Source organism: Pseudoalteromonas aquimarina (genome assembly GCF_049257255.1).
Lineage (GTDB): Bacteria > Pseudomonadota > Gammaproteobacteria > Enterobacterales > Alteromonadaceae > Pseudoalteromonas.
In genome coordinates this window covers 1-56681 of sequence record NZ_JBMMUG010000010.1, presented here as the reverse complement: position 1 = coordinate 56681, position 56681 = coordinate 1, and the positions used below count along the sequence as shown (strand labels likewise).

Here is a 56681-nt window from a genome sequence, read left to right as displayed (position 1 = left end):
AATCATGGCGTATCAGTATGGAATTTGAATGACAACGCATTGCTTTACCAGTGGAGCCACCAGCAAGATACCGATAACCTTGTGCTGGCTATAGACATCAGTGATGACGATAAGTTCGCAGTGACCGCTGATCGCACTAATTTTGCAGTTTGGAGTTTAGAAAGTGGCGAAAACATCGGATTTTGGAAAATCCAAGAATCCAGTATTCGTGATATCGCTATTAGCAATAATGGTCGCTATGTACTTTATGGTCGTGGCGATGGCAAAGTCATTCACGTAGATTTAAATACTGGTCGACGTATTGAGTTTTTAGGCCATACAGAAAAAGTGAATGCGGTTGATTTATCACCGAATGGTTATTTCGCGCTTACTGGTGCTAACGATTACACAGCTTACCTTTGGGATACTCGCAGTGCACAAGTAATCCACCGTTTTACGCACCCAAGTCGCGTTACTAAAGTGGCTCTTGATCCTGAAGGACGAAAAGCATTTACTGCGGACAGCAAAAAACAAGCAAGCATTTGGGATCTGCAAAACGGTTCTCAAATTGCTAATTTGCAATTTCATGCAAGGCAAAAAGTATTTAGTGCCGTACGCTTTAATACAGACACATCATTGCTTGTTACCGGTTCACCTGCTCGTACTATTGCCTTATGGGATACATCGAGTGGTAAACAACTCAAAACTTGGCAGGTAGCACCTCGCCAAGACTCACGCCCTAAATCAGCAGTAGTATATGACATCGCTTTTAGCGATAATGACACCATAATTAGTGAAAGTTCTAACGGTTTATCTGAAACATGGCAAATGAACAAATAAATAGTCTTGAAGCGCGTATTACCGAGCTTGAAATGAAAGTAGCGTATCAAGATGAAACAATTGATATTTTGAATGACGAGCTAAAGCAACACCAACTTGCAATGGCTAAAATGTCTCGTCAAATTGAACTGGTAGGCGAAAAGCTAAAAGAGATGAAACCATCCTCTGTAATCAGTCAAGAACTTGAAACGCCCCCACCACATTACTAAGTTTTTTCAATTTAAGCCTGATTACTCAGGCTTAAATACACCTATAACTTGCTCGAACTGTCGCGTAGACGCCTGCACTTGACCTTCAGCTTGCGTCATCGTGTGACCACATTCAACACACTCTACTTTCTCAACATCCATTTCTTTATAAAGCATCATAGTGTCTTGCTTTTTACATTCAGGGCAAGTTGCACCTGCAATAAAACGTTTTTTCTGTTTCATAGTTTTCAATTATTCCCAATGTTGATAGCGCGATTTTAACAAACAACACTGATTACTTGATATACTAGCGCAAGAAAAGTTTTCAAATTGCTGTTAGTACATGATCCAAATTTCTAATCTCGAATTATTACGCGGTGGCAAACCACTGCTTAAAGAAGCAAACGCAACACTGTTTCCCGGCCACAAAGTAGGTTTAGTGGGTAACAATGGTTGTGGTAAATCCAGCTTATTTGCTTTGATTCGCAACGAGCTGACACCTGATATGGGTGAATGCAATATCCCGAAGGAGTGGCGCATTGCATCAGTAAAGCAAGAAACCCCTGGCCTTGCTATCTCTGCATTAGAATACGTATTACAGGGCTATGAAGACTATTATGCGCTGCGCGAACAACTTCATATTGCTGAACAAAATAATGATGGTGCTAAGCAAGCAGAAATTCACCTAGCACTTGAAGAAATGCAGGCCTACCATATTGAAGCAAAAGCCAGTGAGTTACTTCATGGCCTTGGCTTTACACAGGGTCAAATTTCACTGCCCGTAAAAGACTTTTCCGGTGGTTGGCGAATGCGCTTAAACCTTGCGCAAGCCCTATTACAAGAAGCTGATTTATTACTACTAGACGAACCAACCAACCACCTCGACCTTGATGCTGTGTATTGGTTAGAAAAGTTTTTGAAGTCTTACCCAGGCACATTAATTCTTATTTCGCACGACCGAGAATTCTTAGATGCAATCGTGAGTGAAATTTGGCATGTCTACCAACAGCAAATTCACAGCTACAAGGGTAACTACAGTCAGTTTGAGCGCATCAAAGCAGAAAAACTTGCACAGCAGCAAAGCAACTTTGAAAAGCAACAAGAACAAATTGCCCATCTAGAAAGTTTTATTCGCCGCTTTAAAGCTAAGGCATCAAAAGCAAAACAAGCACAAAGCCGTGTTAAAGCGCTTGAACGTATGGAAAAGCTGGCCCCTGCACATATCGATTCGCCTTTTAATTTTAGCTTTAAAGAGCCACCAAGCTTACCAAACCCTCTGGTAACACTTGAGAAAGTAAAAGCAGGCTATGGTGATGTAACCATTATTCAAGACATTAAGTTAAACCTAGTGCCTGGTAGCCGTATTGCATTACTCGGTAAAAATGGTGCCGGCAAATCTACCCTAATTAAGCTGTTAGCAGGTGAATTAGCACCACAAGCAGGTGAATTTGTACATCACCAAGGTTTACGTATTGGTTACTTTGCTCAGCATCAATTAGAGTCACTTGACCCAAGTGCATCTCCACTATTGCACTTACAGCGCCTTGATAAAATGGCATCTGAGCAAGAGCTCAGGGATTTCCTTGGCTGTTTTGCATTTCATGGCGACAAAGCGCTCGACCCTGTCGCGCCATTTTCAGGTGGCGAAAAAGCACGCCTGGTATTAGCTTTACTTGTTTTTCAAAAGCCAAATATCTTGCTACTCGACGAACCAACCAACCACCTAGACCTTGAAATGCGTCATGCCTTAGTAATGGCTTTACAAGGATTTGAAGGGGCAATGGTGACGGTATCGCACGATCGCCATTTACTTAAAAATACGTCGGATCAGTTCTACCTTGTAAATGATGGTCAAGTAACGCAACTCGGTTATGAGATTGAAGATTATTACGCCTGGCTGGCAAATAACGGCAGTAATAAAACAAGCGAAAGCGACGCTGCAACGCTTGAGAGCAAACCAAATAAGGTACAAAACCGTAAAGAGCAAAAACGCTTAGAGGCTGAATTCCGTACTAAAATGCAGCCACTCAAACGTGAAATTGCAAAACTTGAAAAGCAATTAGAAACCGTTAGTGAGCAATTACAAGTTGCTGAAAATGCACTTGCTGATGCCAGTATTTATCAGGAAGAAAACAAAGCGGAACTCACAAAGCAACTAGCCGAACAAGCTAAACTCGCGCCGCAATTAAACGACATTGAAGAGTCACTGTTAGAAAAACTAGAACAATTAGAAACAGAGGAAGCTGACTTTGCAGCGCAATTTGCAGACTGATCTACTTTGGCAATTTTCGCTTGATTACTATAGCAAAAGCACGCACAGCAGCGTGCTTTTAACCCTGCAAGACAAACATGGTGCCAATATAAATTTGTGCCTGCTGCTTATTTATTTAAAGGAGCACAAGTTACCCATTGATTCATCTCAAATTGATGCATTGCATACTGAAGTCTCATACTTTAACACAACGTATACCTCACAGCTTCGCCAAACAAGAAGCTTGTTTAAGCAGACATTACAAGACTTACCTAATTACTCAGCGCTGAGATCACATTTACTAAACGCAGAATTAGAGCTCGAAAAACACGAACAGCAGATATTAATAAGCACTTATAACAAGGCAAAACAGCAAAAAAGCGACGCTGCGCTCGCGTTGCAATACTATCTCTCTAATACTTTACACGTGTCAAAAACTGACCTAGATCAAACATTAATTCAACTTGCTTAATGCGATGAAATACGTGGGAAAAACCTTGATCTAAGTCATGATCATTTAACCCTGCTTCATCTATTCTCTTTCGTGTTGACGTTAGAGGAGAAACACAATGAGCAATCTATTTAGAGACTTTTTTCAGGACCCAGTGCTGTTTTTATCATTCGGCATTTTAGGTGTAGTTATTGTTCTTTGCCTTTTCTACGTAGGCTTTTTTATAAACAAGATCAAAAACTCAGAGCCTAGCGAGTCATAACCAATTTAGTAAGAATTTGATAATATCAGCATCTGTCTGGCATTTGAAAACCCCTGTTAGAATTAAGCACGACGCACTAAAGCATCAAACTAGGCAACTAGTTTGGTGCTTTATTTTTTTCTGCTACACTGAGCCAATCTTTTTCCTTTGTACACTGTTATGGATCGTAACTTTAAGCCCGCTTGGTGGATGACCAATCGGCATGCACAAACAATCTTACCGCGATTTTTTCGTCCAACTCTTGCTATTGATTACCATATAGAAGAAATAGCAACGCCCGATGATGATTTTCTTCAACTCATTTGGAGCAGAGAACACATCGAAGCTGACGAAAAGCCCTTAGCGATTGTGCTGCATGGTTTAGAGGGAAACATTGATAGCTTTTATGCAAAAGGTATGATGAAAGCCCTGTCGCTCGCAGGTTTTGACGTCGTATTGCTACATTTCAGAAACTGCGGATACAAAGCTAATCTGCAAGCCCGTGCATACCACAGTGGTGAGACCACAGATTTACACTTTTTAGTTAACACGCTAAAACAGCGATTTCCTAACAAACCATTAATGGCTGTAGGTTTTTCGCTTGGCGGAAACGTTTTAACTAAATACCTTGGCGAATATGAACAAAACAGCCAGCTAGATGCGGCAGCGGTAGTCTCTGCCCCTTTTGCATTAGCATCATCGTGTAAAGTAATTCAAAAAAGCTGCTTTAAGTTATATCAAAAATACCTGCTAGACAGATTAAAAAAATCCACAGCGCGAAAACTGGAGCACCTCAAAGACTCTATTAACCTCACTGCGAAGCAACTGGAAAATATTTACGACTTGTGGGAGTTCGATAATAAAGTCACGGCCCCTCTTCATGGTTTTATTGACGCTGCTGACTACTATTTAAAATCAAGCGGAAAGCAATATTTAAAACGCATAACAACACCCACCTTAGTGATCCACGCTAAGGATGACCCAATGCTGTCAGAAGAGGCTATTCCACAAACTTCAGATGTGAGTAACGCCGTTAAATTGATGGTATCTAAGCAAGGTGGGCATGTTGGTTTTATTAGTGGAAAAAACCCATTCCGACCTATATTTTGGCTTGAACAACAAGTACCGTATTTTTTCCAACAACAATTAAGCAAATTAAGATGATTGTGCCAATTGACCAAATAGATCCAGATACCCTTACCAACCTAATTAAAGAGTTTGTGCTAAGAGAAGGCACCGATTATGGTGAAGCAGAAGCCGCTTTAGAGCAAAAAATAGAGCAAGTAAAAGCGCAATTAAAAAGTGGCACTGCGGTATTAGTGTTTTCAGAATTACATGAAACAATCAATATTATGCCTGCCAGTGACTTTCAGTCACATGTCGACTACGAGTAGAAAAAGCATTCGCTTTTCTACTCTCACCTAAAACCTATTAAATCATGCTATTCGACTAGTTTTTAATCTTTCTATCGCGATTCTATTGCTTTCAAAGTTAAAGCAAGCACAATAAAGAAAACAACGACACAGAATCGACTATGAAATATCTAATAAAAGCAAGCCTTATCGCCTCAGCGTTAGCCATTACCTTTACAAGCAACGCGACTGAATTTAAAGCATCCGATAAAGCAATTAAGCTAGCGCAAGAAAACTTACTTATCGATACCCATATCGATGTGCCATACCGCATATATCACAAATGGGATGATGTCTCAAAAGCCACGGAAGGTGGTGATTTTGACTATCCACGAGGTGTGAAAGGTGGTTTAAATGTACCTTTTATGTCGATTTATATTCCGGCCAATTTAGAATTTGAAGGTAAAGGCAAAAGTTATCAGCTTGCCAATCAACTAATTGATGGTATGGAAGCGCTGGCACAACGTGCGCCAGATAAATTCGCAATCGCCACAAGCACCAGCGACGTTGAAGCACAATTTAAACAAGGCTTAATGTCACTTGCCATGGGCATGGAAAACGGCTCACCAATGGAAGGAGAAATGGCTAACCTTAAACATTTCTTTGATCGTGGTGTGCGTTATATCACCCTTGCCCATTCGCAAAGCAACCATATTTCAGATTCTTCATATGATATTCGTCGTAAGTGGAAAGGCTTAAGCCCATTTGGTAAAGAGCTGGTCAAAGAAATGAATAACATTGGTATGCTGATTGATGTATCCCATATTTCAGATGATGCCTTTTACCAAGTCATGGAACTGTCAAAAGTACCAGTGATTGCATCACATTCGTCATTACGCAAATACACGCCTGGTTTTGAACGTAATATGGACGACAAAATGCTGTTAGCGCTGAAAGAAAATGGCGGTGTTATTCAAATTAACTTTGGTTCAAGCTTTGTCACGTCTGCGGCAGGTGCTTGGGGCGATAAGATGAAAGCTGCGCGAAAACAAGCAAAAGAAGAGTTTGGCGAAAACGCACCACAAGTTAAAGATTTCCGTAAAGCCTATGTTGCTAAAAACCCATACCCATTTGCAAGCTTAGAGCAGGTGCTAAATCATATCGATCATGTTGTTAAACTAATTGGTATTGATTACGTTGGCATTGGCTCTGACTATGACGGTGTTGGCGATTCACTGCCAATCGGTTTAAAAGATGTTGCTAGCTACCCTAATTTAGTTCAGGGATTACTTGATAGAGGCTATTCCGATAGCGATATCATCAAACTATTAGGTGGTAATACGATGCGCGTTTGGCGACAAGCTGAAGCGTATGCTAAAAAGCATTAAGCTGAATCATGTTTGGGCAACAAGCGTTGCCCAAATCACACCACAAGGATGAAAAACTTGGAAAATAGCTTAGAAAGCATTTCATTCTCACTGCAACAAGCTATTTTTGATCTGCTTTTACAATCACCTAATTGCAAACTCAACCAAATTTTTAGCCATTTAAAAGAGCAGCAACTTCTTACTTCGCTCGATAAAGATTCAGAGCAAAATTTATTTAAACAAAACTTCTTAGTGATGAATGCGCTCTTTAATCTGCAAACTGACGCCAAAACTATTGGCTACACCGTAGTAATCGATTCGATTAACATTCAACTGATACGCTCCCAAGAAAACCAGCTGTCCAACACCAATTCAAAATTGGCAGACTACTATTTAGACTTATCAAACATTGTGATTTCTACTGACGAGATAAAGAGTTTATTAGATAGTTTTTGGCACTACTACACTGCTCATAACCATTGTGAGCTGCATGATGTAAGTAGCGCTTTCGAAGTACTTGGCTTACCTAATAATGCCAATTTAAAGCAGGTAAAGCGCGCTTGGTATAAAATTGCGCTCGCCTCGCACCCAGACAAAACTTCAAGTCACAACTCTGATAATTACTTAGCCGCAAATACTGCTTATCAAACACTGATTAAGCATTTTTCAAGGACGAAATAACGATACTAACATTTTCTCAAATCGCACCTGAGATAGTGCCTTTATCACTTTTATTAGAAGCAGATCCTGATGTCGAAAAGATAAAAACATATTTATCGAATAGCCTTTGTTTTGCCGCCACTCAGGATGCCAATCTAGTGGGAGCCAGCCTTTTTAAAAAACAAAGCTCACAGTGTATTGAATTAATGAATATTGCCGTAACACCTTCACATCAAGCGTTAGGCATTGGTTCAAAGCTGTTGTCGTTCGCTATTTCAGAGCTAAAGCAAAGCGACTTTTTACGGATTGAATTAGGCACAGGTACATTTGGACATCAGCTTAGCTTTTACCAAAGATTAGGATTTCGTGTAGATAGCATTATTAAAAATCACTTTTTAGATAACTACTCAAAGCCCATTTTTGAAAATGGTATTCAGCATAAAGATATGCTCAGACTAGTATTAAGTCTGCAAGATAGAAAAATTTAATTTAAAAATAAGTATTCGGATACAAGAAAGATTTTCAGAAGCTTGATTAGTTAACTATTGATTATCTAGAACGACGATAACAGTAAGACGAAATATTTTGGATTATGAGAGAAAAACAAGAAATAGTTGCGGGAGCCGATTTGATACGCGTTAGGCACTAACGACGACCGTAGGGCGAAATATACTGGATTAATAAGTTTGAATTATAAGGAAAAACAAGAAATGGTTGCGGGAGCCGGATTTGATACGCGTTAGGCACTAACGACGACCGAAGGGCGAAATATACTGGATTAATACGTTTGAATTATAAGAAAAAACAAGAAATGGTTGCGGGAGCCGGATTTGAACCGACGACCTTCGGGTTATGAGCCCGACGAGCTACCAGGCTGCTCCATCCCGCGTCAGAATGGTTCACGAACGTGAACAAGCCTTAGAAGTTTTAATTCATTCTAAAAGAATTGGCTACCAAAGATTTGGTTGCGGGAGCCGGATTTGAACCGACGACCTTCGGGTTATGAGCCCGACGAGCTACCAGGCTGCTCCATCCCGCGCCTGTATTCTTAAGCTTTGCTGCTTAAGTGAGGCGCTATAATAAAGATTTATTAAAGTTATGCAAGTGTTTTCTGATAAAACATGTTTAACTGCTTAATTTACAATCAACGCTTGTGCGGTTTAATCATTTCATGCCATGGATAGCTTTGGTCGCCCGTAATAATAAAGTCAGGGTTTTCAGTAGTTTCACGTTGATTATAGGTAATCGGATTAAATTCAGCGTCAAAAAGCTTACCACCGGCCATTTCTACAATAATTTGTGAAGCACCAGTATCCCACTCGCCAGTTGGACCTATTCGCATAAAGGCATCAGCACGCCCTTCCGCAATTGCGCACGCTTTTAGTGAACACGAACCCAACGGCAAAGTGTCAAACTCATGATCAATGTATTGGCTTACCGTTGCAATGTTTTGCCTACGGCTTACAGCCAACTTTAACTGTGACTGTCGCTGCACCTGTATTTTTGTATCTTCACCGTTTTCTCGCTTAAAAGCGCCCAAATCAGCCATCGCCCAATAGGTAATGCCTTCTGTAGGCCAGAAAATCACACCAAATACCGGCTTATTATTCTCAACAAGGGCAATATTAACAGCAAAATCACCGCTCTTAAGTACAAACTCCCCAGTGCCGTCGAGCGGATCTAATAGCCAGTACCTATCCCAGTTTGCGCGATCAGCCAATGAAGGAATTGGAGTTTCCTCTGACATAATTGGAATATCAGGGGCTAGCGCTTTTAGGCCGGCCAACAACACCTCATTTGCTGCAAGATCTGCTTTTGTCACAGGGGTATTGTCAGACTTTTCACAAAGTTGAATATCTTCTTGATGATAAACATCTAAAATAGCGTCACCTGCTTGTTGCGCTATTTGAATACAAGGCTCAATAAATTCTTTCATTCGCTACTACTGTAAATCTAAATTAAGACAAATACTGTTTGGCTAATAGTAAAGCTGCAACACTGCGTGCTTCAGTGAAATCAGTTTGTTGCAATAATGTTTGCCATTCACTTAAAGGCCACTTTACGACTTCTAAGGGTTCAGGCTCATCACCCTCTAATTTTTCAGGGTAAAGTTCCTGTGCTAATAGAATATGCATTTTGGCATTAAAATAACTGGGAGCTAACGACACTAACTTTAGTTCAGCAAGTTGTTTAGCGCCAAAACCTGCTTCTTCTTTTAGTTCACGATTACCAGCTTGCACTGGGGTTTCGCCTGGATCAATTAGACCTTTTGGGAAACCTAACTGATAATCATGCGTGCCAGCACAATACTCACGAACCAAAATCAAATTACCCTCGCCATCAACGGGTACCACAAGCACTGCACCACGGCCTCCACCTTTAATTCGCTCATATTGCCTTTTCACACCATTTGAAAAGGTCAAATCAAGTGACTCAACTGTAAATAATTTACTGTGAGAAACCTCGGTTACTTGCGTTATTTCGGGTGGGGTTAATCCTTTTATCTCGGCCATCATCAAACTCTGTTAAACTACAGTTTAGATTCATAATAAAACGTTTAAACTAAAAAACCTATGTTAAATTGGCATGAAATTGACACCATTTTATTTGATATGGATGGCACTTTATTAGACCTTCATTTCGATAATCACTACTGGCTTGAATTAATCCCACAAAAACTTGCTGAAAAGCATGGCATAACAAAAGAGCAAGCGTTTGAAGAACTAACAAAAAAATACCAAAAAGTGGAAGGACAGATTGAGTGGTACTGCCTAGATTACTGGCAGCAACAACTCGATTTGCCGATTGTTGAATTAAAACAAGAAATCAAACACCTAATTACAGTACGTGAAGATGTGCCTGAATTTTTACAAGCATTAAAGATGGCTGGTAAAAAGCTAATCTTACTCACCAATGCTCACCCAGACAGCCTTTCATTAAAAATTGAACAAACAGCCTTTGATGTGCATTTAGATGCGCTTGTATCAACCCATGAATTTGGCGTGAGTAAAGAATCACAAAGCCTGTGGCAGCAGGTAGAGCAAAAGCTTGGCTTTGACAAAGAAAGAACGTTATTTGTCGATGATAGCCTTGCAGTGTTAGAAGCTGCAAAGCTCTACGGCATTAAGCATTTGCTAGCCGTTGCGAACCCTGATTCCACTAAAGAAGCGCGAACCTTACCAGGCTACTTATCTATAGAAGATTACCGCACCCTTTTACCTATTGCTTAACCCTAGCCGTAATTTGACAGAGTTAGGGTTCAGACATAAATTTTCAATATGGGAGATAATGCAAAGTGTTTCCCTACAGATAGGCAATCTTACTGTTTCAAAATGGACTTAGTGCTTTTCTAATTATTAGGATGTGAAACGCCTTTTGCCCACTAAACTCACTAATAGCTAACGTCCGATGGTGATTAACGTGATTAGAATTGGCCTAATTTTATTCTTAGTTTTAATGCTGGTTGCCTGTAATGATGATGCCCATAACCACCCATCCTTAGAGTCAGGCCAACAGCTATTCGAATATCATTGTGCTGGTTGTCATCACGATAACGGTAAAGGTAATTTCCTTAAAGGGATCCCCGCCAATATCGGAACTGGTTTAGTTGAGTGGCAATTAATTCACAAAATGAAGCAAGGTGAAAGTAATAGTAAAATGCCGGTGTTTAAATCTATGAGTAAAAGTGAAGCAACTAAAATAGCAGAATACATTACTTCAAAGTCGCACTAAAAGATCAAAAAAGGCCGCAATTGCGGCCTTTTAATTATCATAAGCAATTAAGCAGGGTAGCGCTCTTTTAAGCCTTGATACACTAAATCAGCAAAGTTAGCTTGGTTAATATCCAGTGATTTAACCACTTCAACTAAGTGCTCGTTATCTTCTTGTCCATGCCATACTTTAATGTAGCTACCATCTTTGTAGCCGTGATCTTGGCGGAAGAAATTCAGGGTATTTTTACCTACATAACCACGGTATAAATCATCAATATTCATACCGATTTGCGCCATACAACCAGCAAATGCTGCAGCATCAAAGGTTTTATTTGCAACTGCACTTGCAGCTAATAGTTCTAGTGTTTGCTTAAAATCATCAGCTTGAGTTGGCTTTTCAAGCTCTGCTGTCAGTTGTTCAGCAATTTCTTGATAGCTGGTTTTGCCATCAATACGTAGCGATAAACCAAAGTGAAAGATATCAACTAATTCAAGAATAACTTGCTCTGTGTCTGGTGTTTGCTTTTTCCACCACTTCCAACCATAGTGATCTAGCATTTCAGCACATTCAACCCAAATAGCACGGTACCATTCAAAACCTTGATTAAACCATTCAGCATGCACTTTGGTATTCATTGCATTTTGCATTTCCAGCATAGTGCAGATTTTATTCACATTAGCAGACATTATTTTTCTCTAAAATTAAATTGGCCGTAGTGTATCAAAAAGCCCGTGTTATTGTCTCAGTTCAAAATCACATTGCGACTTTTTAACATAGCGTGCATCGAAGGTTTCGCCTGTATTAAATTCAAGGCGCATAGACGATAAGTCAAAACGTGCATGCGGATACTGATCAATCCAATTCATCGTTGCTTGGCAAATTTCTTCAAGCTTATAAATACGGAAAGTATCCACCACAACAACTGCTTCGTTTGGTTCTAAATAGCTGCGAACAATATTCTCACTCCAGGCAGTTTGAGAATAGTTCTGCTTTAAGAAATAGGTAAGATCTGAGTTATCAAAGCCACTATTAAGACCGCCAACATTATTGCTTGCCTTTTGAGCAAATTGTATAAGTGATTGACCACTATTCACAATTTCCTCTCGCTCACCTGCAGCGCAGCGGCGAGTTGTGAACTTTACTGTGCCATCGGAGCTATAGCATTTACGTTGAACTTTATCGGCTTGTGCAAAAAACGGAAATACAAGAATGCATATCGCTAGTAAAATTTTCATTGTTATTCTCAACTAGAACGAATTATAGGATTTTGCCAAATTATTTAGGGACAAATCAAGTGTTAGCATGTTGTTTACATCAGTTTCACAAAGATAAAACCATTAACTATTTGTTCTCAAAACGATTGTAATCAAAGATTCCATATTCAACTGTTAATGCTTGTTTAGCAGTTTTATGCAAAATATCACTGTAATGCCAAAAAGCAGGGTCTGTACGTCTAATCGCAAACTCATTTTTAAGCGCGATATAGTCTTTTTCAGCAGTGACTTTATGTAATTTACTGACAAATTCATCTACTTGATCTTTTTCCAAATAGAACAAAACAGCTGGATAATCACCAATAAAGCCATTCACTAAACTTGCGGTGTCTTCTTTTGGTTCACGCTGGGCACCTTCATTCAATAAACTCGAAATATTTAAATGCGCGTTATGATGAAGCAAGCTATAGCTTTGATGCTCTTTACCATTTTTAACCAAAATAAACGACACTTGTGCTAGTTGTTGCACAGCTAAATTAGGCAATTGATTAAGCTGATTTAATGCTTGGCTGATAGCATCATCTTCAAGTTTATAGCGAGGATTTAAAACAGCCGCTAAATGCTGTTTTATTTTGCTATAAAGCTCTGCTTGCAAATCATTCGAGCTAAACTCAATCCCAGTAGGCTGGTTAAATTGTTCATTTGATTTTAAATGCTCGACCAAACTTTTTGGCGCTTCACGATACCATTGCGCACTTAGCTTCTTGCGCTCTTCTGGCGGTAAAAAAGCTAAAAAGTTTTGCTCGCCTTCCATGCGCAAAAAATCCATATACAAACGTGTGATAAGTTGATGACCAACATTACCGTACACATCAAACCCTGCCACCAGCAAATAATGTATGCGTTCAAACAAACTATAATCTAATACCCACATGGTTTTTGGCGCTTGCCCAACCAGTCCTTTAACAACGGTAGCACTATCAAAATGTCTGAAAATGGTCAGTGCTGCATTATCATTATGCCCTTCGCCATGCCAAAATAGCGACATATCTAGCCCTTTTCCATCAGCAAAAGCGGTATTCATTTTTGCATTTTTATGCTCAAGGAACTTCGCTTGTAAACGAGCATACTTCACCCAACTGCTAATGGGTAAGGCATTGCTTTGCTGCTCTGCAGGCATTGCCAAATAGTCTTCGACCTGATTAAAAAAAGTATCTAAGTTAGCATTGCCAATGCGTTTAGGGTCAACGAATGCAACCCAAAAGTGATCATTAATCACATTTAAAGCAACTTGCCCACGACAAACAGGCCCCTTAATAAAGCCCATAATAATTGTTTGTGCGTGATCCAATAAAAATTGGTACTTCACTTCAGTAGGAATTTGAGCAAAGCTCTTAAATGGGTTTGAAGCAACTTCTACCTGATAACTCGGTAATTGAGCAACTTCATAGTCTGATTCAAGGAATAGCTGATGCAACCTTGCTAATTCTTTGTTATCAAGTGCCAGCGGAATATGATTTTTAGCTAAAATGCTGGCTTGATTGCGCTCTAAACGGTAATAAACTCGTTTTACCTTAGGGTCATCAAACGGGCGGCGTGTCGCAATCACCTCAATAGGTTCACCTGGGGGTGTTTTTGAGCGAACAAGTTTGTAGAAAGTGACGTCATTTGCTTTTGTAAAATAGATATTGGTTAAAAACCAATGCTCATAAATATAGCGTGACATCAATTGATGTTTAGCTGAGTCTTGATTTAAAAAGGCTTCCCACTTTTTTACCTGTTGGTGAGTATATTCATCAACAGCTGCTAAGTTTGCCATTTTCGCACCTTGCATTAACCAATGCTGCAACACGTTAAACTCACTATCACTAATAGCTGGAAAGCCATAAGGCATGCCTAAATTAGGCTGTTTTGAGACGGTTTCTCGGTAATTTTCGATGCTCGCACAATTGGCCGAACGGTCTAGCGAAAAATCATATTCATTGCCGAGCTGAGCAACCTGCGGCAGCGGATTTGATTTTTTTACCAATAGGCTGTTGTAAAGCACGCTCGCGGCAAGGTTATTTTCTGGTGACTCTGGATATTCGTTTAATACTGGCGAAAAGCCAAGATCACGCCATTGTAAGGTTGATTGTGCATCAACAAATAAGCGGTGCGGCGTTGCCGCTACTAAGCGCGTGCCATCGTACACCAATTGTTTGCTGATACCGCGGTCAATACCCGCGGGTGATGTTAGCTTTAACTGACAAGGCGCGTCATAACAACCATGACAAACAACACAGCGACTTTCTAATACGGGCTTAACTGCATCATGATAAAACCGACCTTGATCTGTTCGGCTATCGACAATTCGTTGTTTTACTTCAGGCGAACCATATTTTTGCTGCAAGTTATTAACCGCCATAACAGTACAACCTGACACCACCAAAAATAAAAATAAAACAACGAACTTTTTCATTTATTCAACGTCCTCGTCATCAAGGCCTAAATCGAATTCTGGTGCAAACTCAAGCCATGGCGATATAAACTGCTCACCATTGTCAGTACAGACCATAACAGCTAATTGCGGCCCTTTTTTTAAGTGTAATTGTACCGATTCTATTTTCTCAACCGCTGATTGCCATGCAGCATTTACATCAAGCAAAGCGTAATCCTTGAGAAAAACAGTATGTGTTTCATCATCATTGATCTTCTGGCACATCTCAGCCATCACCATTTCAGTTAGGGCCATTGAAACAAAAAATGCTGGTTCTGCATCTTCAGAAATTGGTGCATCAGGGGCTAGAAAAAATAAAGGAATATCTACACTTTCCGTTGCTAAGTTATCGTGTTCCATTAAGACTCTCGAAATTAAAAGGGTATTTATCGCTATAATAGCAAAATAGTTGAATTTTTTGACGATTTTCGTCATTGTGTAGACAATTTAGAGACACTTCTCAAGGAAGGTTTATGACCAGTGTAATTGATAACTTCTTCACAACGCTTGGTATTTTGTTACTTATACTAGCGATTGCTGCGGTTTTCATTATTGTTATTTTTAATACTTTAGTGAAATACAGAAATTTTGTTGTAAACGCATTTGCACAAATTGATGTGCAGTTACATCGTCGCCACGACTTAATTCCTAACCTTGTAAATACCTGCAAAGCCTATCTTGACCATGAACATGCAACCCTAAAACAAGTAACAGAGGCCCGCAATGCCGCGTTAAGTTGTTTAGAGCAAGCAAAACAAGCACCCAGTAATGGCTCTCTTATCAAACAATTAGCGAGTGCTGAAAATATACTAACGCAAGCACTATCGGGGCTACAGGTAACAATCGAAGATTACCCTGAATTAAAAGCCAATGAGACAGTTAAAAATTTACATGAAGAGCTTGTTTCAACAGAGAATAAAATTGCTTTTGCTCGGCAGGCTTACAATGATGAAGTGATGCAATACAACACGTACAAGCAAAGTTTTCCAAATAATCTGGTGGCAGCAAAATTTGGCCATAAAGACGACGCCAGCATGTTAGAACTAGCACAATCAGAGTATCGTCAAGCACCAAGCGTACAACTTTAACTGATGAAAAACTTCTTTCAGCAACAAGCTGAAAATAGGCGTGCCAGTGCGTTATTGGTATGCCTTTTTTGCCTTGCTGTGATAATGATTGTTGTTATAGCTCAGTGGTTTTTTGGTCTTATTTTTGATGCCCGTATCGCAAGCAATCTTAATCTTATTTTGTATCGCGGTTGGGATGTTTTCCGTGAACAAAACCCGTACCAATGGCATCTTCCTTCAGCAGTTATCACATTTAGTTTAATTGCAATTACAGGTATTTATAAATACCGACAACTTCGCGTAGGTGGTGCGCAAATTGCCAAACAATTAGGTGCAACACGTGTACAGCCCAACACCTTTCATCCACTGGAAAAGCAACTGCTCAATGTTGTTGAAGAGATGGCAATTGCGGCTCGCACAACTGTGCCTAGGGTCTATATTCAACTGCATCAAAGCCAAGTAAATGCATTTGCAGCAGGACACACCAACCATAACGCGGTTATTTCGGTAACGCGCGGCGCACTTGAGAAGCTCACACGTGATGAACTTCAGGCTGTGGTTGCCCATGAATTCAGCCATATAGTGAATGGCGACATCAAATTAAATAACCGCTTGGTTGCCGCAACATTTGCAATTAGTTTTATTGGCTTACTAGGTGAGTGGATTTTAGAACATGCCGCAACATCTAAGCGCGGAAGAAACAATTCATCTGGCTTTGAGCTCGTCGCGGCTATCGCATTGATTAGCTATGGTTATATTGGTACCTTGCTCGCGGATTTTATTAAAGCGGCCATCTGTCGTAGGCGGGAATACTTAGCTGACGCTAATGCCTGCCAATTTAATCGTAATCCAGAAGCGCTTGCTAATGCACTTAAAGTTGCCGCAGGGTTACGCTTACCGCACCGAAACGCACATTATCATCAATATAGTCATCTGTTTTTTAATCAAACAAGAATGCCATGGGTCAGCTCTTTCTCAACTCACCCACCAATTATTAATCGAATTCAAAAGCTTCAGCCTAGCTTTAAAGCCCCTAAAAATGGCTTTAAAGAAAGCACCAATGTTGCCAATTACCAAGCAATGCAACTCACTGCAACACGTGAATACTTAAGCGAAAATACAACGCCCATAATAAAACCAACAGTGCGCGCAAATACAGATCATTTATCAGCTAAATTATCGCAACTGGTGCATGATCCATACTCGTGTTTTACGTTAATACCGATGCTTTTGCTAAGCGATGAGTTTGATATTCGCAGCAACCAACTGAGTTATTTACTTTCATCACAGTATGTAGATGCTTTCACCTTAGACAATGCTGAGACTGAGTTGACAAAGCTTTGTGATAAACAGCGCTTTGAACTTATTGAGCTTGCAGCCCCTAGCATAGACTGCTTACCAGCAAAGCAAAAAGATGAACTAGCTCAACTATGTTGGCAAATAATATTAATGGTAGATAACAATCAGATAAATCAGCCACTTAACCATCCGTTGTTAGTTTGGCTTTATCTAGAAATCATCTTAATGCAAACCACTCGTGCCAAAAGTAAATTACTGTTGAAAACCCGTAATACAAAGCAGCTAATACAAGCTTGGCGTTATTTTGTCAGTTTAATTGCTGTGATTGGTCACAATGACGCTAAAGAGCAGCAAGATGCTTTTACTGCCACATGCCAACAATTCAATATGAAAGGGCTAACTCTTCTACCTTTTACGCAGTTTGATAGTCAATATGCACATCAAATGTTAGCGGCCTTGATTAGCTTACCAGTGAAAAATCGCAATGCATTTTTACAAGCAATTGAATTTGCAGCAAACTGGGATAATGAAATAAATGAGGCTGAGCAAACCATGTTATACAGCTTTGCGCTACTACTTGATTTGCCAAGCCCTATTACAGATTAAATAACCTTAACTCGGGTTAAATAATGGCTACCAAGGTAAAACCTCACCATTTGAATGCCAGAACGTACCTGTATTACTGAGGTTAAGCTCATTAATTCGGTCAATTAAGCGACTTGCCGCCTCCTCTGGCGAAATATCCCCAGCAAAACCAACCATAGCCGTTTGTACAAAACCTGGGTGCAAAATAGCTAAGCTAATATCACGCGCAGCAAGTTCAATTGCGATACTTTTGCTAGCAGCATTGAGTGCCGCTTTTGACATGCGATAGCCAATATATGCACCGGAACCATTATCTTCGATTGATCCCATTCGGCTTGTGATCATTGCTACTTTACTGCCAGCACCTAAATTACCTTGCAGAGCATGTGTCACACGAATAGGCGCAATGGCATTAACATTGATTTGCTCTTCAATACTTGCAAAGTCCATATCGGCAAGACTTTCATTTTTAAATACACCGGCATTATTAATTAAAATATCAATCTGCTGGCCAGCTAACGCATTTTTTAACGTTTCAGTATCATCCGCATTCGCAACATCAATATCGCTAATCACGTTTGCGCCAGTTGCGATTAATTCATCACTGGCTGTTCGAACGACAGCCGTTACTTTCAAACCTTCAGAAATATACTGTTTTACAAAGGCAAGGCCAATTCCTCTATTTGCCCCAGTAACCACAACATGTTTTGACATAACCTAATTCCCAAATAAAAAAGATTAAGGGTCAGTTGAACTTTTTAGTTCCTTTTTGCAGCAGTTTGATTGGGTTTTATACAAGGCAGAGGCTGCGTGGCATAGTATTCTATGTAAGTCAGCCGACAAAGACTTTGTGCTCCTGCAAAGTCACCTTACCCCACATCCTTGCGGGGCAAATCAAACGCTGCCGAACGGTTCTTTTGAGCGCGCTTTTCTCGTTGTTGCTCGATATTTGCTTAGATTACTAGGCTACACATCGAGCGCCGCGATAAAAACACGCTCAAAAAAACAAAAATTGAACTACAAAGATCAACAGACCCTATAGAAATGGTATCTTTTTGATTAAATACAAGCTTTAGTATTTTTATTACCAAGCTATATCTCTATTACAGAGAAAAAGCCCCCTTGAGGATCGGTAATCACACTAAAACGACCTACATTAGGAATATCAGTAGCAGGTACGCACACTGTACCTCCTAATTCAGTAACACGTTCTAAGGTCGCATCACAGTTATCAACTTGGAAATATGTCATCCAGTGGGCTGGCATATCGCCCCACTCTTCATTCATTTCAAGCATGCCTGCAACTTGTTCTTCACCAACAGTAAAAATGGTGTAAGGCATACCATCCATGTCTTCTATTTTGTATTGCCAACCAAAAACGGATGAATAAAATTCGCGACTTGCCGCAGCATCTTTTGAAGCAAGCTCATTCCAACAGACGCTACGCGCTTCATTTTTAATTTGTGAACCACAATGTTCATTGCCTTGCCAAATAGCAAACATTGCACCATTAGGTTCAAAAAACATCGCCATACGTCCAGCATCACCCACATCATGTGGACCCGCAATAACATGCGCGCCAGCTTGCTTCGCTTTTTCGAGTATTTCATCGACATTATCGACCGCAATATAATTTAACCAATGGCTTGGCACTCCTTTATCTAAGCGCTCGTCTTCCATTTGGTACATTGCACCAATATCACTGCCATTTAATTGCAGCATAGTATAAAAGCGGTCTTCACCAATGGGCTGATCGTCAAATGTCCAATCAAACAGCGCTGTATAAAACGCCTTAGCGGATGCCCAGTCTTGAGAGCATAGTTCTGTCCAACAAAAGGTGCCTGCTTGATGCTTGGTATAACTCGCCATATGTTTTCCTTATTATTTGCGTTCGCTGTATTAAAGTTAACCAATTCTGAATAAATAGCAATAAAAAAGCGAAGCTATACAATAGCTTCGCCTTTATTTATTTGTGGGTCTGGGTCGTTAGATTTTGAACCACTTAATTGCATTATCAAGTTCATCAGCTTGATGTGATACTTGCTGTGACGCCTCTGCATTAGCAACCGAACTATTTGCTAGTTCATCAGCATAATCGCTGATCTGCACAATATTTTGGTTAATTTCTTGAGCTACAGTTGACTGTTGCTCTACAGCCACCGCAATAGTTGATGTCATTTCGGATATTTCTTGTATATCAGCAATGATTTCAGCAAATGCTTGGCCTGCTTTATCTGTTTGTTCGGCAGTTTGAAGGCCTTGCGTTTTACACAACTCAATACTATCAACAATATTTGCAGTGCTTGATTGTAAATCGGTTATGATTTGCGTGATTTCTTGGGTCGACTCCTGCGTTTTCACTGCGAGCGAACGAACTTCATCTGCTACAACCGCAAAACCTCGCCCTTGCTCACCCGCACGTGCAGCTTCAATTGCCGCATTTAGCGCAAGTAAGTTAGTTTGCTCAGCAATACCGCGAATAACTTCCATTACCGCATTAATTGCGTTGCTCTTTTCACGCAGTAAATTCACTTGCTCAGCCGATTCAACGAGCTGATTGCTAAGCACAGTCATTTGCTCTACGGTCGCTTCAATTTGCCCTTGCCCATTTGTCGCGTTTTGTGAAACCGTATCAACACGATTAGAGGTCGTTTCCGCGTTAATCGCAATATCATGTGCCACCGCGCCCATTTCAGTAACCGCACTTGCTACCGTCTCAACTTCTGACTTTTGCTGAACCAGCTGTCGGCCACTTGACTCAACTACCTGTGCTACACGCGTTGATTCTGTATTCACAATTTCAACCGAGTGTTGAATTGTTTGTAAAACAGATAAAAATTTACTCATTAACCCATTAACACTGTCGGCTAACATTGCAAGTTCATCTTTGCCGTGTTTACGCACTTCAATTGATAAATCACCTGAATGCGCAATGCGGTCGATATCTGTAATAACACTGTCGATAGAAGTGGTTATCGAACGAATAATGGCAAATAAAAAACCTACCAATGCGAATGCTAAAATAAGGCTTAATGCAATTTGCTGCACTTTTGCATCTGCATACACATCTTCTTGAATTACGGTTAGTTCTTCACCTAGTAATTGTAACGTTTGCTTTAATTTTTCTTCAGTTTCAGCAACATCGTTCTTCAAGCCCGTAGGTTGATTAAAACCAATTGCCAGATAGCGCTCAGACGCTTTTAGAAACGCAGTTTGGTAGCGTTTTAGTAAACCAACAAGCTTCACCTCATTACTTGCAAGTAACAGTTTTTCAAGCTTCTCAACCGTATCATTAATACGTGTGATGTATTTTCTATCGCCGCGCATTATGAAATCTTTTTCGCTGCGACGAAGTTGTAGCACCATAACACTTACATCAAGACGGTTGGTTACTTTAGCTTGTTCTTCTAATTCGTGCACCGCGCCGCGTAACTCTTTTCGAAGACCTGAGTCTTGGTTGTAGCCATACTCTATGTACAATTCATCTAATTTAGTGAAATCACGTTGCAATGATGTCAGCGCATTTTGCGTATCCGTGAGTGCATTTGAATTTACATCAAAGGTTGCCAATTTTTGTTGTAACTTTCCAAGCGCCGATTTTGCATCATCTACGCGATTCACCAATTCCTGACGAAACTCTGGTGCTGGTTTTTCTAAAAATTTTACTTCAATTCGCAATGTATCTGCGACAGCCCGCTCAGTAGCAATTAAATCTTCTGTAGCATCCACTAATACTTGCTTCTTCCCTGCAATGTAAACATTTAATAACGTGAGAGCAGCCATTGAAACCACTGCAACCCCAATCAGGATCTGCAACTTAGTTTTTATTTTGATGGCTTGAAACATTTATACCTCTTAACTTCAGTGACGGTGGGGAGATTGTATATGGCTTGATTAGACGATTTGTTGTTCTAACGCATATATGTTGTCGACAAATCGGCCAATTGCTTTAGGAAATTATTAAAATTTACTAACAATAAACATTTAATACCTAAAATAGACACAAAACAACAAGTTTTTCTTAAAGTTACATTGATTTCAATAGGATATGTTGCACATGCAACAATGATTTTTTCCTTATCTAAGCCTAAATAACGGCTTTTCTTTGCTACTAGATAAAGTTTCATCGCGAACGCGCTGAAGATGTGAAATTTGAATGGTATGCTGCAAAGATTGCTTATTGATTTTCAGCTATAAATGATGCTCAATTTGTTTTTCAAACAATGCAAAATAAGCAAATCATTTTTAATAACGCCCCTGGAACTACACACATTAATATGGAGTTATGCGATGAAAAGCACACTTGTCTCTGCGGCAATTTTAACAACCTTACTACCTCTTACAGTTAATGCTGCAAGTAATTCTCAAACTCTTGGGCCAGACGTTGTAAAACCAGCTCCGCAGGTGAGTATTGAAAGCCATGATGCGTTTTTTAATCAGCTTAAGGCACACTGCGGTAAAGCATACCAAGGTAAAGTAACGGTTGATAATCAAGATAATGGCTCATTTAGTGGTAAAAAACTCGTGATGCATGTACGCAAATGTACCGATACTGAGTTACAAATCCCTTTCCATGTTGGCGATGATGCATCTCGCACTTGGATTATCACAAAAACTGGTTCAGGTTTAAGCTTGAAACACGACCACCGTATGAAAAATGGTGAGTATGATGTATCAACTATGTATGGCGGTCACACTATCGATGCTGGCTGGCAACATGTACAGTCTTTCCCTGCAGATCAATATTCAAAAGAGCTATTTGTAAAACAAGGTATTCCACAGTCAATCGGCAATACGTGGCAGATATTTATCTACCCTGAAAAATACACTTATCGTTTGGTGAGAGAGGGGCGCGAGTTTAGAGTCGATTTTGATTTAACAAACCCCATAACTCCGCCAGCGGCGCCATGGGGCTATAAAGACTAAGCCTAACAAGTTAGCTCAGCAACTAAAGGGCCTGGATTTGCTCTAGGCTCAGTTGGAAACTTCTCAAACTCTTGCACGCCAGATAATAACTTCAAATTAAATTCATCGCTTTTGCAAAGTTGCGCGCTGAGGCGCAATAAAAAGACCGATTGTTTTGCAAACTCTTGATAACTGCCCTCCCGAATAGACAGCTTATATTTGTTGGCTGCTAACTGAGTTTGGCGATAGTGAATTTTATGGTCAAAGTCATATAAAGCTTGTTGTTTACCCTGTTCAGTTGCAACTAACGCTAACGGCGTGAAAAGCACTACACTGCAAAGTAATTTCCGTAACATCACTCTTCCTTTATTAACACGTTACGAATTCACTATACCAACTTCTAAATTATCAAACCACTCAAGAAACTCCTGCACCGCCTCGCCTTTAAAAATTCGTCCATGCTGAGGTGCCATCATATCAATTTCTAACTCACGCACGCGTGCAATCCAGTTTTTCTTGGCACTGTTAGAGGGCATCCAACGCTGATGAAAATAGCGCATTTTATCAGCATGACGTGCGAAGTCTTCAACAAACATCGGGGCATCAGGCTCTTCTAATGCAGCACCAATATCACCACTCATTAAAATTTTAGCTTCTGGGTCATAGACATGAAAGTTGCCCGACGAATGTAAAAAATGAGCCGGAATAAAACGGAAGGTCACTGAATCTAAACGCAGCTCCTGTCCTTCATCCGGAATCGATTTATATTCAATGTTATCCATACCAAAGTGGCGTATAAATCCTTCCCATAACCAAGGTGCGTATAACTTTGCTTTTGGTATGGTCTTATCCCAAAGCCCTAACGAAGAAATAATATCTGGGTCTTGGTGTGAGGCAAATAAGGTTGTTACTTTGTCGAGCTCGGTATGACTAAGAATACCAGCTAGCATGGCTGAAAATAGCTCAATACCTCCTGGGTCTAACAGCATGGTTTGCTGATTAGTCACTATCATGTATTGGTTAGTATCAATTATTTTTTCTGACTTTCCCTGATCTCGCCCAAATACGATCCATTTATGATGTTTACCCTGATACAAATCGGTCGATTTCATTTAAATACCCTTTCTAACTCATCGAGTGTATTAAGATTAGTTTCAATTGCACCTTTTATGCGCATTGCCGCGGAGCTTATATAGTCCGAAACTGACTCTAAACTCGCGCAAAACTCGCCAGCCTGAGACGCTTCAACCCGAGATGTCACCGCAATATATTCTGCCGCGCGCATTTGTTGCTCTATTTCTTCAAACTGCCATTGCAGATTTTGTAATTCGTGTTTAAGTGCAACCATGGCATCTTTGACATGGCTTGCGGCCACGCTATAGAGCTTTTTGCTTTCAGGGTGGTCAAGTATTGTGAGGCTTTTTGCCAAATGCTGCTCTAACTGACTTGCACGCAAATGATGCAGTGCCAACTTAAATAACTGACTTGCATGCAAATTAATATGCTCTGTGGTTTGAATTGTGCGACCGGAAAATTCATTAATAAAATTGGTGATCGATTTAAAACCGAGCGCCGCTTCACCGGCACGAATTGCAACCACTCGCGCATTTTTAGAGGTCAAAGACAGGCTTTTAGCCTCAGTTAAAATTACTTCCAATTGCGCAACGATAGTTGCAACGGTGACAAAGCACTTTATTTCAGGATGTTTTCTGATGCTATCCATAGAGTTTTTTCACTCTTAACTAAGTACTTTCAAATATAGGAAATAAAAAAGAATTTTGCCGAATTTTTATAAAAATTGTTTTGCAAATTTCAATGGTGCGTTATTTACAGTGGTAAAAAGTAGAAATAAAAAAGGCTCACAGGGATGTGAGCCGAAAGTGCATCATCAACAACTAATGCTTCAGGGAAATATCTAACAAGAAAACCAGTTCTTGTAATTAAATAGACTTGCCTGACAAAACTTAGTTCAAAAAAATCTAAATTAATTTTGAAAATGTTTTTAAGTAGCTAATTTATTTGGCTAAATGCAAGCACTGAAAAAATGATAACTACACCATACAAATAATGATGACGTTCAAGCTGCTCGTGTAAAAACACACGCCCAATCGCCATGGCAGAGATAATGCCAATCGCACGCTTAACAGCTTCAACTGTGCTGGCATCCAAATAACGCAGTGCATTAAATTGCAATAACACAGCTGCAGAAAAGCCGATTAAACCAAGCAACCAAAAACGGTTATGCATTTTTGAGAAAGTAATAGCGGAACGATTAAACAAGAGCGCAATTAATAAAACGCACACCATAATCACATTGACCCAAAGCGCATGAAAACTAACGTGGGAAAATTGCAGTACATACTGGTCTACACAGATGCAGGCCCCCCAACTGAACGTTGCCAATAACATAAAACCGGCGCCTGGCTCACTTACTTTAAAGCCATCACCGAGCAACCGAAAGGTAGCAAAAACACAAATGGCAATAACCACATACGCCAACCAAGGCAGGATCACAGAGAAAAACAGTACATTAATCAAAGCAGCCACGAGCGGAGTGAGCGACAGTACCGGTAACAAAACTGAAAATCGCCCGCGACCTAACGCTGCAATAAACGACACCGCGCCAATAGCAGCTAAAACCCCACTAATACTCGCCAAACCGTAATAAACCTGTGCAACAGGTAAGACAGCATCCGAAATAAACCAATAGAGCAGATAAATAGGCAGTGTTACTACACTAAAAACCGCCCCAACAAGCAGAGGGTGATGTGTTTCAACTAAATGTTTACGGCAAATATCAAACAGCACCCACGCCAAACTTGCTAACAACAAAAACAACCAAGACAAAGTATATCTCCTAAGGGATGGATCTTTTTTAGCAACATTACGTATAAGCATATTATGTTGTTCAAAATAAGCTACTTATGAATCTACCTGTATTTCCATTACCAATTTTTTTGCTACCAAATGGGGTTACACGGTTACGTATATTCGAACCGCGTTATCTAAAAATGGTGTCAATTGCCTGTCAGCAAAATGGTTTTGTGTTATGCGTTTATGATCACAAGGCTGAGCTGAACACGCCACCTTGGGGAGCATGGGTTGATATTATTAACTTTAGCCAAGAAGGTGAGCTATTACATATTGATATCAAGGCTAAAAGCTTAGTTAGTCTGGAAAACATTACCATGGATGAAGATAAATTACGTTTCGCCGATTGTTTTGAGATCCCCCATTGGCCAACACAGAACAAGCAACCACATCACGCGCAACTAGCTACAAAACTACAGCACGTGTTTGAAGAATATCCAGAACAGGGTGCGCTTTATCCTGAACCCAATTTTGACGATATAAATTGGGTCTGTGCCCGTTTTTTAGAAATTTTGCCACTGTCGTTTGAGAAAAAACAACTGTTCACAAAAGCAGATAGCTTTACAAAAGCAGATGATTTTTTAAAAACGATTATTTTAGGTCAATAAATTGATCGCTTTTATCGCCCCTACCGTAATGGCTACTATGGATTTTATTGTCAGAGCGCTATGATGATATCAACAACAACCAATAACTACCGATCTTCGATGAAGCAAAACGCAAGTTTAGATGGGCAAGAAATTGACAGCAAGACCTTGTCAGGCTGGCTAAATGATATAGCTGAAAAGCGTGATAAACGCGCATTTGCGAGCTTATTTAAATGGTTTTCTCCTAAAATTATCGGCTTTGGCCGTAAGCAATTTAATAACCCTGCACTTGCATCCGAATTGTTACAAGAAACAATGACAAATGTGTGGCGTAAAGCGCATCTATACAATAGCGAAAAAGGCGCCGCAACCACTTGGGTTTACACTGTAATGCGCAACATAAGCTTTGACATGTTACGTAAAATGCAAGCCAACCACGAAGATACCCTTAGTGATGATATTTGGCCTCTGGCAGAAGCACAAAACTCTGATGAGCATGTTTTTGCAGACCATTTAATGGACAAGCAAATAGCACAGTATTTAAATCAATTGCCTGACAATCAAAAACAGATTGTGCAAGGCGTATATTTTCAAGATTTATCGCAAGAGCAACTCGCTAAAAATTTAAATATCCCACTCGGAACAGTTAAGTCCCGTTTGCGTTTAGCACTTACTAAATTGAGACAGCACATAGGAGCAGATAATGATTAAGCATCACCCACAACTTTCCCTGCTCAAAACCTATTGTGCAGGTGAACTACCAGCCTCTATTTCTGTGATTATTGCTGCGCACATTGAGCTTTGCCCACATTGCCAGCAACAAGTTGAAGCGCTTACTGCAAAAGCTGCTAAAGACACATTTACTTACGCTTATGTTGAAGATGAAGCCGAGCAAAGCCAATTTGCTGAAATTGACTTTGCCAGCATGATTGACGATATCACTCTAGATGATGGCATCGACGAAATTAAATTGGCTCAGCCAATTGAGTTATCGCTCAATCAAAATACATTTTATTTGCCTCAAGTACTTCGCAATCTTGAGCTAAGCAGTTGGGCAAGTTTAGGTAAATTATCGCGCTCTCGCGTGACTTTAGAAGACGCGAATCTTCACACTAGCTTATTGCACATTGATGCCGATGGCTCTGTTCCAGAACATACGCACAATGGTTTTGAAATTACACTATTATTAGAAGGTAGTTTTAAAGACGAAATGGGCGAATACACCAAAGGCGACTTTATTTGGTTAGATGGTAAACACACTCACAACCCAATCACTGAGCATGGTTGCCTATGTTTAACCGTTTCAAGTGACTCCTTGCACTTTACGCAGGGCTTAAGCAAATTGCTAAATCCTATCGGTAAATTTATTTACTAGGAGGTTGTATGGTTGCAGATAAGGATAAAATTATTATTGGCATTAGCGCCTGTTTAACAGGTGAGCAAGTGCGTTTTGATAAAAGCCATAAAAAGTCTGACTTTTGCGTTAACCAACTGGGCAAATTCGTGGAATATCAAAAGTTTTGCCCTGAGGTTGCCGTTGGATTGCCAGTACCAAGGCCAACCATTAGACAAATAAAACGCGAAGATATGATCCACGTTTCACGCCCTGACGGATCTATGGATGTTACTCACGAAATGAATGAATACGCATTCAAAGCAGCGAGTAAAATGGCAAATCTGAGCGGTTTTGTATTTATGAAAGGCAGTCCAAGCTGTGGCATGGAACGTGTTAAAGTATATTACGAACACGGTAAAGGTTGTGAGCACGACGGCGTAGGGCTATTCGCAAAACAGGTTATGGCACTTAATCCAAACTTACCTTGTGAAGAAAATGGACGCTTAAACGATATTCACCTACGTGAAAACTTTGTTTTGCGTGTATTCACTTACAAAAAGTGGCAAAACTTAGTAGCTTCAGGGCTATCAAAACACAAACTAACTACTTTTCATAGCCAGCAAAAATATTTAGTAATGAGCCATAATGTGGCTGCTTATAAAGCACTTGGTAACTTACTTGGTGAAAAGCATGATTTGCCGATTGAAGAGCTGGCGGATCAGTACATTTCAATGTTGATGCAAGCGCTTAAAAAACCAGCATCTCGGAAAAATCACACGAATACTCTTCAACATCTACAGGGGTATTTTAAAAAGCATCTTACCAAGCAAAATAAACAAGAGCTTAGTGAAAATATCATGGCTTATAATGAGGGTTTAGTACCGCTCATGGTGCCTTTAACCTTGATTAATCATCACTTACAAAACTACCCCAATGATTACTTGGCTAATCAGGCTTACCTAGACCCTTATCCGAAAGATTTAAGGCTCAGATACGGATTATAAATGAGTACACTTTACTGGATTCGACGGGATTTTCGTTTAGACGATAATCCCGCTTTATTTTATGCGCTACAACAAAACTGCAAACATGCTGTATTTATAACCGCATATGACACTTGGCGTACACATAATCACTCAGGCATTCAAATTGATTTTATTGAGCGACATTTAAATTGGTTTAGTGACGAGCTTACAAAGTTAGGCATTAAAGTCACTGTAATTGAATGCAATACTTTTGATGAGCAGCGAGAAAAGCTAACACAATTTTGTCGGTCCATTGGGGCCTCTTCCGTGTTAGCAAATAGTGAGCCTGAGCTACGCGAAAAAGTGCGCGACACCAAACTAGCACAAACAATAAATCTCACGCTTTACGATGCAGATACGATTTTACCTTATGGCTCTGTGCTAAATAAGCAAAGCGAAATGTTTAAGGTGTTTACCCCTTATAAAAAAGCTTGGTTGAATGTATTAAAACAACAAGGCTTTGAGCAAACATACCTTGCTGCCATTCCCCCATCAAATAACGAGGTAACCCAGCAAAGTCAGTTTGCCTTTAACTACGAAAAGCAAGATTCCAGCAAATGGCCGTTAGCCCATGAATTTATGCAACATGTACTGCCACGCTTTTTAACTGACAAAGTAACTGATTATGCAAATGATCGGGATTTCCCTGCTATTAAAGGCACAAGTGGTATTTCACCCTACCTAACCATTGGCGCAATTAGCCCTAAGCGGGTTATTTATGATTTAATTTCTTATTATCCGCATATTTTAGAGGATATGAAAGCGCCAATTTTTACTTGGTTAAACGAGCTGATTTGGCGCGAGTTTTATCGCAACTTGCTGCTGTCGTTTCCAAATTTAAATAAATTGCATGATTTCCAAACTAAGTTTAAAAGATTCGATTGGCCGGATCACCATGAAAAGTTCAACGCATGGTGCAATGCACAAACTGGTTTTCCGATTGTTGATGCAGCAATGCGCCAACTTAAACAAACAGGCTGGATGCACAACCGCTTACGGATGATTGTGGCAAGCTTTCTGACAAAGCATTTACTCGTTGATTGGCGTTTAGGTGAAGCCTTTTTTATGCAACATCTGATTGATGGTGATTTAGCCGCTAACAGTGGTGGCTGGCAATGGGCCGCAGGCACAGGGTGTGACGCTCAACCTTATTTCAGAATTTTTAACCCGATTACACAAAGCGAAAAGTTTGATCCTGACGGTAGCTTTATCCGTAAGTACTTACCAGAGCTTGCGAATGTGCCATTAAAGTACATTCATCAGCCCCAAACATATTTAGATTCTATTGGCGATAAATCTTATTGGCCACAACTTGTAGATTTGAAAGAAGCACGTTTACAAGCGTTAGATTACTACCAGAAAGAGTTAAACACAGATGAGTAACACACAACATATTGATGACTTTTTAGCTATGTACAACAAGTTGGATCGCGCCAACTTAGCTTTGCTAACTGAAATTTATCATCAAGATGTTGTGTTTATTGATCCTTTACACAGAATTGATGGATTACCCGCGCTCACCAAATACTTCTCTAATTTATACGAGAATCTCGATGCTGGTCGATTTGAAGTAACCAAGGTTCTAGAGCAAGAGAATACAGTAAGTCTTTATTGGACAATGTATTTTTCTCACAGCAAAATCAAAGCAGGGAAAGAAGTGTCATTTGACGGAAACAGCTACCTAGAATATCAAGATGGCAAAGTGATTTTCCACCGCGACTACTTCAATGCAGCCGACATGCTTTACCAACATATTCCTGTACTTGGTGGATTAATTAATCTCGTTAAAAAGCGTGCAACAGCATGAAAACAGTATTAATTACAGGAGCATCGTCAGGCATCGGCGAATCACTCGCAAAGTACTATGCACAGCAAGGTTTCAAGGTATTTGCATGTGGAAGAAACCAACAAAAATTAGCTGCTTTATGTGGTGAGTTTAGCCAAATTACCCCGCTGGTCTTTGACCTAAATAACAAAACCGAAATTTTTAGCGCTTTAGATAAAAGCATTAAACTTGATCACATCATTCTTAATGCAGGAACCTGTGAATACATCGACAATGCTAAACAATTTGATGGCGATTTGTTTGCTCGCGTAATTAATACTAACCTTATTTCAGTAGGTTATTGTTTAGAAGCGTGGTTACCTCAGTTAAACTCAGGTGGTCAACTGGGGTTAATGAGTTCAAGTGCGGTATATGTACCTCTTACCCGTGCAGAAGCTTACGGAGCATCAAAGGCTGGAGTAAGTTACCTTGCTAAAACCCTGAGTATAGATTTGGCAAGCAGTAATATTGGTGTGAGCACAATTCATCCAGGGTTTGTTGAAACCCCGTTAACAAACAAAAATGATTTTCCTATGCCTAGTCGCATAACTAGTGAACAAGCAGCAGAAGCAATTTACCTTGGTATGAAACAAAAACGTTACGATATTCATTTTCCAAAACGTTTTACCTTAGTGCTCAAAACATTCGCACTTTTACCTTTTTTTATATGGCGCAAACTCGCAATAAGGATGATTAAATAATGAAAAGAATAGCCATTATTGGCAGCGGTATCTCGGGCCTTACCTGCGCTTATTTATTATCAAAAAAGTACGATATTACACTATTTGAAAAAAACGATTATATCGGTGGTCACACCGCTACAGTTGATATTGAACACAATGGCGAAAAGCATGCGATTGATACCGGTTTTATCGTGTGTAACAACAAAACTTACCCAAATTTTTTAAAGCTTTTATCGCAAATCGGTGTTGCCTACAAAGACACTGAAATGAGCTTTAGTGTGCACAATGTGCAGAGCCAAATGGAATATAATGGCCATGGCCTAAATTCACTTTTTGCACAGCGTTCTAACATCTTCAAACCGCGCTTTTGGTTATTAATTAAAGATATTTTACGTTTCAATAAGCTGTGTAAACAGCTACATCAAACCGATATTGATCCAGCCCTTACCCTTGGTGACTTTTTAGATAAGCACGCTTTTAATGACTTTTTTTGTCAGCATTACATTTTACCAATGGGTGCGGCAATTTGGTCCACCAGCCTGCAAGAAATGCGTGATTTTGAATTAAAGTTTTTTGTTCGCTTTTTTTATAATCATGGGCTTTTAAATATCAGTGACAGGCCACAATGGCATGTTATCAAAGGTGGCTCACGTGAGTATGTAAAACCACTCACCCAGCACTTCGCTGACAAGATTAAGCTTAATAGTGATATTAAACAGGTAACTCGGATTGATACTGGTATTTCAGTAGAATTTGCCGATGGCACTTCACAACAATTTGACGACGTTATTTTTGCATGTCACTCAGATCAAGCTCTTGCGTTATTAACTGACGCAAATGAGCAAGAAAAAGCGGTGCTCGGTAGCATACCTTACAGCGAAAACGAAGTAGTGCTGCATACCGACATCAATATGTTACCGAAAAGACAACTAGCATGGGCTAGCTGGAACTATCGTTTAGATAGCAACAACCCACGCCCTGCTGCGGTAACTTATAATATGAACATTTTGCAGGGCTTAAGAACCGACACTACCTTCTGTGTCACACTCAATCAAACAGACCAAATTGACCAAAGCAAAATTTTACGCACCTTTGTCTATCATCACCCTGTGTTTAATAAACAAAGTATGGCTGCGCAGCAGCAGCGCGATACTATTTGCGGCCAGAACAACACCCACTTTTGCGGTGCTTACTGGTATAACGGCTTTCATGAAGATGGTGTACGCAGTGCGCTTGATGTCGCTAAACGATTTGGCTGCGAGTTATAGCCATGAACAGTGGCATTTACCGTGGTCAAGTTAGGCATCGTCGCTTTTCACCAAAGCAACATGCATTTAGCTACAACATGTATATGCTTGCACTTGATTTAAATGAGCTAGACTTAGTTGCCAATAGCAGTGCTTTGTTTAGCTTAAAAAAATTTGCTCCGATCAGTTTTTTTGAAAGCGATTATGTAAAAGGTGAACCGGGCAACTTAAAGCAACGTATTGCTACTAAAGTTACACAGTTAGGTGGTAACTGGGATGGCACAAAAGTGATGTTTATGGGGCAATGCCGAAATTTTGGTATTTATTTTAGCCCTGCAAATTTCTTCTTTTGTTACGACAGTAATGATGAATGCAAAACCATGCTGGTTGAGGTTTCAAACACACCTTGGTTAGAACGTCATTATTACTTAGTAGATATAACCCAACAGCAAAGAACGGATAAAACGTTTCATGTTTCACCCTTTATGGATTTAGATATGCAGTACGCTTGGCGTGTTAAAGCGCCAAATGACAAAGTACTTATTCATATCGAAAATCATAAAGCTGAAAAAGTGTTCGATGCCACAGTGGCACTATCACGTTGTGAATTTAATCGTTCTAATATGCTTAAAACGTGGTTAAGCACACCTGCAATGACCTTAAAAGTAATTGCAGGTATTTATTGGCAAGCCCTTAAACTGTTTGCCAAACGCATCCCATTTATTGCGCACCCAAACGCGAGAGGATAATTATGGAGCAGCAAAGTACCAGCTCAGCGAGTCTCACTCAGGAAAGCGAATTATCGTGGTTCACATCACGTTGTCGTTCACTCGTTTTAGATGCACTTAATAAAATAGACAATGCCGGTTTAGAAATTGAAGAAAACGGGCAAATTACATTTCTTGGCAATGATAAAAGCGAACTACGTGGCAAATTGATTGTATTAAACCCAAGCCTATACGTAGATTTTGTTAAAGGTGGCAGTATTGCCGCTGCTGAAGCTTATCTCGCCAAAAAATGGACATCACCTAATTTAACTGAATTAATTCGCGTTTTTGCGCGCTGCAGTAGCACGCTTGATCAAGTGGAAGCTAATAAATCATTCTTAACTAAAATTAAAAACTTTTTGTTCCACTGGGGTAATGCCAACACCCAATCAGGTTCTAAGAAAAACATTCTTGCTCACTATGATTTAGGCAACGAGCTCTACACCCGCTTTTTAGACAGCACCATGATGTATTCAAGTGCTATTTATTCAAATCAAGCAACCGACTTACATGCAGCTCAGCTTAACAAACTTAAAACCATTTGTGACAAACTTAAGCTTTCGCCCAACGACCACCTGATTGAGATTGGTACGGGCTGGGGTGGCCTTGCTATTTTTGCTGCAAAAAATTATGGCTGCAAAGTCACAACAACAACCATTTCTGATGCACAGTACGAATATGCCGTTGAGCGGGTTAAAGAAGAAGGTTTAGAAGATAAAATAACCTTGCTTAAAAAAGATTACCGCTTGCTTGAAGGTAAATACGACAAGTTAGTCTCAATTGAAATGATCGAAGCGGTTGGCCATAAATTTATGGCAGAGTTTTTTGCTAAGTGTAATAGCTTGCTTAAAGAGTCAGGGTTAATGCTGATCCAAGCGATCACCATTTTAGATGCCCGTTACGAACACTACCGCAATAATGTTGATTTTATTCAACGTTATATATTTCCGGGAGGCTGCTTACCGTCAAATGCCGTAATGAACCAACATATTGCTGAACAAACCAATATGATGATCGACAATGTGGAAGACATTGGCCTACATTATGCGCGCACTTTATATGATTGGCGTATGAAATTCGATAATGCTTGGTCTGAGCTAACTCAATTTGGTTTTGATGAACAATTTAAGCGATTGTGGCATTTTTATTTATGCTATTGCGAAGGTGCGTTTATTGAGCGCGTAATCAGCACACATCAACTGGTAATGCGTAAGCCTCATTATCTTGATAAAGATGACCAACAAGTTCTGGCTTACTAACCTTGTTTTATTTCAGCTAGCTTGGTTTTGCTGTGCGCTACTCACAGCAAATGCCAACTGGCTGATCCCGCCGATTATTGCTCTTCACTTTGTTTTATCGCCATCAAAACGCGATGACGCAAAATTGCTGCCTTTTGCCATTTTGGGCTGTGCTATAGATTTTGTGCTTTATCAACTAGAGATTATTAATTTCACAGCACAACAATTTCCAATTTGGTTACTCGGTTTATGGGTCATGTTTGTACTTTCAGTGAATCACTCGCTTAGTTGGTTGAATAAGTGCAAGCATTGGCAAATAGCTATTATTGGTGCCTTTGGTGGTGCGCTTAGTTATCTTGGTGCATTAAAATTCTCAGCGATTACAACCTATCTACCTCAAACATCATTGTTTTTAATATACGCTACAATCTGGGCGTTTGTGCTCCCAGCACTGATCGTTTTTCAAGGCAAATTCGTAGAATCAAAACACAATTAGCTGGACGTTAGCCATGTTAAAACAACTAGTATTTGCTGGCCTGCTGTTTGTACCAAGTGTGTTTGCAATTCAAACAAATCAACTTGTTAAATACGGTGAAGGCGAAATGAAAGTGCTCTTTTGGGAGCTTTATAAAGCAGAGTTATTTGGCAGTAAAAACACCTATTCGTTTGATGACAAACAACTCGCGCTCAAAATTACTTACTACCGCGATATTGATAAAAACGATTTAATTGAAGCAACCGCAGACCAATGGCAACACATTGGCGTGACCCATCAAAATATACCTATGTGGTTAAATGAACTTGCTACAATTTGGCCTAACATTAAAAAAAATGACATGCTGATTGTGACACGCAATGAAGATAACAGCGCGAGCTTTTTCAATAATGAGGGGCTGTTAGGTACAGTGAAAGATCCTGACTTTGGTGATGCCTTTTTAAATATTTGGTTATCGAATAAAACCACTCGCCCCGAATTGCGAGAAAAGCTGATTGGAGATGCAAAATGAAGCAATGGTTAGCGGTTATTTTTTCTATCTTCTTAGTTGCATGTTCAAGCCCAGACATTAACGATTACGCAAACACCACACCTACTCTCAAACTAGAAGAGTTTTTCGATGGCAAACTGAGTGCACACGGTATTGTACTTGACAGAAACGGTGACCTTACTCGACGTTTTAGTGTTGATTTAGTCGGGTCATGGCAGGGCAATCAAGGAAAACTGGATGAATGGTTTGTTTATGACGATGGCGAAAAGCAAACTCGTACGTGGTACATAGAAAATCTTGGCAATGGCAATTACAAAGGCACGGCAAATGACGTGGTCGGCACCGCTATGGGCAAAGCCAAAGGTTCCGCGCTTTATTGGCGCTATCAATTACAAATTGAATACCAAGGTGAGCCGCTCGAAGTAACCTTAGATGATTGGATGTTTTTAATAAATGAGAAACGCCTTATCAATCGCACCGACATCATTAAGTTTGGTTTTAAAGTGGGTGAAGTGATTCTCACCATTGAGAAAGAATAGAGTGATTAAGGGGCTTCATTATCATATTGAAGCCCTTTTATTATGCGGCTTTGCCTTGCTGTTGCTGAGATAAATCAACTACTTTTAAACTAGTTTGAATATCAGACCAATGTAACAACTCAATTCGACCAGCTTCATCTTCCACCAGCACAGTACAATTCTCAATCCAATCACCGTCATTACAGTACAAAATACCATCGATTTTTTTAATGTCTGGTTGATGAATATGACCGCAAATAATGCCATCGACACCTTGCTTTTTAGCTTCGTGTACAGCAGCGCTTTCAAATGCAGCGATTGCTTGTCGCGCTTTATGGATGCGGTTTTTAATCCACGAGGCAAGCGACCAATAATGACTACCAAACAAACGACGAACGCGATTATGCCAACGGTTTAAAAATAACAAAAAGTCATAGGCATTATCACCAATAATACTGATCAATTTGCTATAGCGAGTGGCTGAATCAAAATCATCTCCATGCACCAGTAAAAACCGTTTACCTGTTTTAGCGGTATGAATAAAACTTTTATGAACTTCAACATTCATAAATGCTTCACCTACATAAGCACGAAAGGTTTCATCATGATTGCCTGGAATATAGATAACGCGAGTGCCCGAATTGGCTTTATTGCGAATGCATTCGAGCACTTGGTAATGACTTGGCAACCAATAAAACTGTCGTTTCATTGACCACAAATCGATGATATCACCCACCAAATAAAGTACATCACATTCGGTGTTTGTTAAAAAATCCAGTAAGAAATCTGCCTTACAGTCTTTGTAACCTAAGTGCACATCTGAAATCCAAATACAGGAATAAAATTGCTTAGCCATAGCCCTTTCCTTATGTGTAATAAGGTTACGCTAAGAATATCCCATGACAAATTGGCGGCACTTATAAGAAAGCTTTATGACAACAAATCAATTTGCCAAGGCTCTTCGCTTTCTTCTTAACGGCATATTTTGCAATAGCAATATCATTCCTGAAATACAAAACAACACAGCAACCGCAGCAAAGCTAATTAATAAAGGGTTATTAAAGTCTTCACGCTCGTCGTAATCCATAATATGCAACATCCAAAAGAAATCGAAGATGCGCCAAATTGTGCTGCGCACAGTAATTACTTGGCCTGAATCAACTTGTATATACAATGTAGTGTTGACGTTGTCAGCAAAGTCTACGCGCCAAATATTAGTTTTATAGCCAACTTCTCTCGGGCCCTCTTTGAGTTTTGTGGCAATAACCTCTATTTGACTTGCATCACCAATGTAATGTGCCTTTGCTTGTGTAATTATTTGCTGTTGGTTTGGGGGTGTAAATAATTCGCCTGTCTTACCATGGAGATAAACATGCGATTCTTCACCAATTAATTCGATTACTGGCGTATTTAAGAAGTGTTTAAAATTAACTTTTTTAAGTGCAATGTCATACTCCTTAAATAAGTTAAAGTCAGTTGTATATACACCTTGAGAAAATGGGTTTTCTAGTTGCCGTTTTGCCAAGTGTTTACCATGAACATATTCCAGAGGAATAGCACTCATCACTAACCCACCGAGCAACCAAGCAAAAACCTGTAGCGCAAGTATATAACCCAACCATTTATGACATTTCCGTGCCCATTTAAACCATGTTTTATTCATTATTATTCTCGTTATTGGTTTTTTTCGTTCGTAATATGATCTTTGCGAAGGTAGAGCGTGTTGATCTTTACGGTCTAAATTCTGTTCAAATCCAAACCGTTTTGATCGCGGCGGCGCTTTGTAGACCTAGCGGGCTAAGTCAAAAAGCGACAACAAAGAGCAAAACGGTTTGGGTTGAACCTTACAGGCAGCGCTTGTTTGGCATTTATACTATGTTATCGCTCATTTATGTAAAATAACTACACTACAATCGCTCTGCCTCGTCTAAATGCCAAACAAACTGCTGTAGAAATAGACAGCAAAGGTCAACACGCTCTAGAGATATAAGCCAATCTAATGTAAAGTGAGCGACTACGCAATTTCAGAGAATAAACATCAATGTCAGATATTCAGTTTCTTAATGTCGACCTAGAAATCGAGTCAAAGCAAGATATTGCTCAGCTAGTATCCGATTTATCAAAGTCAGCTGTAGTACTTCATTACGACAAAGACGATACTCGACAATTAGCACGCATTGAAGCCAGCATTGATGTTACAACACCTGACAAAATGATTAATCATTTATGTGAATTGGTTGAATCATGTTCTCGCAATGCACTTAAACAATGGTTAGGGTGTACAAAGCGCACATTTGATATTGGTTTTCAAAGTGGCAGAAATCCTAAGTGCTTTAACCAAGCTTTACATGCCGATACATTATTACGTATTTCAGCGCTCGGTGCTGGTATGGAAATTACGCTTTATCCAACCGAGTAAGCGACAAAAGATCTAACTTAGCGTCAGTCTGTATTCTATTATGACTTGCTAAAAGCATCGCTTTTGCTGTTAGCAAGTTGTTACTTTTGAGCTCACTGCCCTACCATTTTATTAATTAACTCTCCCCTAAGATAAGTTCGTTTATTAATCTTCACACAGCAAAAAAACAATATATCCTTGTTACAACAAGCGGTTAAACGGTTAACCTTTATTAAAAATTATAAATAACACGTCATACATTCCTTTTTGGAATATAAAAGCACTTTCTATTATTTTTTTCTTCGCCTAGAGCTCGCTATATTTCACCATCAGAGAAGCACCTAAGGTGCTAAAGAATTTAGCTATCGGTTGTCGAGGAATAATGAGCATGTTGTTAAGTCAACTATCGGCGCAAGCAAGCCCGCTTTCGCCAGAGCAAGTACAGAAGTTACAAGCGCTTACTGCTGAACTGAACCCAATTCAACAAGCTTGGGTGAGTGGTTACTTAGCAGCAAATGCCAATACAGCATCACTTTCGGGCCAAGTTGCGGGCGTAGCTCCACAAGCTAGCGAAGCAGCTGCACTAACAATTCTTTACGGTTCACAAACAGGTAACGCAAAAGGCGTTGCTAACCAGCTTAAAGCAGCTGCTGAAGCAAAAGGCCTAGCAGTGAAGCTTGTGAACATGGCTGACTACAAGCCAGCTCAACTTAAGAAAGAAAAATTTATCGCTGTTGCTGTTTCTACTTACGGTGAAGGTGAGCCACCAGAAGATGCTGAAAACTTGCACGCGTTTTTAGGTTCGAAAAAAGCACCTAAGCTAGATGGCGTTAAAGTAGCGGTTATCGGTTTAGGTGATTCAAGCTACGAGTTCTTCTGTCAGACTGCAATTGATTTTGAAGAGCGCTTTAAAGCTCTAGGTGCAGAAACCATTGTTGCGCGCGCTGATTTAGACGTTGACTATGATGATCACGCAGCAGCTTGGATAGGTGGTGCAGTTGAAGCATTCGAACCTGAGCTCAAAGCACAGTCGCAAGGTTCAGCACAAGTTATTCCAATGGCTGGATTCGGTGCAGCATCAGCACAAAGCCAATACACCAAGCAAAACCCATTTGCGGCTGAGCTAAGTGTGGTACAAAAGATCACAGGTCGCGATTCAACGAAAGATGTTCGTCACATTGAGATTTCATTAGAAGGTTCTGATATCACGTATCTTCCGGGTGACTCTCTAGGTGTTTACTTCTTAAATGACGAAGCGCTAGTTGATGAAACGTTAGCACTATTAAACATTGATGGCGCAACTGAAATCACGTTAGGTGAAGAAACCTTATCAATTCGCACAGCGTTAATTGAAAAACTAGAGCTTACTCAGTCTTACCCTGGTTTTGTTGAAAAGTACGCTCAAGCAACCAACAACGCTGAGCTATTAAAGCTAGTTGAAGATAAAGCAGCAATGCGCGAGTACATCGAAGCGCGTCAGATCTTCGATATCATTAAGCAAAACCCAAGCGATATCAGCGCACAAGATCTAGCGAACAGCTTACGTAAGTTACAAGCACGTTTATATTCTATTGCTTCAAGCCAAGCTGAAGTTGAAGAAGAAGTGCACTTAACAGTTGGCCTTGTAGAGTTTGATGCCTTTGGTGAGAAACACTTTGGCGGTTGTTCGGGCTACCTAGCACACCGCGCTGAAGAAGGCGTAAAAGTTAAAGTATTTAGCGAGCATAACGACAACTTCCGTTTACCAAGCGACGATAACACGCCAGTTATCATGGTAGGCCCTGGTACAGGTATCGCACCATTCCGCGCATTCTTACAAGAGCGTGATGCACGTGAAGCGGAAGGTGAAAACTGGTTATTCTTCGGTAACCCGCACTTCACGCAAGATTTCTTATACCAAGTTGAGATCCAAGGTTATGTGAAGTCTGGCCTACTAAACAAAGTAGACCTAGCGTTTAGCCGCGACCAAGCTGAAAAAGTTTACGTGCAAGACCGTCTTCGCGAGAAAGGCGAAGAAGTATTTGCATGGTTAGAAAAAGGTGCACATTTCTATATTTGTGGTGACGCTAACCGCATGGCGAAAGACGTTCACCAAGCACTTATCGACATTATTAAAGCCCATGGTGGCAAAGATGACGAGCAAGCTGAAAGCTATCTGAAAGAGCTTCGCAGCAACAACCGTTATCAAAAAGACGTGTACTAGTAGCAATTGCTAGTACACCACACTGACCGTCACAGTAGAATTTTAGGATAAGCCATGAGCACAGATTACAAACCTAACAGCAAGCTAGACCCAAATGCTAAGTTTGCTGATAACGAAAGACTAAAAACACAAAGTAACTTTTTACGCGGTACCATTGAAGCGGATTTAAAAGACCAACTTACAGGTGGTTTTACAGCGGACAACTTCCAGCTAATCCGTTTCCACGGTATGTATCAGCAAGACGACCGTGATATTCGTCCAGAGCGTACTAAGCAAAAGCTAGAGCCTATGCACAACGTGATGCTTCGCGCACGTATGCCGGGCGGTATTATCACGCCTAAGCAGTGGTTAGCGATTGATGAGTTTGCTGGCGATAAAACAATTTACGGCAGTATTCGTTTAACAACGCGTCAAACATTCCAATTCCACGGTGTGTTAAAGCCGGGCATTAAAGAAATGCACCAAATGCTAAACAGCGTTGGCATTGACTCAATTGCAACTGCCGGTGACGTTAACCGTAACGTACTATGTACCACTAACCCTGTTGAGTCTGAGTTACACCAAGAAGCTTACGAGTGGGCTGCAAAGATTTCTGAGCACTTACTGCCACACACTAAAGCGTATGCTGAAATTTGGTTAAACGGTGAAAAGACTGAAACAACAGAAGAGCCAATTTTAGGTTCAACTTACTTACCACGTAAGTTCAAAACGACTGTTACTATTCCACCAAACAACGAAGTAGACGTTCACGCGAATGACCTTAACTTTGTTGCCATTGCAGATAATGGCAAACTAGTTGGTTTTAACGTACTTGTTGGTGGCGGTCTTGCAATGACCCACGGTGATGTAAACACTTACCCGCGCAAAGCTGATGATCTAGGTTTCATTCCGCTTGAGCACACGCTAAAAATTGCCGAGCACGTCGTATCTGTACAGCGTGACTGGGGTAACCGTGTTAACCGTAAGAACGCAAAAACGAAATATACCCTTGATACTTTCGGTACTGATGCATTTAAAGCTGAAGTTGAAAACCGCGCTGGCGTTAAATTTGAAGAAAGCCGCCCATATGAGTTCACACACCGTGGTGATCGTATTGGTTGGGTAGAAGGCATTGATGGTAAACACCACTTAACCGTGTTTATTCAAAATGGTCGTATTTTAGATTTCCCAGATAAAGCACTTAAAACCGGTTGTCGTAAGATTGCTGAAATTCACCAAGGTGATTTCCGCATGACTGCAAACCAAAACCTGATCATTGCCGGTGTACCAGCTGATCAAAAAGACATTATTGAGAAAATCGCTCGTGAGCACGGCTTAATTGACGACTCATACTCAGAGCAACGCATTAACTCAATGGCATGTGTAGCATTACCAACGTGTCCACTAGCAATGGCTGAAGCTGAGCGTTACCTGCCAGAGCTTATTGAGAAAACAGAAGCGATTTTAGCGAAACACGAAATTCCGAACGACGACATCATTATGCGTGTCGTAGGTTGCCCGAATGGTTGTGGTCGCGCCATGCTAGCTGAGATTGGCTTTGTTGGTAAAGGCCCAGGTAAATACAACGTTTACTTAGGTGGTAACCGTGAAGGTACCCGTATTCCTAAGCTTTACCTAGAAAACGTAGGTGAAGATGTTTACCTACCAGCGCTAGACGAATTAATTGGCCAATGGGCTAAAGAGCGCAACGAAGGCGAATGTTTTGGTGACTTCGCTATCCGCAAGGAAATCGTTGCCGAAGTGAAAGTTTCTAAAACAGACTTCCACGCTTAATATTTTAAGGGCGGTTAGCCGCCCTAATTTGGAATTTATGCATGAGTGAATTTAAGCAAATATTAACGCTAGATAAAGACGTTCAAAATGCCATGCTTGCCGATGCAAATGGCTTGTTAGCACAGCTTTCTGCTGAAGAACGTGTTTTGTGGGCGTTAGAAAATTTACCAAGCACACACTTTTTATCATCCAGCTTTGGCATTCAAGCGGCTGTAATGTTACACCTAGTTACATCACAAAAAGCGGATATTCCAGTAGTTTTAACGGATACAGGTTATCTCTTTCCTGAAACTTATCAGTTTATTGATGAGCTTACAGAGCGATTGAAACTCAATCTGAAAGTGTATAAATCTGAAATAAGCCCTGCATGGCAAGAAGCTAAGTTTGGTAAATTATGGGAACAAGGCGAGCAAGGTATTAAACAATACAATACCTTAAATAAAGTTGAACCAATGACACGTGCATTAAAAGAGTTGGATGCTGGTACTTGGTTTAGCGGTTTGCGTCGCCAACAATCATCGACTCGCGCCGACAAGCAAGTGCTTGAAATTAGCCGCGGTACGGTGAAGGTTTATCCAATTATTGATTGGCATAGCCGTGATGTGTATCAGTACTTAACGAAGCACGATTTACCATACCACCCACTGTGGGAGCAAGGTTATGTGTCTATGGGTGATGTGCATACCACACGTAAACTAGAGCCTGGAATGACTGAAGAAGAAACCCGTTTCTTTGGTTTAAATCGTGAATGTGGTTTACACACAGACGGTGGCGGCATTTAAGATCGCTTCGCCAAAAAATGATGTGACACCTTAGGTAAATTATTTTTTGCCAGCCATGCTTGGGTGAGTTGTTCTAACTCACCACTCGCATGCATACTCTCAATTACCCTATCAAATTCATCCCGTAACTGTTTATCTTTGAAAATAATTTTAGAGCCTGAGTTATGTAATACATCTAAGAATGTAAACTCATCAAGTAAACCCAATGGTTTAATATAACGATAAAATTTGAGCCAATCAGCAATCAGGATATCCACTTTATTTGCCAGTAACATTTTGTTGATAGCCAATTGATCACCACTTTCAAAGTATCGGGTGTTTACTTTATTTATCAGTAAATTGTAATTTGCGCCAAAGTTTAAACTTGCACCAGAAAAACTCGCGATTCGAGCTCCTTCTAATTCAAGTATTTGTGTGGCTGCTGCCCACCTGCTCGAACGCCTTAATATTGCGCGGTTATAAAAAAAGAGTCGATATTCAGAGATATAACCTTCACCTAAAAACTCACCTGTCCAATTGATTGCTATGTCTACTCGCCCTTTGTGGTAATAGCGTTTTATCGCCTCATTTGAAACATTTACAAAGGTTGGATTTATCAACATTTTGCTTAGAGCAGACGTTACCAAAAGCTCGTACAAACCTTGTTTATTAGTTTGAATATCGGCTTTGAAATAAGGCACAAAATTACCTGCTGCAACTTTTACATCGCTTGCAGCAACTGAACTACTTAGTAAAAAGCACACTAGGCTTATAAGTCGAATCACACTATTCATAAATACAAGAAGCACTAACTTACTAATAAGTATGGCTGAAAATTATGAAAACGACATTTCGCTACTTTTGTTTTTGTCGTTGCTCTGCGGTCACCCAGATAAACGTGAGGTACATTTTTGTAGGTAGTGAAAGAATAATGCCAAACGCATAACAGCCACCGCCAATCATCATGCCTGTTACTCCCATACTTTGTTCAATATGAGCAACATTAATTAAGTAGTAGCCTAAGCCAATAAGGCACAGGCCAAGCACGATAACAATTTTAAGCAGCGTAATTAGTTTTTTTTCACTCATTGGCATATACCTCTAGCTAAGATATATGCCAGCACAATTAAAAATACTAGCGCTATTAACAGTGAACTAGATATAGATCAATTATCGGCGCTCAACCACTGCAGCTGTCATTCTAGAAATACAGGTAAGCTCTCCCGCTTGGTTGGTAATCTTAACTTCCCAAACCGAGGTGCGTTTGCCTAAATGAATTGCTCTTGCAGTGGCATACACCATCCCCTTACGTGCCGCTTTAATATGGTTTGCATTGATCTCTTGCCCGACACAATAGAATTTATTGGTATCGACCACAAAATTAGCAGCATAACTTGCCACTGTCTCGGCTAGTACGACATTGGCACCACCATGAAGCATACCTATTGGATTGTGATGGTCTGGTGTTACAGGCATACTTGCAACTAGATAATCATCACCAATTTCACATATTTCGATGCCAAGGGTTTTCATTAAACTGCCTTTGCCGTTAAGGCCTTCATCTAACTTGTCGCACAATGCTTTATCAATTGCTTTAAACCAGATCATATTGTTGCTTCTTAATGCTTTAAATTTTTTAGAGTCTCTATTTACAATATCTCACAATTTTAAACAGTTACACACTTATCGCGAGGAAGTTATTTCTTTATGCTGCTGGCAAAAAGAACTCAACTACGATTATGAAAAAACTACTGTCAATTGCGTTATTGATTACCTCCAATACTCTCTTAGCTAACAACACGATTCAACACCAAATCGACTTCGGAATATCCGACCTGTATGATTTTGATAATCACTTCGTAGGTGCAGCTTACACTTATGCATTTGATGACCTCGCAAGTGCCAGTGGCCCCCATAACCTAAAATCATACCTCAACCGTATTAACAGCCTAACAACACGTGCGCTGGTATTAGATGATTTCTATGATGTTGATGTCGGCTACACACATTATTTTGATAATGCATTGGTATTTCGAGGAGGTGCAGAATACGCTCTTGATAACGAATACGACAATCATTACCTAAGACTGAGCGGTGAGCTTGGCAATAATATTACTGACAATCTGCAACTGGGTGTAGGTGCAACTTACTTATACCGTAATGAAACCGATTATTTCGGTAATGAGGATTCTAGTAACAATTGGCGCCTAACGCCTTATGTTCGCTATACAAAAATAACCCAAGGGCAAGGTTGGGATTTTGTGTTTAAGCAAATTTCAGGAAAAGCAAACTACTATCAAGGGCGTGCTGATTATTACTTCAGTGATAATTGGTTTATTGGAATTCAAGCGCTTGCACAAACAAATGACTTTGATAACAACAACGTTGAAGTGCAAACTCAGTATTGGTTTAACCCACACTTTTCATTTAGTTTTGGCTTAGGAGCTGGCCTTGGTGATGATGATTCAGGACTTGATTCAGTCACTTTATTACTTACTTCGCGCTTCTAAAAAAGCGCATGATTGCTCATGCGCATTCAGAGTAATACTAGTTATTTGCAAAACGATCGTATTGTTTCGGCAACGTGTGTTGTTTTTCTTTTGCACTAATATACACAGTGTTTTCAACTGCTTCCCAAGAACCTGTTACTGGGTTTATTTCCCAACTTGTGTGCGTCTCAAGCTCAGTAATCGGTGTATAAGTCACATCCATTGTTGTGTTGCATCCAACTAACGATAATGCTGAAGCAGCTACTGCAATTGAAATTAGTTTTTTCATAAATCCTCCCGCTTTCATTGCCGACAAGCATATTGTCATTCTGCTTTATATAAGTCTTTTATTGATAAGCGGTTTATTTAGATGTTTAGCGGTAATGAATTTTAATTCAGCGATCTCAGGTCTTATTTATTACGTAGTAAATAACTTTAACAAGGCAGCAATATGAACTACTTAATTTGTGTCAGCTTGTTTTTTTTAAGCTTTACCAATTTGACCCATGCCGCAACAGCGCAGACCAATCATGTGGACTCAATTGTGTTGGGTTCGGGTTGTTTTTGGGGTGCAGAAAAACGCTATCAAGCGCTAAACGGGGTAATTGACGCTGTAAGTGGATATGCTGATGGCAACGGCTTTAAGGCAAGCTACCGAAATATCATCAAAAAGAGTAATAAATATAATCCTAACAACTATGCCGAAGTCGTAAAGGTGACTTTCAATCGTAATCAAATTAGCCTTGAGCAAATATTACAACATTTTTACGAGCACCATGACCCTACTCAGCTCAACCGTCAAGGTAACGATGTCGGCACACAATATCGCTCAACTATTTTATATAACTCAGAGCGACAAAAAACGCTCGCAATGGCTGTCACTAAACAATTCCAATCTCTATTGAATCAAGCTGGTTTCGGCAAAATAGCCACCAGCATTAAGCCACTTGATACCTTTTATGCGGCAGAAGAATATCACCAAGATTACCTAGCCAAAAATCCTAATGGCTACTGCCCTGATTTGCGAACTGGTGTGACATTTAACCAACAAACTATCGCTAAACTTGATAACAGTGCGCTGTTAAAAGGTAAACAAATTTTGGTCATTGATGCCCCATTCTGCCCTTACTGTGAAAAATTTAAAGCTGAGACAGCAAAAGGGTATGCTGGCTCAATTCCGCTTACGTTTAGAACGGCGAATCAACTTCACGATCTCACAATTAAAACGCCAACCTGGGCAACCCCCACCATTATTTTGTTAGAGCAAGGCAAAGAAGTTTTTGCACGCCAAGGTTATGTATCTCGTGATGAGTTTTACAAGATAGTGGGAGCATTTAAACTAGGTAAAGGCGAAGCGTTTAATGTCGCATTCAATAAGGGTACAGATAATCGCTATTGCAAACAGTATGAGATTTTTAAAAATACACCCGATGGTATTTTTATCGATAAGCTCAGTGGCGCAGCGTTATTTGATACGCGCGACCGTTTTAATTCTGGCAGTGGCTGGCTTTCGTTTACCAAACCAGTCAAAGGCGCAGTCTACGAAAAACCTGATCACAGTTTTGGCATGGTACGCACTGAAATTCGTGCGGTTGAATCTGATATTCATTTGGGCCATGTGTTTGATGATGGCCCAAATGGTCAGTTGCGTTACTGTATTAACGCTACGGTATTAGAGTTTGTGCCACGCAGTTAACTTGAATAGTTAGCTTATGCCAACCACATTATCGCCACAACTATATGAAATTATTTGACTAAGCTCTTGGTAACTCAAACTACTTTGCTGTTGCAGTTCATTAAAAAAGTGCTGGATTGCAACCAGCGACTTTTTCGTTTGTAGACCACCATCCACTATTTTGTGTGCACGCAAATAGCTTTCACAATCTCGCGATAGCAAAAAAGTATCTTTACCGAGTACACGCAGCGCATAAGGCCCTGTGTTTCCTCCTAAGCGTGCACCATGCTTTTTAAGATATTGCCAAAGGCCAACAATATCGTTACTTGGCCAATCAGCTATAAACTGGCTAAAACTACCATGTTGGCCTGCGATTTCATGGATCATATAGGCATTGGCCTGCACCGTTTGTACTTTTTTATAATTACGTACAATGCGCTCATCACTGGCGGCTTTTTCTTGCTGTTCTGGTGACATCATCAGTAATGCCTCAACATCAAAACGCCAAAAAACCTCTTCAAAACCTGGCCATTTTTTCTCGATTACAGACCAATAAAAGCCACTTTGAAATATCTTTTTTGTGAACTCGGATAACCAAGCTGAATCAGGCAGTTTAGCTAATTCTTTATCACTGAGCGGCTTTGATAGCAGCATTTCAAGGCGTGTTTCGCCACCTTTTCGATCTACTGCACGCATATATATATCGTTAAATTTTTCCATAACTCACTAGCTATCATAAATTTTATTAAGCTTAACTCCTCTGTAAATTAAGAAGCAAGAGCGACGCCAAAGAAATGAGCACCGCTTGCACTAAAAAAGTGCAACAATGACGATTTTCAAATTCTGCAATCTATTCAAATTTTAATTTTTGAATAGATTCAATAGGTTAAATAATGTAATAATTTGGCACGTTAGATGAATAGCGAGGTTGGATTATTTATAGAAGACCTTTTATGCACATTAAAATTGATGATTTATCCAGCCCAAATGTCATTGCGCTTTTACAAGAACATTTAGATGACATGTATGCCACTTCACCTGCCGAAAGCGTTCATGCGCTTGACCTTAACGCACTTAAACAAAGCGATATAACATTTTTTAGTGCATGGCGAGGCGATAGCCTATTAGGCTGTATTGCAATAAAGCATCACAACACAACATTCGCAGAAATAAAATCAATGCGCACAGCAAAACAGGCTCGTGGCCAAGGTGTTGCATCAAGATTACTGCAACATGTTATTGAGCTTGCCATAGCAAAGCACTATCAAGTGTTATCACTTGAAACAGGCACGCAAGACTATTTTCAAGCTGCCCGCAACCTTTATACTAAATTTGGCTTTAAAGAATGCGGCCCTTTTGCAGACTACCAAGCGGATCCCAACAGTACATTTATGACACTACCACTAAAAGCAGTTGCCTAGCTGATTGAGTTGTTGTTGCGATATAAAACTATTGGCGTGCGCATTACAAATAAGCACAATGCTGATTTGTGGTAAATCCGGCAATTGCTCGTTGCAAAGCTCAACCAAATCACCTTTACTAAGGCTTGCCATTGCACCAATTGCAAGCCCTTCTTTTACTAAGCTATGCATTGCAGCGACACTACCGCTCATCGCAATCAATTTAAATTGCCGCGCTTGTTTATGCAGCCCTTCTATTGCAGCATGATGAAACCGACAATCTTGTTGAAATGTCACCAAAGGCAAGGGGGTTTGCTTTGCTAATTGAGTATCACCATTACATACCCATACACCGCGGTCTTTGGCAATAAGTAAACCTTCTTCACTATCGAAAGAGCGCGTTACTATGCCTACATCGAGTTCACCACTATCAAGCTGCTGACGAATAACATTACTTGGTAGGCAGCGAATTTGTAAGTCTAAGTCCGGCCATAAACTATGCATATTGCGAACTACTTTAGGTAATATGGTATTTGCATAGTCATCAGGGCAGCCTAGCCGAATACGCAGCTTAGTATTATGCGATTTAATTGCATTTAGGGTGCTATCGTAATGAGTTATAAGTTGCTTCGCGTATCCAACAAGTTGATGCCCTTCTTTAGATAACATTAGGTTGCGACCGCTTTTTTCAAACAAGGTTTTTCCTAAATCTTGTTCTAATTTCTTCATCTGCATACTCACAGCTGACTGGGTGCGATTAACCTGTTTTGCAGCGCGGGTAATACTGCCCGTTTCTACAAACGCCAGTAAACTTTTAAGTGCATCAATTTCCATAACACATCAATTAATCTGATAGATAGTATAAGAATTATGCGCTATTCAGATGTTAAATAACACTATACATTTGGCGTTATACCGTAAAATAAACACTTGAGCATAAAACACTATGGATTTATATATCGCCAATAAAAACTACTCTACTTGGTCTTTAAGAGCTTGGATTTTATTAAAGAAATTCAACTTGGATTTTAATGAACACAACTTAAAATTAGAGACTGATGACTTCACTAAAACCCTTAGCAATATTGCGCCAATTGCCAAAGTTCCAGTCTTAATTGATAACAGCATTACGGTGTGGGATTCACTGGCGATATGCGAATACATCAATGAAACTTATTTATCAAATCAAGGTTGGCCAACTGACCCTTGGCACCGTGCAAAAGCGCGTGCTTTGGCAGCTGAAATGCATTCAGGGTTTAATTCACTACGTAATCAATTACCCATGAATATTCGTGCTAAACGCAAAGTAGCGCTAACACAACAAAGCCTTGCTGATATTGCACGCATTGAGCAAATATTTAGTGAGCAACATGCACAATTTGAACAACAAGGTGGCTGGTTATTTGGTGAGTGGGGTATTGTTGATGCCATGTATGCACCTGTAGCACTGCGTTTCAAAACCTATGGTATTTCGCTTAACGCATCTGCCACTGCGTATATGGAAAAGGTATTGAGTTGTGAAGTACTTGCCGAGTGGATTACTGACGCATTAAAGGAAACAGAGATTGTTGCCATGGATGAAGCTGGAGAAGAACTTTAGCAAAATAAAAGGGGCTAAAAGCCCCTTATTGATATTACTTATTAAGTAGATCTAAGAAGAAGGCATATTCAAGCGCAGTGTCGTTGATGCGCTTAAAGCGACCAGACGAACCGCCATGTCCTGCTTCCATATCTGTTTTGAATAACAACAGATTATTATCTGTTTTATATTCACGCAGCTTTGCTACCCATTTCATTGGTTCAAAGTATTGTACCTGTGAATCATGTAGACCAGTTGTAACCAATAAGTTTGGATAGGCTTGACGCTTAACTTGATCATAAGGAGAGTAACTTAGCATATAGTCATAATACACTTTGTCATTTGGATTTCCCCACTCATCATACTCATTTGTTGTTAGCGGAATCGATTCATCTAACATCGTAGTTACCACATCTACAAACGGTACATGTGCAGCTACTCCTCGGTATAACTCAGGTGCCTGATTGATTACTGCACCCATTAATAAACCGCCAGCACTACCACCTACCGCAAATACTTTATCTTTTGCGCCATAGCCTTGTGCTACAAGCGATTTAGTTACATCAACAAAGTCATTAAAGGTATTTTTCTTAGTTAACTTTTTACCATCGTCATACCAAGGGCGGCCTAACATTTCAGAACCTCGAATATGCGCAATAGCATAAACAAAACCACGATCAAGTAAGCTTAAACGTGATGATGAAAATATCGGATCAAACGTTGCACCATACGAGCCATAACCATATTGGTAAAGTGGATTCGTGCCATCTTTTTTGAACTTATCTTTACGGTAAACCAATGAAACAGGTACTTTTTTACCATCACGCGCCGTAACCATAATACGCTCAGAGACATAATTATCAGTATTAAAGTCACCAAGTACTTTTTGCTCTTTCAATACGGTTTTATCACCACTTTCTAATGAAAACTCAAGAACACTAATCGGTGTTGTCATACTTGCATAATAAAGTCGAACTTTTGGGTTATCTAGTTCATGATTGCCAGACAAACTTGAAGCAAATGCCACATCTTTAAACTTCAACTCAGTTTCTTTTCCAGAATTTAATTCGCGAACTTTGTAACGTATCAATCCGTTTTCACGCTCTTGATAAACTAAGTGATTATTGAACAGCTCAATATCTTCAAGTTTAACGTTATCGCGTGCTGGAATAACTTCCTGCCACTTTGTTTTATCACCAATATTTGCTGCATCTACTTTCATTAAACGAAAGTTCACCGCGTTTAAATTGGTTTTTATATAGAAGTCATTATTAAGCTTAGCAATACTGTACTCATGTTTTGCTTCACGTGGGATAAAACGTGTTGGTGTTGCTTTTACATCATTAGCGTTAAGTATTGAAACGCCACTCGCTTCGGTACTTGAGTGATGGATATATACTAACTGACCATCTTTGCTTTTGCTGATGTAAGTGTAATAAGCCTTATTTTGTTCTTCGTAGACTAATTCGTCCTGTCTTTGTTCTGTACCAAGTACATGGCGATAAACTTGGTAACCAAGTAAAGTTTGAGGGTCTTTTTTAATGTAGTAGAAAAACTGATTGTTGTTACCCCAAACCACATCACCTTCGGTGTCTTTGATTTCGTCTTTTAAATATTCACCCGTTTCAAGATTTTTAATTCGGATGGTATAGATACGGCGACTAACTGTATCTTCGCCATAGGCTAACAATTTGCTATCTGGGCTTGCAGATAAGCCTGACACACTAAAATATTCGTGCTTTTTTGCTAACTCATTTACATCGAGAAGCACTTCTTTATTGGTACCAGCTAAATCTTTTGCACGTGTGTAGATGCGGTATTCATTATCCCCACTTACTTCACTTCCGTAAAAGTAATCGCCTTTTTTTACTGGTACAGATTGGTCATCTTTTACAATACGCCCTTTGATTTCATCAAATAACTGCGATTGAAGGCTTTCCGTATGCTTTAATTGCTGTTCTGTGTAGCTATTTTCAGCTGCTAAATGCGCAAGAATTTCTGGGTCTTGACGCTTATCGTCACGCATCCAATAATAGTTATCTACACGGGTGTGACCATGTTGCGTCATCTTAAATGGTACTTTTTTTGCGATAGGTGCAACTAAGCTCTCTTCCTTAGAAGAAACTGTATTATCAGCAGATGAGCATGCTGCAAGTACAGATGCAGCCACTAAACCCAATGCGAGAGATTTGATTATTTTCATTGTTTATCCTTTTCCTGTTACCTACTTATGCTATATCAGCAATTTATAGATAACTATCCCTTTACGTAACCAAATGTTAATGCTAATTCAGTATATTTTCTTTAAACCAGTCCCAAATACCAAGAGAAAAGCTAGGAAACAGATCGACACCTAATGCAGACTTGATTAGATATAAAACAAGCAATCCCATCATCGAACAAAAAATAAGAAAAGTAGTAAGTAATGCAGACTGAATAAGCAAGCCCATTCTCTTTTCAGCTCTTGTAAGTTCTCGACGGTTTCGACCTGCGACAAAAACATAATAATATCGATATGAAAAAAATGAGATAGTGCTACGAAAATCAATTTTATGCTTGCCCCAACTACGTGCACCTAAGGCAACACGTAAATTTGCAAGCTGTTCTTCGGTAAAACTATGTTGTACTGATTCTGGCATTCTACTTAGCAAACTTGCTATTGTTGGGTCTTCTCTAAGCGTTTTTCTCACTTGGGTATTTTCTTTTTCCAAATCGTGATCTAATTGATGCATCGTGCACTACCCTAAATTGTTAATCCATTCACTCATAACGACATGCGTTTTAATTTTTACAATGTCTGGTTCAGCGTCTAAATACTCTCTGATTTCATGTAAGCGTTGCATTGAGTCCGTTTGCACAAACACTAATAAGTCCATGTCTCCCGTAATGCCATGACAAGTGAGTACCTCAGGAATGACTTGAAATACCTTTACGATGTTTGAACAACGCGCACACTGATGCTGTATTTCAAAATATGCAGACACCCCTACTTTTTGTGATTCGCTAAGTAGTACCTGATAACCACGGATTTGTCCGTTTCGTTCTAACTTTTTAATCCGCTCTGTAACTGCAGAACGCGACAAGTTAACAGCATCAGCGATAGCTGAAACACTTTGCCTAGCATTGATCTTTAGCTGGGCAATAATCGCCTGATCAAATTTATCCATTTGCATACTTATTACTCATAACAATCAAAAATTTTGTTATAAACGCTAAAACCGTCATTTTAACGGTATATCTACCGAATTGCCTAGTAACAACATCAGTTTGTATTTAAGAACATTCTTATACTGTTGCAATCAATCCCCCTCTCACATAAACACTATGAGCTTAAATAATAATGGTATAGGACGCTGGCAAGGTGCTGGCATGATGGCGACAACATTACTCGGAACAGGCGTGTTTATTCTGCCGCAATTGACCGTCGAAATGTCGGGTAGTAACGCAATATTCGCTTGGCTATTATTGACGATTGGACTGCTGCCTATGACCTACATCTTTGGCAAACTCTCATCCATTCACCCCCATTCACGAGGACCTGCTTATTTTGTGGAAAAAGCGTTTGGCGAAACAGCAGGACGCGTGATTGGCTTAATGTTTTTATTGGTAGTTCCGATAGGCACACCTGCAGCTGTCATTATGACATTTCAATTTGTACAGGGCATGATTGCCATCGATGGGTTTCACTTATTGATTGCGGAATTAAGTGCGTTAGCAGGTTTATATTTGTTAAACCGAAAAGGCATTCATGTTTCGGCAAAATTACAATTTTTACTTACTTTATTTATCGTCGCCATCGTTATGGCGTTATTTGTATCGAGCACAGGTCAACCTAACGGAATTAATCCAACTTTTGATAGCTTTGAACACAATGCTGTTTTCCAGGCCGCAGGCTTAGCTTTCTGGAGCTTTTTAGGTGTAGAAGCTATGTCTCATCTAGCGAATGAATTTAAACGCCCTAATAAAGACGTGATACCAGCCATGATCATCGGCAGTGTGCTTGTTGGCATGATTTATATTGCTTCAACATTGTTAGTATTAAATCATCCAAGCGATGCCACACTCGCTATGGTTGGCGTTTTTGATACGTACTTTAGTGGCGGTAGTTATATTGTTGGCATATTAGGTGTTGCAGGTGGTCTTGCAACAATCAATGTCTACACCGCCAGCTTAGCCAAACTGGTTGCCAGTTTTGCCGAGCAAGGTGTGTTGCCTCGTGTGCTATCACACTCAAATCAACAAAACGTGCCACACAGAGCGCTATCAACAGTATTAAGCATTATGGCCTTAGTGCTGGTGATAACCCATTTTACAGGACAAGATTTAGAAGATTTAATTAATTGGGTAAATGGTGTTTTTGCTGTGATATACCTAGCAACAATGGCATCAGCATGGGTACTTTTAACCAGTAAACATCGACTTTCAATTATGCTCGGGTTTTTAGCATGTTTTGGGCTGGTATTTGGTATAGGTCCACATATGGTTTATGCCATTTTATTAATCGCCATTTTACTACCTATTGTAAAATGGCAAAAAAGAAAGCTTGTGCTTAAACAGCAACTTAATAAGTTAGCTTAAAGCATAGATAAATTACTGTGTTTCACGGTGCCATCTTTTTTCCAAAAAACTAAAGCTGGCACTTGAACCTCCCATACTTCATTTGCATTCCAAACGTATGGAGGTTGATATCGCTGAGTAAAGACCACTTCATCTATGCCTGAATTTTCTCGGGTTGATTCAAAATAAATGTTAGTGCTGCGAACAACCAACACTTCTGTTTGACTAAGCGATTGAATATGGTTGCGTGTAATTTGTTTTACGTAAGGTTCTTCTGGGTTTTTCGGAAATAAAGAACAAACAATGCCTTTTTCAATTTGCTCCGTTTCATGCGAAATAAAGTAAATACCACTACCAAGAGGAAAGCGCCCCACCATTCTTAAAAACAGTGCGCAAAAATTAGCATTGTATTCTCCATGCTTCATGCCTTCTTTAAGAATGTCGTAGGCACGATACATATTACGGTAATCATATTCTTCTTTGGTTGATAACATAAATGACGCATAAACCATTGGAATACGCATTAAATCGCGTAATTCAGGTCCTTGATTATCAAAATCAAGCAGCTGAGTCATAAACTCAAGCTTGGCATTCTCAATTGTGAAGAATTCGTCACGCTCTTCTTTTTTATCAAAACGCCTTTGCGGCAATCCTACACCTTGGCGCAGATAAAGATACGAATTGCGCTTTATACCAGACAGCAACTTATTACGCTCTTCAACATCTAATAAACGAAAACGATTTCCTTGATATATAGCTTCAGCATGTGGAGCATATGAACCAATATGACGTAGTAAAGTCGCTTTAACAATTGGTTTCAAAACCTCCTCACGATAAGCCATTTTCTGCTCTTTAGTAAAAGGCTTATAATCATGACGCTGCATTAAACTTACTTTGTCATCGCCAATAATGTCGATTAATGCTTGTTTTAAGTAAGGTGATTTAAACTCATTAAATAATCGTGTTTCTTCAAACAGGGCGACAGTTAAAGCAGTTATATAAATCGGCTTATTTTTTTCATTGCGGATGCAGCGAACGGTTTCATTAGGTAAAGGAGTTGATAACACCATAGTACCTAAGAACTGGCTAAATATTTTCGGACCATCAAGTAGATCAAGGATATTATCAATTAACTTTTCTAACGCAATATAACGCTCGCCCCGCGCTTTTAAGCGCTCAGCAGCTATTTGCTTAATTCGATATTCACCTTCATCAATTTTCTGATGTAGTTTCTCAAGGTAGCGTTGTGCCGAACGCTGCCCTTTAATGATCGGTAACTTGCCTTTCTCTTTTTTGTAATTTTCTACAATATCAATATGCTCTTGATAGGCAGCACTTTTCTTATTGATCTGTGCCAACTCAGTTTCATATTCATAATGCTTTTCAAAAAATAACGAAGCTTCTTCCAGCATCTTACGATAATCGAATTGGAATTCTGATATTTTCTTTGAGATTGCGCTCGCCATATTTGGGATAGCAGACAATCTATCTGTTTGATACTGAATAAAGCGTTTCATATTCTTATTATTTAATTCTAAACAATACTTACGTGAGTGCTAACAAAGTAAAAGATACTCTATATCGGCACAAAAAAGACAATTATTACAACAAAGGCAGAAAATGTTAATCAGCGAAAAGCCTGAGTAAACAACCTATAAACAATCCAATACTACTATATTACGTTAATAAGACATAAGAAAAACGGATTTTTCCATCCGACTATATCCAACAAAAATGTATATAAAACTGTTCAACTAACTGAATACAGTGAAAGCTCTCAACACCTTTCGACATGTGAACACAACACATCACCTCAAACGCTATGTATTAATAAAGTATGTGAGTTAGTGGAAAGAGCACATTAGCGTTAAATTCTAAACAGAACATTATTATCGACCCAAACGCCATCTTTTCGCCTCAAGAACAAGTGGAAATAGCTTAGATTCAGGATTCAGGATTCAGGATTCAGGATTCAGGATTCAGGATTCAGGATTCAGGATTCAGGATTCAGGATTCAGGATTCAGGATTCAGCACTATTCTGAAGTCTGGCTGCTTATTTCTAAAATCGTTTAACGCCAAAACGCAAAAAGCCCGCTCATTGAGCGGGCTTTCTACTTAATTAGGAGCTTGGCGATGTTCTACTTTCACATGGGCGAACCCACACTATCATCGA

62 protein-coding genes and 2 tRNA genes (1 of these 64 running past the window's edge) are annotated in these 56681 nt (G+C 39.8%); 36 read left to right on the top strand and 28 right to left on the bottom strand.

Going from position 1 to position 56681, the window contains the following annotated elements:
* Together AAEU29_RS19980 and AAEU29_RS19975 are read left to right on the top strand one after the other, a co-directional pair.
* A protein-coding gene (locus tag AAEU29_RS19980; RefSeq protein WP_421974956.1) for a WD40 repeat domain-containing protein crosses the window boundary here: on the top strand, positions 1-819 show its 3' portion. Its footprint begins 162 nt before the window's first position; the window shows 819 of its 981 coding nt (coding positions 163-981); its start codon lies off the left edge, out of view; the stop codon is at positions 817-819.
* Complete coding sequence (locus tag AAEU29_RS19975; protein WP_421974968.1) at positions 816-1028, top strand: SlyX family protein; 213 nt, start codon at positions 816-818, stop codon at positions 1026-1028. Before AAEU29_RS19980 ends, AAEU29_RS19975 begins: the two co-directional genes overlap by 4 nt.
* Positions 1029-1049: 21 nt before the next feature.
* Here the strand turns inward: AAEU29_RS19975 and AAEU29_RS19970 are convergent, their stop codons facing one another.
* Positions 1050-1250 (bottom strand): YheV family putative zinc ribbon protein, encoded by a 201-nt coding sequence (locus tag AAEU29_RS19970; protein WP_010562181.1) that lies wholly within the window; start codon positions 1248-1250, stop codon positions 1050-1052.
* Between the two features lie 100 nt (positions 1251-1350).
* Here AAEU29_RS19970 and AAEU29_RS19965 point away from each other — a divergent pair, with 100 nt between their 5' ends.
* From AAEU29_RS19965 to AAEU29_RS19935, 7 genes are all read left to right on the top strand, one after another.
* Positions 1351-3279: an ATP-binding cassette domain-containing protein gene (locus AAEU29_RS19965; RefSeq protein WP_421974955.1), complete on the top strand. Its 1929-nt coding sequence runs from the start codon at positions 1351-1353 to the stop codon at positions 3277-3279.
* Positions 3257-3730 carry a TIGR02444 family protein gene (locus tag AAEU29_RS19960; protein ID WP_421974954.1) on the top strand — a complete coding sequence of 158 codons (474 nt, stop codon included), beginning with the start codon at positions 3257-3259 and terminating at the stop codon, positions 3728-3730. The genes AAEU29_RS19965 and AAEU29_RS19960 overlap by 23 nt, the downstream gene beginning before the upstream one ends.
* Before the next feature lie 400 nt (positions 3731-4130).
* The gene (locus AAEU29_RS19955) at positions 4131-5114 is read left to right on the top strand and encodes a hydrolase (protein WP_421974953.1); all 984 of its coding nucleotides are present in this window, start codon (positions 4131-4133) and stop codon (positions 5112-5114) included.
* Positions 5111-5344 carry a YheU family protein gene (locus tag AAEU29_RS19950; RefSeq protein ID WP_421974952.1) on the top strand — a complete coding sequence of 78 codons (234 nt, stop codon included), beginning with the start codon at positions 5111-5113 and terminating at the stop codon, positions 5342-5344. The genes AAEU29_RS19955 and AAEU29_RS19950 overlap by 4 nt, the downstream gene beginning before the upstream one ends.
* A gap of 140 nt (positions 5345-5484) precedes the next feature.
* A complete protein-coding gene (locus AAEU29_RS19945; RefSeq protein ID WP_421974951.1) occupies positions 5485-6690 on the top strand; it encodes a dipeptidase in 1206 nt (401 codons plus the stop codon).
* A 57-nt stretch (positions 6691-6747) separates the two neighbouring features.
* Complete coding sequence (locus tag AAEU29_RS19940; protein ID WP_421974950.1) at positions 6748-7350, top strand: DNA-J related domain-containing protein; 603 nt, start codon at positions 6748-6750, stop codon at positions 7348-7350.
* A 35-nt stretch (positions 7351-7385) separates the two neighbouring features.
* Positions 7386-7817, top strand: a complete 432-nt coding sequence (locus tag AAEU29_RS19935) for a GNAT family N-acetyltransferase (RefSeq protein ID WP_421974949.1) — start codon at positions 7386-7388, stop codon at positions 7815-7817.
* A gap of 324 nt (positions 7818-8141) precedes the next feature.
* Here the strand turns inward: AAEU29_RS19935 and AAEU29_RS19930 are convergent.
* The 4 genes from AAEU29_RS19930 to nudE form a co-directional block, all read right to left on the bottom strand.
* Positions 8142-8218, bottom strand: a tRNA-Met gene (locus AAEU29_RS19930).
* Positions 8219-8291: 73 nt separating this feature from the next.
* Positions 8292-8368 (bottom strand) — tRNA-Met (locus AAEU29_RS19925).
* Between the two features lie 105 nt (positions 8369-8473).
* Positions 8474-9265 carry a 3'(2'),5'-bisphosphate nucleotidase CysQ gene (cysQ, locus tag AAEU29_RS19920; protein WP_421974948.1) on the bottom strand — a complete coding sequence of 264 codons (792 nt, stop codon included), beginning with the start codon at positions 9263-9265 and terminating at the stop codon, positions 8474-8476.
* A 22-nt stretch (positions 9266-9287) separates the two neighbouring features.
* Complete coding sequence (nudE, locus tag AAEU29_RS19915) at positions 9288-9842, bottom strand: ADP compounds hydrolase NudE (protein WP_421974947.1); 555 nt, start codon at positions 9840-9842, stop codon at positions 9288-9290.
* 60 nt (positions 9843-9902) lie between these two features.
* On the opposite strand from nudE, the gene yrfG reads away from it, so the two are divergent.
* Both yrfG and AAEU29_RS19905 read left to right on the top strand, forming a co-directional pair.
* Positions 9903-10559: a GMP/IMP nucleotidase gene (gene yrfG / locus AAEU29_RS19910; protein WP_421974946.1), complete on the top strand. Its 657-nt coding sequence runs from the start codon at positions 9903-9905 to the stop codon at positions 10557-10559.
* Between the two features lie 190 nt (positions 10560-10749).
* Positions 10750-11061, top strand: coding sequence for a c-type cytochrome (locus AAEU29_RS19905; protein WP_421974945.1), 312 nt, complete (start codon positions 10750-10752; stop codon positions 11059-11061).
* A 47-nt stretch (positions 11062-11108) separates the two neighbouring features.
* Here AAEU29_RS19905 and AAEU29_RS19900 read toward each other — a convergent pair whose 3' ends face one another.
* From AAEU29_RS19900 to AAEU29_RS19885, 4 genes are all read right to left on the bottom strand, one after another.
* Entirely contained in the window at positions 11109-11729 is a 621-nt protein-coding gene (locus AAEU29_RS19900; protein WP_274763515.1) for a dUTP diphosphatase, read from the bottom strand.
* Between the two features lie 48 nt (positions 11730-11777).
* Positions 11778-12278, bottom strand: coding sequence for a hypothetical protein (locus tag AAEU29_RS19895; protein WP_421974944.1), 501 nt, complete (start codon positions 12276-12278; stop codon positions 11778-11780).
* A 106-nt stretch (positions 12279-12384) separates the two neighbouring features.
* The gene (locus tag AAEU29_RS19890; RefSeq protein ID WP_421974943.1) at positions 12385-14715 is read right to left on the bottom strand and encodes a fatty acid cis/trans isomerase; all 2331 of its coding nucleotides are present in this window, start codon (positions 14713-14715) and stop codon (positions 12385-12387) included.
* On the bottom strand, positions 14716-15093 hold the full coding sequence (locus AAEU29_RS19885) for a hypothetical protein (RefSeq protein ID WP_421974942.1): 378 nt from the start codon (positions 15091-15093) through the stop codon (positions 14716-14718).
* A gap of 113 nt (positions 15094-15206) precedes the next feature.
* On the opposite strand from AAEU29_RS19885, the gene AAEU29_RS19880 reads away from it, so the two are divergent.
* Both AAEU29_RS19880 and AAEU29_RS19875 read left to right on the top strand, forming a co-directional pair.
* Entirely contained in the window at positions 15207-15821 is a 615-nt protein-coding gene (locus AAEU29_RS19880; RefSeq protein WP_421974941.1) for a LemA family protein, read from the top strand.
* Positions 15822-15824: 3 nt separating this feature from the next.
* Positions 15825-17705 carry a M48 family metallopeptidase gene (locus AAEU29_RS19875; RefSeq protein WP_421974940.1) on the top strand — a complete coding sequence of 627 codons (1881 nt, stop codon included), beginning with the start codon at positions 15825-15827 and terminating at the stop codon, positions 17703-17705.
* Between the two features lie 27 nt (positions 17706-17732).
* Here AAEU29_RS19875 and AAEU29_RS19870 read toward each other — a convergent pair whose 3' ends face one another.
* From AAEU29_RS19870 to AAEU29_RS19860, 3 genes are all read right to left on the bottom strand, one after another.
* Positions 17733-18398 (bottom strand): SDR family oxidoreductase, encoded by a 666-nt coding sequence (locus tag AAEU29_RS19870; RefSeq protein WP_421974939.1) that lies wholly within the window; start codon positions 18396-18398, stop codon positions 17733-17735.
* A 378-nt stretch (positions 18399-18776) separates the two neighbouring features.
* Positions 18777-19553, bottom strand: a complete 777-nt coding sequence (locus tag AAEU29_RS19865; RefSeq protein ID WP_421974938.1) for a VOC family protein — start codon at positions 19551-19553, stop codon at positions 18777-18779.
* A 117-nt stretch (positions 19554-19670) separates the two neighbouring features.
* Positions 19671-21530, bottom strand: coding sequence for a methyl-accepting chemotaxis protein (locus AAEU29_RS19860; protein WP_421974937.1), 1860 nt, complete (start codon positions 21528-21530; stop codon positions 19671-19673).
* A 444-nt stretch (positions 21531-21974) separates the two neighbouring features.
* Here AAEU29_RS19860 and AAEU29_RS19855 point away from each other — a divergent pair, with 444 nt between their 5' ends.
* Complete coding sequence (locus AAEU29_RS19855; protein WP_421974936.1) at positions 21975-22610, top strand: hypothetical protein; 636 nt, start codon at positions 21975-21977, stop codon at positions 22608-22610.
* Positions 22611-22612: 2 nt separating this feature from the next.
* Here the strand turns inward: AAEU29_RS19855 and AAEU29_RS19850 are convergent, their stop codons facing one another.
* The 4 genes from AAEU29_RS19850 to AAEU29_RS19835 form a co-directional block, all read right to left on the bottom strand.
* On the bottom strand, positions 22613-22945 hold the full coding sequence (locus tag AAEU29_RS19850) for a hypothetical protein (protein WP_421974935.1): 333 nt from the start codon (positions 22943-22945) through the stop codon (positions 22613-22615).
* 21 nt (positions 22946-22966) lie between these two features.
* On the bottom strand, positions 22967-23701 hold the full coding sequence (locus AAEU29_RS19845) for an oxygen-binding di-iron domain-containing protein (protein WP_274763051.1): 735 nt from the start codon (positions 23699-23701) through the stop codon (positions 22967-22969).
* The gene (locus AAEU29_RS19840) at positions 23698-24312 is read right to left on the bottom strand and encodes a chemotaxis protein (RefSeq protein ID WP_274763050.1); all 615 of its coding nucleotides are present in this window, start codon (positions 24310-24312) and stop codon (positions 23698-23700) included. Before AAEU29_RS19840 ends, AAEU29_RS19845 begins: the two co-directional genes overlap by 4 nt.
* A 287-nt stretch (positions 24313-24599) precedes the next feature.
* Entirely contained in the window at positions 24600-25436 is an 837-nt protein-coding gene (locus tag AAEU29_RS19835) for an EamA family transporter (RefSeq protein ID WP_421974934.1), read from the bottom strand.
* Between the two features lie 77 nt (positions 25437-25513).
* Here AAEU29_RS19835 and AAEU29_RS19830 point away from each other — a divergent pair, with 77 nt between their 5' ends.
* The 13 genes from AAEU29_RS19830 (at position 25514) to AAEU29_RS19770 (ending at position 35693) form a co-directional block, all read left to right on the top strand.
* Positions 25514-26068 carry an LON peptidase substrate-binding domain-containing protein gene (locus tag AAEU29_RS19830; RefSeq protein WP_421974933.1) on the top strand — a complete coding sequence of 185 codons (555 nt, stop codon included), beginning with the start codon at positions 25514-25516 and terminating at the stop codon, positions 26066-26068.
* 99 nt (positions 26069-26167) lie between these two features.
* Positions 26168-26758: a sigma-70 family RNA polymerase sigma factor gene (locus tag AAEU29_RS19825; RefSeq protein WP_421974967.1), complete on the top strand. Its 591-nt coding sequence runs from the start codon at positions 26168-26170 to the stop codon at positions 26756-26758.
* A complete protein-coding gene (locus tag AAEU29_RS19820) occupies positions 26751-27422 on the top strand; it encodes a ChrR family anti-sigma-E factor (protein WP_421974932.1) in 672 nt (223 codons plus the stop codon). The genes AAEU29_RS19825 and AAEU29_RS19820 overlap by 8 nt, the downstream gene beginning before the upstream one ends.
* An 8-nt stretch (positions 27423-27430) precedes the next feature.
* On the top strand, positions 27431-28387 hold the full coding sequence (locus AAEU29_RS19815) for a YbgA family protein (protein WP_274763046.1): 957 nt from the start codon (positions 27431-27433) through the stop codon (positions 28385-28387).
* On the top strand, positions 28388-29791 hold the full coding sequence (locus AAEU29_RS19810) for a cryptochrome/photolyase family protein (RefSeq protein WP_421974931.1): 1404 nt from the start codon (positions 28388-28390) through the stop codon (positions 29789-29791).
* Complete coding sequence (locus AAEU29_RS19805; protein ID WP_372770140.1) at positions 29784-30215, top strand: nuclear transport factor 2 family protein; 432 nt, start codon at positions 29784-29786, stop codon at positions 30213-30215. The genes AAEU29_RS19810 and AAEU29_RS19805 overlap by 8 nt, the downstream gene beginning before the upstream one ends.
* On the top strand, positions 30212-30934 hold the full coding sequence (locus AAEU29_RS19800) for an SDR family NAD(P)-dependent oxidoreductase (RefSeq protein WP_421974930.1): 723 nt from the start codon (positions 30212-30214) through the stop codon (positions 30932-30934). Before AAEU29_RS19805 ends, AAEU29_RS19800 begins: the two co-directional genes overlap by 4 nt.
* A complete protein-coding gene (locus AAEU29_RS19795) occupies positions 30934-32184 on the top strand; it encodes an NAD(P)/FAD-dependent oxidoreductase (RefSeq protein ID WP_421974929.1) in 1251 nt (416 codons plus the stop codon). Before AAEU29_RS19800 ends, AAEU29_RS19795 begins: the two co-directional genes overlap by 1 nt.
* Positions 32185-32186: 2 nt before the next feature.
* Positions 32187-32912, top strand: coding sequence for a DUF1365 domain-containing protein (locus AAEU29_RS19790; RefSeq protein WP_421974928.1), 726 nt, complete (start codon positions 32187-32189; stop codon positions 32910-32912).
* Positions 32913-32914: 2 nt separating this feature from the next.
* On the top strand, positions 32915-34189 hold the full coding sequence (locus AAEU29_RS19785; RefSeq protein WP_421974927.1) for a class I SAM-dependent methyltransferase: 1275 nt from the start codon (positions 32915-32917) through the stop codon (positions 34187-34189).
* Positions 34164-34664, top strand: coding sequence for a DUF2878 domain-containing protein (locus AAEU29_RS19780; RefSeq protein WP_421974926.1), 501 nt, complete (start codon positions 34164-34166; stop codon positions 34662-34664). The genes AAEU29_RS19785 and AAEU29_RS19780 overlap by 26 nt, the downstream gene beginning before the upstream one ends.
* Before the next feature lie 13 nt (positions 34665-34677).
* The gene (locus tag AAEU29_RS19775) at positions 34678-35175 is read left to right on the top strand and encodes a chalcone isomerase family protein (protein ID WP_421974925.1); all 498 of its coding nucleotides are present in this window, start codon (positions 34678-34680) and stop codon (positions 35173-35175) included.
* On the top strand, positions 35172-35693 hold the full coding sequence (locus AAEU29_RS19770) for a DUF3833 domain-containing protein (protein ID WP_421974924.1): 522 nt from the start codon (positions 35172-35174) through the stop codon (positions 35691-35693). The genes AAEU29_RS19775 and AAEU29_RS19770 overlap by 4 nt, the downstream gene beginning before the upstream one ends.
* 40 nt (positions 35694-35733) lie before the next feature.
* Here the strand turns inward: AAEU29_RS19770 and AAEU29_RS19765 are convergent, their stop codons facing one another.
* Complete coding sequence (locus AAEU29_RS19765) at positions 35734-36528, bottom strand: UDP-2,3-diacylglucosamine diphosphatase (protein WP_421974923.1); 795 nt, start codon at positions 36526-36528, stop codon at positions 35734-35736.
* 87 nt (positions 36529-36615) lie between these two features.
* Positions 36616-37335 (bottom strand): hypothetical protein, encoded by a 720-nt coding sequence (locus tag AAEU29_RS19760; protein WP_421974922.1) that lies wholly within the window; start codon positions 37333-37335, stop codon positions 36616-36618.
* A gap of 378 nt (positions 37336-37713) precedes the next feature.
* Between AAEU29_RS19760 and AAEU29_RS19755 the strand changes: the two genes are divergently transcribed.
* From AAEU29_RS19755 to AAEU29_RS19740, 4 genes are all read left to right on the top strand, one after another.
* Positions 37714-38091 (top strand): hypothetical protein, encoded by a 378-nt coding sequence (locus AAEU29_RS19755; RefSeq protein ID WP_421974921.1) that lies wholly within the window; start codon positions 37714-37716, stop codon positions 38089-38091.
* Positions 38092-38458: 367 nt separating this feature from the next.
* Entirely contained in the window at positions 38459-40273 is a 1815-nt protein-coding gene (locus AAEU29_RS19750; protein WP_421974920.1) for an assimilatory sulfite reductase (NADPH) flavoprotein subunit, read from the top strand.
* Positions 40274-40327: 54 nt separating this feature from the next.
* Entirely contained in the window at positions 40328-42046 is a 1719-nt protein-coding gene (gene cysI / locus AAEU29_RS19745; protein ID WP_421974919.1) for an assimilatory sulfite reductase (NADPH) hemoprotein subunit, read from the top strand.
* A gap of 41 nt (positions 42047-42087) precedes the next feature.
* Complete coding sequence (locus tag AAEU29_RS19740; RefSeq protein WP_421974918.1) at positions 42088-42828, top strand: phosphoadenylyl-sulfate reductase; 741 nt, start codon at positions 42088-42090, stop codon at positions 42826-42828.
* Here AAEU29_RS19740 and AAEU29_RS19735 read toward each other — a convergent pair.
* From AAEU29_RS19735 to AAEU29_RS19725, 3 genes are all read right to left on the bottom strand, one after another.
* Positions 42825-43592, bottom strand: a complete 768-nt coding sequence (locus AAEU29_RS19735) for a substrate-binding periplasmic protein (RefSeq protein WP_421974917.1) — start codon at positions 43590-43592, stop codon at positions 42825-42827. The genes AAEU29_RS19740 and AAEU29_RS19735 overlap by 4 nt on opposite strands.
* 70 nt (positions 43593-43662) lie before the next feature.
* Positions 43663-43896, bottom strand: coding sequence for a hypothetical protein (locus AAEU29_RS19730; protein WP_421974916.1), 234 nt, complete (start codon positions 43894-43896; stop codon positions 43663-43665).
* A gap of 81 nt (positions 43897-43977) precedes the next feature.
* Positions 43978-44415: a PaaI family thioesterase gene (locus tag AAEU29_RS19725; protein ID WP_274763063.1), complete on the bottom strand. Its 438-nt coding sequence runs from the start codon at positions 44413-44415 to the stop codon at positions 43978-43980.
* 131 nt (positions 44416-44546) lie between these two features.
* Here AAEU29_RS19725 and AAEU29_RS19720 point away from each other — a divergent pair, with 131 nt between their 5' ends.
* Positions 44547-45317, top strand: coding sequence for a hypothetical protein (locus AAEU29_RS19720; protein ID WP_421974915.1), 771 nt, complete (start codon positions 44547-44549; stop codon positions 45315-45317).
* Positions 45318-45354: 37 nt separating this feature from the next.
* On the opposite strand, the gene AAEU29_RS19715 is transcribed toward AAEU29_RS19720, so the two are convergent.
* Positions 45355-45585 (bottom strand): hypothetical protein, encoded by a 231-nt coding sequence (locus AAEU29_RS19715; protein WP_421974914.1) that lies wholly within the window; start codon positions 45583-45585, stop codon positions 45355-45357.
* A gap of 162 nt (positions 45586-45747) precedes the next feature.
* Here AAEU29_RS19715 and msrA point away from each other — a divergent pair, with 162 nt between their 5' ends.
* Positions 45748-46992, top strand: a complete 1245-nt coding sequence (gene msrA / locus AAEU29_RS19710) for a peptide-methionine (S)-S-oxide reductase MsrA (RefSeq protein ID WP_421974913.1) — start codon at positions 45748-45750, stop codon at positions 46990-46992.
* A 9-nt stretch (positions 46993-47001) separates the two neighbouring features.
* Here msrA and AAEU29_RS19705 read toward each other — a convergent pair whose 3' ends face one another.
* Positions 47002-47691: a DNA-3-methyladenine glycosylase I gene (locus tag AAEU29_RS19705; RefSeq protein WP_421974912.1), complete on the bottom strand. Its 690-nt coding sequence runs from the start codon at positions 47689-47691 to the stop codon at positions 47002-47004.
* A gap of 233 nt (positions 47692-47924) precedes the next feature.
* Here AAEU29_RS19705 and AAEU29_RS19700 point away from each other — a divergent pair, with 233 nt between their 5' ends.
* Positions 47925-48392 (top strand): GNAT family N-acetyltransferase, encoded by a 468-nt coding sequence (locus AAEU29_RS19700; RefSeq protein WP_421974911.1) that lies wholly within the window; start codon positions 47925-47927, stop codon positions 48390-48392.
* Here the strand turns inward: AAEU29_RS19700 and AAEU29_RS19695 are convergent.
* Positions 48375-49205, bottom strand: coding sequence for a LysR family transcriptional regulator (locus AAEU29_RS19695; protein WP_421974910.1), 831 nt, complete (start codon positions 49203-49205; stop codon positions 48375-48377). The two genes, AAEU29_RS19700 and AAEU29_RS19695, sit on opposite strands and share 18 nt — an antisense overlap.
* A gap of 112 nt (positions 49206-49317) precedes the next feature.
* Here AAEU29_RS19695 and AAEU29_RS19690 point away from each other — a divergent pair, with 112 nt between their 5' ends.
* Entirely contained in the window at positions 49318-49971 is a 654-nt protein-coding gene (locus tag AAEU29_RS19690) for a glutathione S-transferase family protein (RefSeq protein WP_421974909.1), read from the top strand.
* A 34-nt stretch (positions 49972-50005) separates the two neighbouring features.
* Here the strand turns inward: AAEU29_RS19690 and AAEU29_RS19685 are convergent, their stop codons facing one another.
* The 3 genes from AAEU29_RS19685 to AAEU29_RS19675 form a co-directional block, all read right to left on the bottom strand.
* Positions 50006-52153, bottom strand: coding sequence for a S9 family peptidase (locus AAEU29_RS19685; protein ID WP_421974908.1), 2148 nt, complete (start codon positions 52151-52153; stop codon positions 50006-50008).
* Positions 52154-52235: 82 nt separating this feature from the next.
* On the bottom strand, positions 52236-52682 hold the full coding sequence (locus tag AAEU29_RS19680; RefSeq protein WP_421974907.1) for a 3-phosphoshikimate 1-carboxyvinyltransferase: 447 nt from the start codon (positions 52680-52682) through the stop codon (positions 52236-52238).
* A 6-nt stretch (positions 52683-52688) separates the two neighbouring features.
* Entirely contained in the window at positions 52689-53117 is a 429-nt protein-coding gene (locus AAEU29_RS19675) for an Lrp/AsnC family transcriptional regulator (protein ID WP_274763073.1), read from the bottom strand.
* A gap of 157 nt (positions 53118-53274) precedes the next feature.
* Between AAEU29_RS19675 and yjeH the strand changes: the two genes are divergently transcribed.
* A complete protein-coding gene (yjeH, locus tag AAEU29_RS19670; protein ID WP_421974906.1) occupies positions 53275-54528 on the top strand; it encodes an L-methionine/branched-chain amino acid transporter in 1254 nt (417 codons plus the stop codon).
* Here the strand turns inward: yjeH and AAEU29_RS19665 are convergent.
* Positions 54525-56024 carry a hypothetical protein gene (locus AAEU29_RS19665; protein ID WP_421974905.1) on the bottom strand — a complete coding sequence of 500 codons (1500 nt, stop codon included), beginning with the start codon at positions 56022-56024 and terminating at the stop codon, positions 54525-54527. The genes yjeH and AAEU29_RS19665 overlap by 4 nt on opposite strands.
* Positions 56025-56681 lie beyond the last annotated feature (657 nt).

Bases quoted from the DNA above. Each gene is read 5' to 3' on its own strand.
- AAEU29_RS19815 (WP_274763046.1), top strand. From the start codon at position 27,431: ATGGTTGCAGATAAGGATAAAATTATTATTGGCATTAGCGCCTGTTTA.
- AAEU29_RS19665 (WP_421974905.1), bottom strand. From the start codon at position 56,024: ATGAAACGCTTTATTCAGTATCAAACAGATAGATTGTCTGCTATCCCA.
- AAEU29_RS19760 (WP_421974922.1), bottom strand. From the start codon at position 37,335: ATGAATAAAACATGGTTTAAATGGGCACGGAAATGTCATAAATGGTTG.
- yrfG (WP_421974946.1), top strand. From the start codon at position 9,903: ATGTTAAATTGGCATGAAATTGACACCATTTTATTTGATATGGATGGC.
- AAEU29_RS19790 (WP_421974928.1), top strand. From the start codon at position 32,187: ATGAACAGTGGCATTTACCGTGGTCAAGTTAGGCATCGTCGCTTTTCA.
- AAEU29_RS19755 (WP_421974921.1), top strand. From the start codon at position 37,714: ATGTCAGATATTCAGTTTCTTAATGTCGACCTAGAAATCGAGTCAAAG.
- AAEU29_RS19750 (WP_421974920.1), top strand. From the start codon at position 38,459: ATGTTGTTAAGTCAACTATCGGCGCAAGCAAGCCCGCTTTCGCCAGAG.
- AAEU29_RS19795 (WP_421974929.1), top strand. From the start codon at position 30,934: ATGAAAAGAATAGCCATTATTGGCAGCGGTATCTCGGGCCTTACCTGC.
- AAEU29_RS19685 (WP_421974908.1), bottom strand. From the start codon at position 52,153: ATGAAAATAATCAAATCTCTCGCATTGGGTTTAGTGGCTGCATCTGTA.
- AAEU29_RS19950 (WP_421974952.1), top strand. From the start codon at position 5,111: ATGATTGTGCCAATTGACCAAATAGATCCAGATACCCTTACCAACCTA.
- AAEU29_RS19860 (WP_421974937.1), bottom strand. From the start codon at position 21,530: ATGTTTCAAGCCATCAAAATAAAAACTAAGTTGCAGATCCTGATTGGG.
- cysQ (WP_421974948.1), bottom strand. From the start codon at position 9,265: ATGAAAGAATTTATTGAGCCTTGTATTCAAATAGCGCAACAAGCAGGT.
- AAEU29_RS19715 (WP_421974914.1), bottom strand. From the start codon at position 45,585: ATGAAAAAACTAATTTCAATTGCAGTAGCTGCTTCAGCATTATCGTTA.
- AAEU29_RS19875 (WP_421974940.1), top strand. From the start codon at position 15,825: ATGAAAAACTTCTTTCAGCAACAAGCTGAAAATAGGCGTGCCAGTGCG.
- AAEU29_RS19885 (WP_421974942.1), bottom strand. From the start codon at position 15,093: ATGGAACACGATAACTTAGCAACGGAAAGTGTAGATATTCCTTTATTT.
- AAEU29_RS19845 (WP_274763051.1), bottom strand. From the start codon at position 23,701: ATGAAATCGACCGATTTGTATCAGGGTAAACATCATAAATGGATCGTA.
- AAEU29_RS19675 (WP_274763073.1), bottom strand. From the start codon at position 53,117: ATGGATAAATTTGATCAGGCGATTATTGCCCAGCTAAAGATCAATGCT.
- AAEU29_RS19830 (WP_421974933.1), top strand. From the start codon at position 25,514: ATGAATCTACCTGTATTTCCATTACCAATTTTTTTGCTACCAAATGGG.
- AAEU29_RS19850 (WP_421974935.1), bottom strand. From the start codon at position 22,945: ATGTTACGGAAATTACTTTGCAGTGTAGTGCTTTTCACGCCGTTAGCG.
- AAEU29_RS19900 (WP_274763515.1), bottom strand. From the start codon at position 11,729: ATGTCTGCTAATGTGAATAAAATCTGCACTATGCTGGAAATGCAAAAT.
- AAEU29_RS19785 (WP_421974927.1), top strand. From the start codon at position 32,915: ATGGAGCAGCAAAGTACCAGCTCAGCGAGTCTCACTCAGGAAAGCGAA.
- AAEU29_RS19765 (WP_421974923.1), bottom strand. From the start codon at position 36,528: ATGGCTAAGCAATTTTATTCCTGTATTTGGATTTCAGATGTGCACTTA.
- AAEU29_RS19720 (WP_421974915.1), top strand. From the start codon at position 44,547: ATGAAAAAACTACTGTCAATTGCGTTATTGATTACCTCCAATACTCTC.
- yjeH (WP_421974906.1), top strand. From the start codon at position 53,275: ATGAGCTTAAATAATAATGGTATAGGACGCTGGCAAGGTGCTGGCATG.
- AAEU29_RS19880 (WP_421974941.1), top strand. From the start codon at position 15,207: ATGACCAGTGTAATTGATAACTTCTTCACAACGCTTGGTATTTTGTTA.
- AAEU29_RS19855 (WP_421974936.1), top strand. From the start codon at position 21,975: ATGAAAAGCACACTTGTCTCTGCGGCAATTTTAACAACCTTACTACCT.
- AAEU29_RS19810 (WP_421974931.1), top strand. From the start codon at position 28,388: ATGAGTACACTTTACTGGATTCGACGGGATTTTCGTTTAGACGATAAT.
- AAEU29_RS19895 (WP_421974944.1), bottom strand. From the start codon at position 12,278: ATGAAAATTTTACTAGCGATATGCATTCTTGTATTTCCGTTTTTTGCA.
- AAEU29_RS19805 (WP_372770140.1), top strand. From the start codon at position 29,784: ATGAGTAACACACAACATATTGATGACTTTTTAGCTATGTACAACAAG.
- AAEU29_RS19780 (WP_421974926.1), top strand. From the start codon at position 34,164: ATGACCAACAAGTTCTGGCTTACTAACCTTGTTTTATTTCAGCTAGCT.
- AAEU29_RS19970 (WP_010562181.1), bottom strand. From the start codon at position 1,250: ATGAAACAGAAAAAACGTTTTATTGCAGGTGCAACTTGCCCTGAATGT.
- nudE (WP_421974947.1), bottom strand. From the start codon at position 9,842: ATGGCCGAGATAAAAGGATTAACCCCACCCGAAATAACGCAAGTAACC.
- AAEU29_RS19840 (WP_274763050.1), bottom strand. From the start codon at position 24,312: ATGGATAGCATCAGAAAACATCCTGAAATAAAGTGCTTTGTCACCGTT.
- AAEU29_RS19695 (WP_421974910.1), bottom strand. From the start codon at position 49,205: ATGGAAATTGATGCACTTAAAAGTTTACTGGCGTTTGTAGAAACGGGC.
- AAEU29_RS19890 (WP_421974943.1), bottom strand. From the start codon at position 14,715: ATGAAAAAGTTCGTTGTTTTATTTTTATTTTTGGTGGTGTCAGGTTGT.
- AAEU29_RS19965 (WP_421974955.1), top strand. From the start codon at position 1,351: ATGATCCAAATTTCTAATCTCGAATTATTACGCGGTGGCAAACCACTG.
- AAEU29_RS19730 (WP_421974916.1), bottom strand. From the start codon at position 43,896: ATGAGTGAAAAAAAACTAATTACGCTGCTTAAAATTGTTATCGTGCTT.
- AAEU29_RS19770 (WP_421974924.1), top strand. From the start codon at position 35,172: ATGAAGCAATGGTTAGCGGTTATTTTTTCTATCTTCTTAGTTGCATGT.
- AAEU29_RS19955 (WP_421974953.1), top strand. From the start codon at position 4,131: ATGGATCGTAACTTTAAGCCCGCTTGGTGGATGACCAATCGGCATGCA.
- AAEU29_RS19740 (WP_421974918.1), top strand. From the start codon at position 42,088: ATGAGTGAATTTAAGCAAATATTAACGCTAGATAAAGACGTTCAAAAT.
- AAEU29_RS19800 (WP_421974930.1), top strand. From the start codon at position 30,212: ATGAAAACAGTATTAATTACAGGAGCATCGTCAGGCATCGGCGAATCA.
- msrA (WP_421974913.1), top strand. From the start codon at position 45,748: ATGAACTACTTAATTTGTGTCAGCTTGTTTTTTTTAAGCTTTACCAAT.
- AAEU29_RS19690 (WP_421974909.1), top strand. From the start codon at position 49,318: ATGGATTTATATATCGCCAATAAAAACTACTCTACTTGGTCTTTAAGA.
- AAEU29_RS19700 (WP_421974911.1), top strand. From the start codon at position 47,925: ATGCACATTAAAATTGATGATTTATCCAGCCCAAATGTCATTGCGCTT.
- AAEU29_RS19725 (WP_274763063.1), bottom strand. From the start codon at position 44,415: ATGATCTGGTTTAAAGCAATTGATAAAGCATTGTGCGACAAGTTAGAT.
- AAEU29_RS19705 (WP_421974912.1), bottom strand. From the start codon at position 47,691: ATGGAAAAATTTAACGATATATATATGCGTGCAGTAGATCGAAAAGGT.
- AAEU29_RS19820 (WP_421974932.1), top strand. From the start codon at position 26,751: ATGATTAAGCATCACCCACAACTTTCCCTGCTCAAAACCTATTGTGCA.
- AAEU29_RS19870 (WP_421974939.1), bottom strand. From the start codon at position 18,398: ATGTCAAAACATGTTGTGGTTACTGGGGCAAATAGAGGAATTGGCCTT.
- AAEU29_RS19865 (WP_421974938.1), bottom strand. From the start codon at position 19,553: ATGGCGAGTTATACCAAGCATCAAGCAGGCACCTTTTGTTGGACAGAA.
- AAEU29_RS19775 (WP_421974925.1), top strand. From the start codon at position 34,678: ATGTTAAAACAACTAGTATTTGCTGGCCTGCTGTTTGTACCAAGTGTG.
- cysI (WP_421974919.1), top strand. From the start codon at position 40,328: ATGAGCACAGATTACAAACCTAACAGCAAGCTAGACCCAAATGCTAAG.
- AAEU29_RS19825 (WP_421974967.1), top strand. From the start codon at position 26,168: ATGAAGCAAAACGCAAGTTTAGATGGGCAAGAAATTGACAGCAAGACC.
- AAEU29_RS19680 (WP_421974907.1), bottom strand. From the start codon at position 52,682: ATGCATCAATTAGATCACGATTTGGAAAAAGAAAATACCCAAGTGAGA.
- AAEU29_RS19945 (WP_421974951.1), top strand. From the start codon at position 5,485: ATGAAATATCTAATAAAAGCAAGCCTTATCGCCTCAGCGTTAGCCATT.